The organism is Parapedobacter sp., assembly GCF_053550995.1.
Map to the genome: position 1 here is coordinate 1 of NZ_JBMQOC010000022.1, position 57,671 is coordinate 57,671.

The 57,671-nt window shown below is 50.3% G+C and carries 49 protein-coding genes and 1 pseudogene (1 of these 50 running past the window's edge); 31 read left to right on the plus strand and 19 right to left on the minus strand.

All coding sequences use genetic code 11. The features are described from left to right. Positions 1 to 93: 93 nt before the first annotated feature. The 6 genes from ACO1NT_RS03190 to ACO1NT_RS03215 form a co-directional block, all read right to left on the minus strand. Entirely contained in the window at positions 94 to 2,517 is a 2,424-nt protein-coding gene (locus ACO1NT_RS03190; RefSeq protein ID WP_449046951.1) for an ABC transporter permease, read from the minus strand. A 37-nt stretch (positions 2,518 to 2,554) separates the two neighbouring features. Further along, the gene (locus tag ACO1NT_RS03195) at positions 2,555 to 5,014 is read right to left on the minus strand and encodes an ABC transporter permease (RefSeq protein ID WP_449046952.1); all 2,460 of its coding nucleotides are present in this window, start codon (positions 5,012 to 5,014) and stop codon (positions 2,555 to 2,557) included. 76 nt (positions 5,015 to 5,090) lie between these two features. Continuing rightward, the gene (locus ACO1NT_RS03200; RefSeq protein WP_449046953.1) at positions 5,091 to 7,532 is read right to left on the minus strand and encodes an FtsX-like permease family protein; all 2,442 of its coding nucleotides are present in this window, start codon (positions 7,530 to 7,532) and stop codon (positions 5,091 to 5,093) included. Between the two features lie 105 nt (positions 7,533 to 7,637). Continuing rightward, positions 7,638 to 10,034, minus strand: coding sequence for an ABC transporter permease (locus tag ACO1NT_RS03205; RefSeq protein WP_449046954.1), 2,397 nt, complete (start codon positions 10,032 to 10,034; stop codon positions 7,638 to 7,640). Between the two features lie 74 nt (positions 10,035 to 10,108). Beyond that, positions 10,109 to 12,481, minus strand: coding sequence for an ABC transporter permease (locus ACO1NT_RS03210; RefSeq protein WP_449046955.1), 2,373 nt, complete (start codon positions 12,479 to 12,481; stop codon positions 10,109 to 10,111). 74 nt (positions 12,482 to 12,555) lie between these two features. Then, positions 12,556 to 14,976, minus strand: a complete 2,421-nt coding sequence (locus ACO1NT_RS03215; protein ID WP_449046956.1) for an ABC transporter permease — start codon at positions 14,974 to 14,976, stop codon at positions 12,556 to 12,558. 274 nt (positions 14,977 to 15,250) lie between these two features. Between ACO1NT_RS03215 and ACO1NT_RS03220 the strand changes: the two genes are divergently transcribed. Next, the gene (locus tag ACO1NT_RS03220; RefSeq protein ID WP_449046957.1) at positions 15,251 to 16,030 is read left to right on the plus strand and encodes a DUF4197 domain-containing protein; all 780 of its coding nucleotides are present in this window, start codon (positions 15,251 to 15,253) and stop codon (positions 16,028 to 16,030) included. A gap of 161 nt (positions 16,031 to 16,191) precedes the next feature. Continuing rightward, entirely contained in the window at positions 16,192 to 16,917 is a 726-nt protein-coding gene (locus tag ACO1NT_RS03225; protein ID WP_449046958.1) for a hypothetical protein, read from the plus strand. Between the two features lie 11 nt (positions 16,918 to 16,928). Here ACO1NT_RS03225 and ACO1NT_RS03230 read toward each other — a convergent pair whose 3' ends face one another. The 4 genes from ACO1NT_RS03230 to ACO1NT_RS03245 all read right to left on the minus strand — a co-directional run bounded on the left by ACO1NT_RS03230 (position 16,929) and on the right by ACO1NT_RS03245 (position 19,692). Beyond that, positions 16,929 to 18,278: an FAD-dependent oxidoreductase gene (locus ACO1NT_RS03230; protein ID WP_449046959.1), complete on the minus strand. Its 1,350-nt coding sequence runs from the start codon at positions 18,276 to 18,278 to the stop codon at positions 16,929 to 16,931. A 48-nt stretch (positions 18,279 to 18,326) separates the two neighbouring features. Next, complete coding sequence (locus tag ACO1NT_RS03235; protein ID WP_449046960.1) at positions 18,327 to 19,148, minus strand: SGNH/GDSL hydrolase family protein; 822 nt, start codon at positions 19,146 to 19,148, stop codon at positions 18,327 to 18,329. Positions 19,149 to 19,191: 43 nt separating this feature from the next. After that, positions 19,192 to 19,407, minus strand: a complete 216-nt coding sequence (locus ACO1NT_RS03240) for a hypothetical protein (RefSeq protein ID WP_449046961.1) — start codon at positions 19,405 to 19,407, stop codon at positions 19,192 to 19,194. A 63-nt stretch (positions 19,408 to 19,470) separates the two neighbouring features. After that, complete coding sequence (locus ACO1NT_RS03245) at positions 19,471 to 19,692, minus strand: helix-turn-helix domain-containing protein (RefSeq protein ID WP_449046962.1); 222 nt, start codon at positions 19,690 to 19,692, stop codon at positions 19,471 to 19,473. Positions 19,693 to 19,812: 120 nt separating this feature from the next. On the opposite strand from ACO1NT_RS03245, the gene ACO1NT_RS03250 reads away from it, so the two are divergent. The 7 genes from ACO1NT_RS03250 (at position 19,813) to ACO1NT_RS03280 (ending at position 24,389) form a co-directional block, all read left to right on the plus strand. Further along, entirely contained in the window at positions 19,813 to 21,567 is a 1,755-nt protein-coding gene (locus ACO1NT_RS03250; RefSeq protein WP_449046963.1) for a HEPN domain-containing protein, read from the plus strand. 23 nt (positions 21,568 to 21,590) lie between these two features. Then, a complete protein-coding gene (locus ACO1NT_RS03255) occupies positions 21,591 to 22,274 on the plus strand; it encodes a hypothetical protein (protein WP_449046964.1) in 684 nt (227 codons plus the stop codon). Beyond that, a complete protein-coding gene (locus ACO1NT_RS03260) occupies positions 22,271 to 23,035 on the plus strand; it encodes a hypothetical protein (RefSeq protein ID WP_449046965.1) in 765 nt (254 codons plus the stop codon). Before ACO1NT_RS03255 ends, ACO1NT_RS03260 begins: the two co-directional genes overlap by 4 nt. After that, positions 23,025 to 23,396 (plus strand): hypothetical protein, encoded by a 372-nt coding sequence (locus tag ACO1NT_RS03265; RefSeq protein WP_449046966.1) that lies wholly within the window; start codon positions 23,025 to 23,027, stop codon positions 23,394 to 23,396. The genes ACO1NT_RS03260 and ACO1NT_RS03265 overlap by 11 nt, the downstream gene beginning before the upstream one ends. A gap of 34 nt (positions 23,397 to 23,430) precedes the next feature. Continuing rightward, on the plus strand, positions 23,431 to 23,724 hold the full coding sequence (locus tag ACO1NT_RS03270; RefSeq protein ID WP_449046967.1) for a hypothetical protein: 294 nt from the start codon (positions 23,431 to 23,433) through the stop codon (positions 23,722 to 23,724). Positions 23,725 to 23,785: 61 nt separating this feature from the next. Next, complete coding sequence (locus ACO1NT_RS03275) at positions 23,786 to 24,124, plus strand: hypothetical protein (RefSeq protein WP_449046968.1); 339 nt, start codon at positions 23,786 to 23,788, stop codon at positions 24,122 to 24,124. Positions 24,125 to 24,143: 19 nt separating this feature from the next. Continuing rightward, entirely contained in the window at positions 24,144 to 24,389 is a 246-nt protein-coding gene (locus ACO1NT_RS03280) for a hypothetical protein (protein WP_449046969.1), read from the plus strand. Between the two features lie 50 nt (positions 24,390 to 24,439). On the opposite strand, the gene ACO1NT_RS03285 is transcribed toward ACO1NT_RS03280, so the two are convergent. Then, complete coding sequence (locus tag ACO1NT_RS03285; protein WP_449046970.1) at positions 24,440 to 24,676, minus strand: addiction module protein; 237 nt, start codon at positions 24,674 to 24,676, stop codon at positions 24,440 to 24,442. Between the two features lie 48 nt (positions 24,677 to 24,724). Here ACO1NT_RS03285 and ACO1NT_RS03290 point away from each other — a divergent pair, with 48 nt between their 5' ends. From ACO1NT_RS03290 to ACO1NT_RS03300, 3 genes are all read left to right on the plus strand, one after another. After that, positions 24,725 to 24,970 (plus strand): hypothetical protein, encoded by a 246-nt coding sequence (locus ACO1NT_RS03290; RefSeq protein ID WP_449046971.1) that lies wholly within the window; start codon positions 24,725 to 24,727, stop codon positions 24,968 to 24,970. A gap of 154 nt (positions 24,971 to 25,124) precedes the next feature. Beyond that, positions 25,125 to 25,391: a nucleotidyltransferase family protein gene (locus tag ACO1NT_RS03295; RefSeq protein ID WP_449046972.1), complete on the plus strand. Its 267-nt coding sequence runs from the start codon at positions 25,125 to 25,127 to the stop codon at positions 25,389 to 25,391. Further along, positions 25,384 to 25,719 carry a HepT-like ribonuclease domain-containing protein gene (locus ACO1NT_RS03300; protein WP_449046973.1) on the plus strand — a complete coding sequence of 112 codons (336 nt, stop codon included), beginning with the start codon at positions 25,384 to 25,386 and terminating at the stop codon, positions 25,717 to 25,719. Before ACO1NT_RS03295 ends, ACO1NT_RS03300 begins: the two co-directional genes overlap by 8 nt. A 104-nt stretch (positions 25,720 to 25,823) precedes the next feature. On the opposite strand, the pseudogene ACO1NT_RS03305 reads toward ACO1NT_RS03300, so the two are convergent. The 3 genes and pseudogenes from ACO1NT_RS03305 to ACO1NT_RS03315 form a co-directional block, all read right to left on the minus strand. Then, positions 25,824 to 26,256 (minus strand): annotated as a pseudogene (locus ACO1NT_RS03305) (type II toxin-antitoxin system VapC family toxin). Then, positions 26,250 to 26,465, minus strand: coding sequence for a hypothetical protein (locus ACO1NT_RS03310; RefSeq protein WP_449046974.1), 216 nt, complete (start codon positions 26,463 to 26,465; stop codon positions 26,250 to 26,252). The pseudogene ACO1NT_RS03305 and the gene ACO1NT_RS03310 overlap by 7 nt, the downstream one beginning before the upstream one ends. 520 nt (positions 26,466 to 26,985) lie before the next feature. Next, complete coding sequence (locus ACO1NT_RS03315; protein ID WP_449046975.1) at positions 26,986 to 27,600, minus strand: hypothetical protein; 615 nt, start codon at positions 27,598 to 27,600, stop codon at positions 26,986 to 26,988. 77 nt (positions 27,601 to 27,677) lie between these two features. Between ACO1NT_RS03315 and ACO1NT_RS03320 the strand changes: the two genes are divergently transcribed. After that, entirely contained in the window at positions 27,678 to 28,247 is a 570-nt protein-coding gene (locus tag ACO1NT_RS03320) for a PhnA domain-containing protein (protein ID WP_449046976.1), read from the plus strand. A gap of 7 nt (positions 28,248 to 28,254) precedes the next feature. Here the strand turns inward: ACO1NT_RS03320 and ACO1NT_RS03325 are convergent, their stop codons facing one another. Next, positions 28,255 to 29,322: a transporter substrate-binding domain-containing protein gene (locus ACO1NT_RS03325; protein ID WP_449046977.1), complete on the minus strand. Its 1,068-nt coding sequence runs from the start codon at positions 29,320 to 29,322 to the stop codon at positions 28,255 to 28,257. Between the two features lie 267 nt (positions 29,323 to 29,589). Continuing rightward, entirely contained in the window at positions 29,590 to 30,657 is a 1,068-nt protein-coding gene (lpxK, locus tag ACO1NT_RS03330; RefSeq protein ID WP_449046978.1) for a tetraacyldisaccharide 4'-kinase, read from the minus strand. A gap of 47 nt (positions 30,658 to 30,704) precedes the next feature. On the opposite strand from lpxK, the gene mqnB reads away from it, so the two are divergent. The 6 genes from mqnB to ACO1NT_RS03360 all read left to right on the plus strand — a co-directional run bounded on the left by mqnB (position 30,705) and on the right by ACO1NT_RS03360 (position 35,208). Next, positions 30,705 to 31,334, plus strand: coding sequence for a futalosine hydrolase (gene mqnB, locus ACO1NT_RS03335; protein ID WP_449046979.1), 630 nt, complete (start codon positions 30,705 to 30,707; stop codon positions 31,332 to 31,334). A gap of 106 nt (positions 31,335 to 31,440) precedes the next feature. Continuing rightward, positions 31,441 to 32,427, plus strand: coding sequence for a pyruvate dehydrogenase complex E1 component subunit beta (locus ACO1NT_RS03340; protein ID WP_449046980.1), 987 nt, complete (start codon positions 31,441 to 31,443; stop codon positions 32,425 to 32,427). Between the two features lie 86 nt (positions 32,428 to 32,513). Continuing rightward, entirely contained in the window at positions 32,514 to 32,948 is a 435-nt protein-coding gene (locus ACO1NT_RS03345) for a DoxX family protein (protein WP_449046981.1), read from the plus strand. 68 nt (positions 32,949 to 33,016) lie between these two features. Beyond that, positions 33,017 to 34,189 carry a trans-sulfuration enzyme family protein gene (locus ACO1NT_RS03350; RefSeq protein WP_449046982.1) on the plus strand — a complete coding sequence of 391 codons (1,173 nt, stop codon included), beginning with the start codon at positions 33,017 to 33,019 and terminating at the stop codon, positions 34,187 to 34,189. Then, positions 34,186 to 34,602, plus strand: coding sequence for an OsmC family protein (locus ACO1NT_RS03355; RefSeq protein WP_449046983.1), 417 nt, complete (start codon positions 34,186 to 34,188; stop codon positions 34,600 to 34,602). The genes ACO1NT_RS03350 and ACO1NT_RS03355 overlap by 4 nt, the downstream gene beginning before the upstream one ends. 75 nt (positions 34,603 to 34,677) lie before the next feature. Next, complete coding sequence (locus tag ACO1NT_RS03360; RefSeq protein ID WP_449046984.1) at positions 34,678 to 35,208, plus strand: YceI family protein; 531 nt, start codon at positions 34,678 to 34,680, stop codon at positions 35,206 to 35,208. Between the two features lie 36 nt (positions 35,209 to 35,244). Here ACO1NT_RS03360 and ACO1NT_RS03365 read toward each other — a convergent pair whose 3' ends face one another. Both ACO1NT_RS03365 and ACO1NT_RS03370 read right to left on the minus strand, forming a co-directional pair. Further along, positions 35,245 to 36,288, minus strand: a complete 1,044-nt coding sequence (locus ACO1NT_RS03365) for a DUF2157 domain-containing protein (RefSeq protein ID WP_449046985.1) — start codon at positions 36,286 to 36,288, stop codon at positions 35,245 to 35,247. A 54-nt stretch (positions 36,289 to 36,342) separates the two neighbouring features. Continuing rightward, entirely contained in the window at positions 36,343 to 37,542 is a 1,200-nt protein-coding gene (locus ACO1NT_RS03370) for an aspartyl protease family protein (protein WP_449046986.1), read from the minus strand. A 634-nt stretch (positions 37,543 to 38,176) separates the two neighbouring features. On the opposite strand from ACO1NT_RS03370, the gene ACO1NT_RS03375 reads away from it, so the two are divergent. The 12 genes from ACO1NT_RS03375 to ACO1NT_RS03430 all read left to right on the plus strand — a co-directional run bounded on the left by ACO1NT_RS03375 (position 38,177) and on the right by ACO1NT_RS03430 (position 57,095). Then, complete coding sequence (locus ACO1NT_RS03375; RefSeq protein ID WP_449046987.1) at positions 38,177 to 41,422, plus strand: SusC/RagA family TonB-linked outer membrane protein; 3,246 nt, start codon at positions 38,177 to 38,179, stop codon at positions 41,420 to 41,422. Positions 41,423 to 41,475: 53 nt separating this feature from the next. Then, complete coding sequence (locus ACO1NT_RS03380) at positions 41,476 to 43,287, plus strand: RagB/SusD family nutrient uptake outer membrane protein (RefSeq protein WP_449046988.1); 1,812 nt, start codon at positions 41,476 to 41,478, stop codon at positions 43,285 to 43,287. A 35-nt stretch (positions 43,288 to 43,322) separates the two neighbouring features. Continuing rightward, the gene (locus tag ACO1NT_RS03385; RefSeq protein WP_449046989.1) at positions 43,323 to 46,157 is read left to right on the plus strand and encodes a SusC/RagA family TonB-linked outer membrane protein; all 2,835 of its coding nucleotides are present in this window, start codon (positions 43,323 to 43,325) and stop codon (positions 46,155 to 46,157) included. An 11-nt stretch (positions 46,158 to 46,168) separates the two neighbouring features. Further along, positions 46,169 to 47,920: a RagB/SusD family nutrient uptake outer membrane protein gene (locus ACO1NT_RS03390; protein ID WP_449046990.1), complete on the plus strand. Its 1,752-nt coding sequence runs from the start codon at positions 46,169 to 46,171 to the stop codon at positions 47,918 to 47,920. Continuing rightward, on the plus strand, positions 47,920 to 48,933 hold the full coding sequence (locus ACO1NT_RS03395) for a DUF5627 domain-containing protein (RefSeq protein WP_449046991.1): 1,014 nt from the start codon (positions 47,920 to 47,922) through the stop codon (positions 48,931 to 48,933). Before ACO1NT_RS03390 ends, ACO1NT_RS03395 begins: the two co-directional genes overlap by 1 nt. Positions 48,934 to 48,985: 52 nt before the next feature. Then, positions 48,986 to 51,235, plus strand: coding sequence for a polysaccharide lyase family 8 super-sandwich domain-containing protein (locus ACO1NT_RS03400; RefSeq protein ID WP_449046992.1), 2,250 nt, complete (start codon positions 48,986 to 48,988; stop codon positions 51,233 to 51,235). A gap of 22 nt (positions 51,236 to 51,257) precedes the next feature. Further along, positions 51,258 to 52,451, plus strand: a complete 1,194-nt coding sequence (locus ACO1NT_RS03405; protein WP_449046993.1) for a glycoside hydrolase family 88 protein — start codon at positions 51,258 to 51,260, stop codon at positions 52,449 to 52,451. A gap of 11 nt (positions 52,452 to 52,462) precedes the next feature. Then, positions 52,463 to 54,358: a heparinase II/III domain-containing protein gene (locus ACO1NT_RS03410; RefSeq protein WP_449046994.1), complete on the plus strand. Its 1,896-nt coding sequence runs from the start codon at positions 52,463 to 52,465 to the stop codon at positions 54,356 to 54,358. A gap of 70 nt (positions 54,359 to 54,428) precedes the next feature. Beyond that, the gene (locus ACO1NT_RS03415) at positions 54,429 to 55,394 is read left to right on the plus strand and encodes a CPBP family intramembrane glutamic endopeptidase (protein ID WP_449046995.1); all 966 of its coding nucleotides are present in this window, start codon (positions 54,429 to 54,431) and stop codon (positions 55,392 to 55,394) included. Next, complete coding sequence (locus tag ACO1NT_RS03420; protein ID WP_449046996.1) at positions 55,375 to 55,593, plus strand: putative signal transducing protein; 219 nt, start codon at positions 55,375 to 55,377, stop codon at positions 55,591 to 55,593. Before ACO1NT_RS03415 ends, ACO1NT_RS03420 begins: the two co-directional genes overlap by 20 nt. A 6-nt stretch (positions 55,594 to 55,599) precedes the next feature. Beyond that, entirely contained in the window at positions 55,600 to 56,400 is an 801-nt protein-coding gene (locus tag ACO1NT_RS03425) for a phosphatidate cytidylyltransferase (protein ID WP_449046997.1), read from the plus strand. A 20-nt stretch (positions 56,401 to 56,420) separates the two neighbouring features. Next, the gene (locus tag ACO1NT_RS03430) at positions 56,421 to 57,095 is read left to right on the plus strand and encodes a DUF2461 domain-containing protein (protein WP_449046998.1); all 675 of its coding nucleotides are present in this window, start codon (positions 56,421 to 56,423) and stop codon (positions 57,093 to 57,095) included. A 1-nt stretch (position 57,096) separates the two neighbouring features. On the opposite strand, the gene ACO1NT_RS03435 is transcribed toward ACO1NT_RS03430, so the two are convergent. Beyond that, positions 57,097 to 57,671: the final stretch of an anhydro-N-acetylmuramic acid kinase gene (locus ACO1NT_RS03435; protein ID WP_449046999.1), read on the minus strand. The gene runs 622 nt beyond the window's last position; only the last 575 of its 1,197 coding nucleotides appear in the window; its start codon lies off the right edge, out of view — the gene reads right to left on this strand; the stop codon is at positions 57,097 to 57,099.

A 57,671-nucleotide genomic window follows, 5' to 3' on the forward strand; every position in this document is an offset into this window, starting at 1 on the left:
AAAGCGTGTCTTGAATTCACCAACTGTCATCGTTTTCATATAGACAAAGATAATATTTTCTTGTCAAGTTGTCAAGAATGTGCAATGGTGCAGTTATTCATCCCTCAAACTATCCACCGGATTGGCCGCCGCTGCCCGTATGGCCTGCCAGCTTACCGTGGCCAGCGCAATCACTACTGCCGCCAGCCCGGCTGCGGCGAATACCCACCATTGGATGTCGATGCGGTAGGCGAAGTCGGCCAGCCACTGGTTCATCGCCCACCAAGCAATGGGTGAGGCGATGGCCACCGCAATCAATACCAGTTTTAAAAAATCTTTCGAGAGCATGGCCGACAGCTGCGTAACGGTGGCACCGAGCACCTTGCGGATGCCGATTTCTTTCGTACGTTGCTCGGCCGTAAATTTTGCAAGGCCAAATAAGCCCAGGCAGGCAATAAAAATGGTGAGCATTGCAAAAATACCCAGTATCGTCCCGATCTTTTGCTCCGCTTTGTATGTATTATTGTAGCGCTCATCTAAAAAGGAATAATCCATCGGGTCTTCTGCGCCATACGCTGCAAATCGTTGTTGCAGTTTTGCCGTAAAGCCTGAAATATCGGCCGTGTTAATTTTTACCACGAGATTGCCCGGATCAGGAGCCAACACCATGATCAATGGCGAAATCCGTTCGTGTAACGACCGGAAATGAAAGTCTTTGACCACCCCGATTACGCGATATGTTTCTTTGCCATTGCTGCCGGTTCGGGAGATGGTTCGGTCCAGGGGGTCCCCTTTCCACCCCAACGCATTTACGGCCGCCTCATTCACGATGACAGCCGCTGAATCCATACCGTATTGCTGAGAAAAATTTCTGCCACTTTCCAATTGTATACCAAGCGTTGAAATGTAGTGTTCGTCTATTTCGTACCGCAATGCTTTTACAAGCCTATCGGGTTCCTGTTCGGTAGAAACAAAAAAATTGTTGTTATCACTGCTGCCGGCAGGCAAATACCTTGAAGCACTTACATGGGTCACCGCGGGATCGCTCTGCAGTTGCTGCTTGAAAACATCCATATTGTTTCCCAATGCCCATACATTGGAGATGACCATTACCTTGTCTTTGTCATACCCCACATCTTTATTGCGTATATAGGAAAGTTGTTTGTAAACAACGATGGTACTTACCATGAGCATGATGGAGATGAAAAACTGGAACACCACCAATGTGCTCCTGAAACTCACGCCATTTTTTACGGGGTTCCATTTTCCTTTCAACACCGCCACGGGTTTAAATGAAGAAAGGTAAAATGCGGGGTAGCTTCCGGCAAGCAACCCTGTGATGAGGACGGCACCTATCAAAGCAGGTATCATCCATGGTTTTTCGGTGAAGCTGAGCGTTAACTGCAATCCCGAAAGGTCGTTGAAAAACGGTAGTGCGCCTTTTATCAATAAAAGTGAAAGCAATAATGCAATCGCTGCGATGAGGATCGTTTCCATCAGGAATTGTTTTACCAATTCGCTTTTTAACGAACCGAGCACTTTGCGTATGCCGACTTCACGTGTGCGTTTAGCGGCCTCGGCCGTGGAAAGGTTCATGAAATTGATACAAGCTATCAACAACATAAACAATGCAATAGCACTGAAAATATACACATAACGAACGTCCCCCGGTGCACTCAGGTCGTAAGGAAAATCTGAATACAAGTGAATATCGGTAAGCCGCTGTAGTTGGAAAGTGAGGTTGCTGCCGCTCTTCCTGAATTCGGCTAGCGTTTGGCCGATGCCATCTTTCATCTGCGGGCCGATGTAGGTATCAACCAGCAGCGGCACTTTTGCGTTTAACTTTTCAAAATCCCTTCTATCTTTTAACAGCACATAGGTGTAGTAGTTTGAATTCATCCAGTTTTGCTGCCTTGCATCATCAAGGCTATTCATAGAAGTCAAAAGCCCAAATTGAAAGTGACTGTTCAGCGGGATATTTTCAATCACACCTGTTACCTTCATAGGCGCTTTATCCTCCGTTTTAAAATGGATGATTTGCCCCAGCGCTTCTTCATCACCGAAATATTTTTGGGCGATAGCCTTGGTGAGTACAACCGTGTTGGGTTCTACCAGGGCCGTTTTAGGGTCTCCATTGATAAAGGGAAGTGTGAATACATCGAAGAAATTTGCATCCACGTAGGCCAATGCATCCTGTTTGAACACATGGTCATGCACAGCCAGCTGGGGAGCCCAACCATAGCTTCGGAGCCTGGTGGCATCCTCCACTTCGGGAAAATCTTTTTTCAGGGTTTCCGCTACTGGTGCCATCACCACCGTTTCTTTCATTTTTTCACCCTGCACATTGCCCTCAAAGTAAATACGCGCAATGCGGTCGGCCTTTTTATGAAAGCGGTCGTAACCCAACTCATGATTTACAAACAGCAAGATAATCAAACAGGTAGCCAATCCGATAGCAAGTCCGAGAATATTAATGCTTGATGACCATTTATTGCGGGTCAGGTTCCGCCAGGCGGTTTTGAAATAGTTCCTTATCATTGATCTATCTTTGCTCTTTTTGTCTGTAATCCATGCATCATTCATCCCTCAAACTATCCACCGGATTTGCCACCGCCGCCCGTATCGCTTGCCCGCTGACGGTAACCAGTGCGATCGCCAACGCCGCCCCTCCCGCTGCGGCAAACATCCACCATTGGATATCGATGCGGTAGGCGAAATCGGCGAGCCAGTTGTTCATGGCCCACCACGCTATCGGCGAAGCGATGACGACGGCAATCAAAACCAATTTGACGAAATCTTTTGAAAGCAACCCCACAATACCCGTTACCGTAGCGCCCAGCACCTTACGGATGCCGATTTCCTTGGTACGCTGGAAGGCGATTAGCGTGGCCAGCCCGAACAAGCCAAGGCAGCTGATGACGATGGTAATGGCTGTCGCCAGGTTAATCAGCCGGCCCACCTGTCGCTCTTGGCGGTACATGGCCTCCAGCGTCTCGTCATAAAAACGGTGTTGATAGGCGTCTGCGGGGTAGAATTGTGCCCATTTATTGCCAATCGCTTCCAAGGTGGCCTGCCATCGGCTGGGATCGCTGTTATCCAGCTTGATGTTGAATGAGGACAGGTTTGCCTTGTAGCTCGATAAGATCGTCGATTTGATGGGCGTGTAAAAATCCTGTGTGTGGAAGTCTTTTACCACGCCAACGATCGGATGTTTGGTATTGCCGCGCTGCCCGATAAACTGGCCGATGGCCGCTTGTGGGGTGGCAAACCCGAATGCTTTGGCTGCGGTTTCGTTGATGATAAATTCGGAAATGGTGTCGGAAGCATGGATATTCCGGCCTGCTACCAACGCCATGTCATACAGTGCGAGGTATGCGGTATCGATGGTCTTCTTGAAGCCGGTGATTTCCAGGGGCTCTTTCCCATCGGCTTCGTAGCCGAACGGACTGGATGAGTAGCCGGACGATAACGGGGCCGTTCCTAATGCCACTCCGGAAACGCCCGGCAGGGTGCGGATTTCATGCAGTAGCGTAAATTGTTTGTCTTCGTAGCGCGGGTCGTTAAGGTATTTCCACGGCACGTCCACCAATACCGTCGCTTCTTTATTAAAACCCATGTCGGCCTTCAGGGTGTGGCGTAGTTGGGTGCTTACAATAATGGTGCAGATGATGAACACCAGTGCAATGGTAAACTGGAAAACGATCAGTACTTTCTGCAAGCCAAACCCACGTGTTGGCGTTGCGCCGTCAAACCAATTCTTGAAGACATTAACCGTTTTTACACGGGTAATCAGCCAGCCCGGATAGAGACCAGCCAGGAGGTTGATGAGTACCGTTAGCGCAAGGATGAAGCCGATCAATTGATAAACATTGCTTTGGAGGGAAACACCCACGGGGATGATATCTTCCAGTAGCCAGAAGCCTAAGCGAGCAAAGGCGAAAGCCAGTATGGATGCCATAAGGGAGACGACCAGGGTTTCGCTAAGGAACTGGCTAATCAGCTGCCAACGGCCGCCGCCGAGTGTTTTGCGTACACCGATTTCCTTCCCCCGCTGTGGGATTTGGGCCACACTCATGTTGATGTAGTTGATGCAGGCGAGCAGCAATAAGAAGATGCCGATTCCGATGAGGCCATACATGACGGGCTTGCTGGTTTTGGCCACCCCCCACTCGGCCACGTGGGTGGCAAAGTGGACGTCTCGAATGGGGAGGAACTCGTAGGTCCTGCTGCGTGTGAGAGCACCCGTTTTTCCCTGCTCTTCGGCGAGTGCTGCCCAATGGCGTGCATCTAGTTCATTGATTTCTTGCAGCTTGGTGGCCACGCTTATACCCTCGCCAAACTGCAGGTACAGCCGATCGGTGCCGTTGGTATTCGTCCACTGATTGGTCTCGTAGGCAATTTTCGGTAGTAAAACAAATTCCTGACCGGTGAATTCGGAAGGGGTATCATAGTCGGCAACCACCCCGGTTACGGTACGGGTCACGGTATCCTGCCCGTAGTAGGTGATGGTTTGGTGCAGCACGGCTTCGGGTTTGATATTCGGAAAATACAGGTTAGCACGGCTTTCCGTGAGCACGACACTTTCGGGTGCATCCAGTGCCGTACGCTTATCGCCGGCCAACCACCGATAAGGGAGCATTTCGAAGTAAGTGGCATTTGTAGCTACGATGCCCTCAGGCTCTTCCTTTACAAATGGGGGCTGGTTTTCTCGCTTGATTTCGGCGTGGTAAGCCCATCGACGGAAGGCCGGCACTACATAGTCCACTCCGCTTATCTCATCCACTATGCCCTGCGGCAATGGCGCTGATACCCCGCCTATCGCGGATTGCTTACCGTCCCGGTTGAATGAACTGATGACCTTGAAGATGCGCTCGCTATTGGGCAAGCCCGCATCGTAGCTGAATTCGTGATCGATGATGCGGTAAATAATCCAGCAGGCGCTGATGCCGATGGCCAAACCAAAGATATTCAGCCCGGTAAACAGCCGGTTGCGCCAAAGGTGGCGAAAGGTGGTTTTTATGTAGTTCTTTATCATTTTATAAGCTATTAAGACATTAGACAACAGACCGGCGGGTCTTTACTCCTTGTTCTTTAAATCTTTAATCAACAAATCACTCATCCCTCAAACTATCCACTGGATTGGCCGCCGCCGCCCGTATGGCCTGCCAGCTTACCGTGGCCAACGCAATCGCGACGGCACCCACCCCCGCAAGGGCGAACATCCACCAACGGATGTCAATGCGGTATACAAAATCGGCTAGCCATTTGTTCATCATCCACCAGGCAATGGGTGTGGCAATCAGCACGGCCAACAGCACCAATTTCACGAAATCCTTCGATAACAATCCCACGATGCCCGACACGGTGGCACCCAGCACCTTACGGATGCCGATTTCTTTCGACCGTTGGAACGCCATCAGTGTGGCCAGCCCGAACAACCCAAGGCAACTGATAAAGATGGTGATGCCGGTGGCGGCGCGAACCAGTGTTTGGGTATTACGGTCGTCTTCGTAATATTCTTCGATGAATTTATCATAGAAACGGTATTCAAACGGAATGCCGGCATACACATCGTCCCATTCTTTTTCGATGGCTCCGATAGCTCCCTGCCATTGGGCGGGCTCTTTGGGTAGTTTGATGTTGAACGTATGCAGGCGGTTTTTGGCTGAAGTAATGACCGCCGGCGGAATCGCTGCCCGCAGCCCCATCTGATGGAAATCGTCTACCACCCCTACGATGGGATAGGTATTGCCATTGGATGGGAGCACCAGCAGTTTGCCGATGGCCTCTTCTGGCGACGAAAACCCATAAGCCGCTACTGCTTTTTTGTTGATGACCATTTCATTGATGGTATCCGAAGGTCGGAAATTGCGGCCGGCAATCAGTTCCATTCCATAAAGACCGATGTAAGCCGTATCGGCTATTTTCATATGCAACGCCTGTTGGATTTCAACGGTATCCCGGAAATAACTATACAAATTGCTCACCATACGATTATCCATCGGACGGTCACCTAGGGCCACACCGGCGAGCCCGGGCAGTCGTTTTAGCTCGTTGAGCAGCACAAACTCTTTGTTCTTGTTCTCAGGCCGGTTGAATACTTTATAAGGCACATCTACCGTGATAACAGCCTCTTTGTTGAACCCCAGATCTTTGTTTAGCGTGTATCGGAGTTGCTGCCCCATGATGACAGCGGAAACGATGAATACCTGGGCCACCAGAAACTGGGAGACAATCAGGCCTTTGCGGAGCGACAGCCGGTTTCGCCCGACGACATTTTTGGTCTGGCCTTTCAATACGTTGACGGTGCTGATGCGCGTGGATAGGAAAGCCGGATAGAGTCCCGAAAGCAATGAGATCACGGCGACAAGGAGCAGTGTGAACAGCAGCATGCTGCCATAGTCCACGTAGTCAAACATACCCTCCGGCAAGAATGCAGAAAATAATCTGCTGGCAAGGAAAGTGAGCAGAAAGGATAGGGCCAGCGCAAGTAGTGTTACCATAAATGTTTCACCGATAAAGTACCGGATAAGCGCGCCTGCTGTGCTGCCCAGGGTTTTGCGGATGCCGATCTCGCGGGCCCGTTGGGGCAGCAAGGCCGTACTGAGGTTGATGTAATTGATGCAGGCCAGCGCCAAGAGGAAGGCACCCACGGCCATCAGCCCATACAATACGTTCTTATTTGCGGTGCGCGTCTGCGCGCCGTAGTTCGTAGCAAAATGCCTTTCAGACAAGGGTAACAATTCATACCAGTGCTCGTAATGGTATTTGGCAAACTGCTCGGCATTGAACTTCCGGCAAAACACATTCACCTGATCTACAATATCCTGCGGATCGGTATGGGGCAGCGCCTTCACAAACACCAGATCGTTGGAGCTCATTCCGCCCCAGGGACCCTCGTTCAGGTCGGCTTCGCTGATGCGCATAAATTCGGTGTTGTTTCGGTTGAAGCTATTGGGATAGTCAAGGGCAGCGACAACACCCGATACCTGTTTATGCAAGGTGTCATCATAAATAAGGGTTTTCCCCAATACCTGGTCGGGGGTTAAGTCGGGGAAATATTCCCGTGCTTTCTTTTCCGTAAGCACTACTTGGTCGGGTGCATTGAGCGCAGTCTTCTTATCGCCTGCTAGCCATCGGTAAGTGATGAGATCAAAATAGCTGGGTAGGGTAGTCACTTGTTCGGTACTCCGGTCGAAGACGGTGGGAGTTTGTCCTTGCCCGGCCTGTACAGATACTGTATTATAGTATCTGTAAAACATGGGGATGACCAATTCCGTGCCCGATATGTCATGGCGTAAAACATTAACGACCGGTTTTTCGATACCGGCGAAACCACCTTCCCGACCGTCTTTATCACGACTTTTACTAACCAACTGAAAAATCTGTTCGGCAGCGGGCAGTTGCTTGTCGAAACTGTACTCGTAATCCACCATGCGGAAGATAATCCAGCAGGCACTGATGCCAATGGCGAGGCCGACGACATTTAGCGCCGTGAAGAGGCGGTTGCGCCACAGGTGGCGGAGCGTGGTTTTGAAAGTATTGTTCATCATTTTTTAGATATGAGACGCTAGATAACAGACACTAGACAACAGGCTGGCCTGACTTTACTCCTTGTTCTTTTTTATCCTTATTCTTTTTTATCGTTATTCCATGAATCAATCATCCCTCAGGTTATCGGCAATATTTGCCCGTAAGGCTTTCAGTGTATGGACTCCCACCGTTAAGGCAGCTATGGCGAGCACACCCCCTGCGGCCGAAACAAACAGCCATCCTGACAATTTAATGTGGTAGGCGAACCCTTGGAGCCACTCGTTGGCGGCCCACCATCCGGCGGGAACAGCGATGAGAACCGCAATCGCGATGAGCCTTATGAAATCCCTGCCCAGCAGCCAGCCAAGGTCCGTGATACCCGCACCCAGCACTTTTCGGATGCTGATTTCCTTGGTTCGCTGGCTGACCAGAAATGCAGTCAGCGCAAACAACCCCATCAGGGCGATGGTAATGGCCGTCATGCCAAAGAAATTAACCACGCGTTGTAGCCGTAGGTGGCCGGCAAAAAGCTGTTGGAAATGACTGTCGAGAAACGTGTGACGTATGGCAAAGGCCGGCTCAATGGTTTTCCATGCCTCTTCGATATCGGCCACGGTCTGCCGGAGGTCGTTTCCACCTAGCTTCACCAAGATGGCTCCGCCCGATTGAAATACACAGGCCGTATTGCCAATGGTGTATACGGCCGGCAGGATGCGTTGCTCGAAACCCATCACGTTGAAATCGCGCACAACACCTACCACCCGCACGGGGATGCTGTCGCAATAGGGGAACGTGATTAAGGTCTCGCCTGCCTGCTGAAGGCCCAGCTGCTTCGCCGCGGCTTCATTGACAACTGCCGATTGTGTATGCTGGTCTACGTAGCTGTCGTTAAGCAATCGCCCTTTCACGAGGTCTATATTCAAGGCATCAAAGTAATCGGCACTGATTTTCACGGATGTCATCCGATAGATTTCGCCGTGGTGTTTGAACGCCATCGTGGAGGTATCTACATAGGCATCACCCGGTACTGCTGTGGTCTTGGCAACGGATTGCACACCCGGGATCTGGAGCAACGTGTTCCGTATAGCGCCGAAGCCCTCATCCCGGGAGTTTTGTAGGTATGGCTGGATGCGCAGTACCTGTTCGCCCGAAAACCCCGTGTCTTTATTTTGCAGGTATTGGAGCTGCCGGCTCACCACAACGGTGCCGAAAATGAAAAAGGCGGCAACGGCGAATTGAGCGACGATCAAGGCGTTGCGGAGCGCCATTCCCCGGGTTCCGCTCGAATAATCCCCTTTCAATACCTTCGAGGTGTTGTACCGGGAGAGGAACACCGCGGGGTACAATCCCGATAGGAGCATAATCACCAATAGACTTAATCCAACCTGTACCATCAATGCCGCCGTATTTCCAGTTTGGAAAAAATGCAGTTCAACACCAAACTCCCGATTGAAATAGGGAAGCATCACACTAAGAAGCACCATTGACAAGCCAAGTGCAACAAGGCATTGGAGCATCGTTTCGCCCATAAACTGCCAAAATAGTCGCGACCGACTGGAACCGAGCACTTTTTTCACGCCTACCTCTTTGGCTCGGCGGATCGAGGCCGCAATGGATAGGTTGCTGAAATTGATGGCGCCCGCAAGCAACAACAAGGCAGCCAGTACCAACAGTACCGAAACCGTGGTGATATTACTGTCTCCGTGTTTGGGAAAGTTATGCAGGTCTCGGAGAGCATCCACAAACAACCCGGCCTGATGGCCTTCACCGTGGAATGCCTCGTAGGATAATCCTGCTTCTTCTTTGAGCCGTTGATCGTAATAAACTTCATCAACTACACGTTCGATGTCTACAACGGGCAAGGGTTGCTTGGTTTTTATATAAGTTTGGAAGGAATGGTTGCCCCAGTGGAAGTTGGATTTTTCATAAGGCGATCGGTATACCAGTTCGACTTCCATGTGCGACGGCTTATCCGGCGTTTGCAATATCGCCGTCACTTCGCAATCAAAGCCGTTAAACACCCGGACCGTTTTGCCCAGTGGGTCCTCCTTTCCAAACAGCTTTGCTGCTACCCGCTCGCTGATGACCATGGCATTGGGCTTGTCCAGTGCTGTGAGCGCGTCGCCCCGAACGAGGGTATAGGGGAATACCCTGAAGAACAGCGAATCGGCAGATACGGTGTTGCCCTGGTAAATTTGTCGGTCGCCCGCCGTAAGCGGGATTTCAAAGCTGCTTGACCCCATAATGCTGGTAGCGGAAGCGACCTGTGAGACATTTTCACGAAGTAAAGTAGCCAGCGGTGCGGGCGTGGTTCTGAGGATGTCTTCCTCGCCCCGCAAGGAAACCTTATATACCTTTTCCAGTTCTGGACTCCACCTGTCGTAGCTTAGTTCGTGGTTGAGGTACAGCAAAATAACCAGGAAACTAGCTAGTCCGATGGCTAACCCAGCGATGTTTATCGAGCCGTATAACCTGTTTTTCCAAAGATTTCGCCACGCGGTTTTGAAATAGTTCTTTATCATTTTTCAGACATTAGACATTAGACAAGCCTGTCTTTACTCCTTGCTCTTTTCATCTTTGCTCCATCTTTCACCAATTATTCATCACGTAAAGAATCAACTGGATTTGCTACCGCCGCCTTGATCGCCTGGAAGCTAACCGTTAACAACGCAATCAGCAACGCGGCCAAACCCGCTACGACAAACATCCACCACTGGATTTCAATCCGATAAGCGAAGTCGTCCAACCAGTTGCTCATCGTCCACCATGCGATAGGTGTCCCTAGGACGACCGAAATCAATATTAACCAGAGCGATCCGCTGGATAGTAACCCCACGATGCTGCTCACACTCGCGCCTAGCACCTTGCGGATTCCGATTTCCTTCACCCGTTGCCGTACGGTGTACGTAGAAAGCCCCAACAGGCCGAGGCAGGAAATAAAAATGGCAATACAGGCGAAAATATTGAATAGCAGGCCCGCACGCTGATCTGCCCGGTATTTGGCTTCAAACTGCTGGTCTACAAATTCGTACCGGAAAGGGGCAGGTGTGTCGCCTGCGTATTTTTTGTACTGCCGTTCCACGGCCTTGATAGCGTTCGCCGCCTCTGCTGCTGTGGTACGGACGTACAACCGATTGCCCGTCCACCAATTGAAGAAGAGCAGCGGGCTAATTTTCTCCTTGAGGGGTTTAAAGTTAAAATCCTTAACCACACCGACAATGGTTCCCGGTCGGTCGTGAAAACTGATGGGCGTACCAACATAAGGAGGAGTGAGGCCCATCGCTCGCACGGCTGCTTCATTAACAACATACAAATTGCTATCGGCCGCAGTACCGGTTAAGTTCCGCCCTTCCAATAGTTCGATGCCCATAGTAGGAATGAAATTCCCGTCAATCAACGATTGCGAAATGATGAGACCACTATTTTCCGGTTTCCCAGGCCAGTCAAGGTCACCGGTCGAATTATCCATATTGGTAATATCATTGACATTCGAAAGCGCTATACTGACAATTCCGGGATGGTTCGTTAACTCATTCTTAACGGCGTCGATATGTTCCACCGCTGCATCGGGAAGCGACGCACTGAACACGTAACTTTTATCGTAACCGAGATCAACCTTCCGCATGTAGGCCATTTGGCGGCTGATAACCAGTGTGGCAACGATGAGCACCATGGAGATGGAAAACTGGAAAACTACAAGTACCTTGCGCAGTAGCGAGGCGCTTCTACCGGAAGCCATTTTGCCTTTCATCACCTGCAGTGGCTGGAAGCCGGATAAGAGGAGCGCCGGATAAATCGATGCCGCCACTAACGTGCCTACCGCCGAATACCCGACGACTTTCCACATTTCCGTGTTCGCCAGCGAAAAGTGAAGTTGCTTGCCGGCGATGTTGTTATACAGCGGCAGGAGTAAGACGATCAACCCGATGGCAATCAACAGCGCAAAGCAGAACAGCAAGGCGGTCTCCGCTATAAACTGCAAGAACAATTGCACCTTGCTGGCGCCGACAACTTTCCGGATGCCGACTTCCCGGGCTCGTACCAGTGCGCGGGCGGTAGTGAGGTTGACGTAGTTGATAGCTGCAATAGCCAACACGAGGATAGCGATAAGCAAAAAGACCTGTACCATCCTTGCGGCCGAAGTGTTTCCGTCGACGCTGACCAAGTGCTGGTCGGCAAGTGGTTGCAGCTTGAACACGGTAGTGCTTTCCCCATTTCGTGCATCTTTGTAAAGTTGGGTGAACTTTTGGCCGACGGTTTCTGGGTTTGCGTCACTATGTAATTTGACAAAGGTTTTGAAGGCATAGTTGCCCAAATCGGTGTCGATGGTTTTCCAGTCTCCGTTTCCACCGTTGGCCGTAAATCGCTGGGCATAATGAGCCATGGGCTGCACGGCGTCAAAGGCCAGAGACGAATTATCAGGAAAGTCCCGCAACACCCCCGCAACGGTAAAGTTTTCTCCCCGGAGTTGGAGTACCTTGCCCATGGGGTCATCCTCGCCAAAGAATTTTTTTGCGGTCGACTCGGTCAGGATGATACTGTTTGGGTCGGGAAATAGCGGCATGGTCTTTCCTTTGAGCAATCCGAAGTCGAATAGTGTTAGGAACGTGCTGTCTACGTAGGCTACCGTGAAATCGTCCAGCACGGTGCTTCGGTCTCCGGTTGCCAGTACTAGGCCGCTCCATGCCATCACACGTACAATAGCCTCGACTTCGGGTACAGATTGGGCATATACGGCCAGCGGTCCGGGTACCCCTTCCCAAACGGTGTTGGCATCCATATGGGGGATGATCCGGTGGATGCGGGAATAATCCTTATGAAAGCGATCGTAGCTTCGCTCATGTTGCACCCAAAGGAGTAACAAAATGGCCGTGGCAAGGCCAAATGCCAACCCACTAATGTTTACAAACGTATGAAACTTGTGTTCCTTTAGGTTTCGCCACGCGGTTTTGAAATAGTTCTTTATCATTTTTCAGACATTAGACATTAGACAAGCCTGTCTTTACTCCTTGCTCTTTTCATCTTTGCTGCATCTTTCACCAATTATTCATCACGTAAAGAATCAACTGGATTGGCCACCGCTGCCCGGAAAGCCTTGACGCCAATGGTGAGCATAGCGATGGATAAGGCGGATAAGACCACGGTTAAAAACAGTCCAATTCCCAAATCGATGCGATACGTGAAATTAGCGAGCCAGTCGTGCATGAAGTAATACGCAATCGGGGCGGCCACACAGAATGCCAGGGCCACCATGTATATGAACTCCTTCGAAAAAAGGTATATGATGCTTGCTATGCTTGCACCGAGCACTTTCCGGATGCCGATTTCCTTTACTTTCTGGCCCAGCATAAAGGATACCATGCCGTATAGACCGATGCTTGAAATGACCAGCGACAATACCGCGAACAGTTGGTATACCAACGCCATCTTTTCTTCCTGTTCATAGAATTCGGCGATGCTGTCGTCGAGGAAATCGGCTTGAAAATAATGCTCGGGGTACAGCTGTTCAAACCGTTGCTGGATGGCTGCGAGGGTGTTTTTCCCAGCGCCGTTTTCCAGTTTAATGCCAGCTACGGAGTAGTTGCTTTTCAAGGTGGTGATGATGAGCGGACTGATTTCTTCCCGCAGCGAATTGGGGATAAAATCTTTTACCACGCCGGCGACGGTCATCCAATTATCCATGAACCCTATACGGATTCGCTTACCTATCGCGTCCTCAGCGCTTGGCAATCCCAATTTATGCACCATGGTTTCGTTGATCACCGCGGCTTTGGCGGTATCGCTTTCTGCATAGGCATCACCGGCAACAAAGGTCAAGGCATAGTTGTCAAAATAATCGGCATCCGCGAATTTCATGGCCGTGGGAAACGGAATGTCGTCGCCTGATTCCCTGCCATCGAAATAGAAATTCGATTGCCATTTGTTGCCCGACGAAGGGACATCGCTCGCCAGGCTCACCGACTTGATCTGCGGCACCTGCAAGAGCTGCTGTTTGAACACGTCCATTCGTGGGTTCGAGCGGTCGTCCGAAGGTACCTGAACCACATACAGCGCTTCCTTGTTGAACCCGAGGTCCGCATTCCGGATAAATGCCATTTGCTGCACGGCAACCAGTGTACCGATCATCAGCAATTGGGCAATGGCGAATTGCGCAACCACCAAACCTTTCCGCACGGGAATGCCCCCCAACTGGGCGGTATTGATTTTATTCTTGAGGGCGGCAATGGGCGTAAAGCCAGAAAGGATAAGTGCCGGATAGCCACCCGATAGCAAGGTCATAGCCGCAACGGCGATGCCCAGAAATAGCGCGGTATTCCCTTGCAGCAACGCGGGGTGATTGGGTATGTTGGAAAAGTGATGCACATAGGGGAGCGCGGCATAAGCCATGCCGACCGCCACGACCATAGAAAGCAAGACGAGCACGAAGGTTTCCGTGAACGATTGGGCAATCAGGCCCTTCCTGGAGCCCCCCAATACTTTTCGCACACCGATTTCCTTGCCTTTGCCCAGCGCCTGTGCGGTGCTGAGGTTGATGAAATTGATGGCCGCCATGAGGAGGATGAATATCCCGATGAGCGTTAGCGTGGTTAATGTGGACCGTTTGACCAATTGTCCGTCGACCAGACCGCCGTAGCGCATGTCGAAATGGACATCATTGAGCGGCTGCAGATGGAGGAATCGGTTTCGTCCGTCATCGCCAAAATATTTCTTGGCCAGCCCATCCAGTTGTCGGCCAATGGTGGCTTCGTTCTCCTTACGATCTAGTAATACGTACGTTTGGAAACTGCTGCTTATGCTGTTCCAATCATCGGGATGATAGTCAAACAGGTTTGGGTTTGCCTCCAAGGTGGGGAAGGAGACGAGCAGGTGATAGGGGAAGTTGCTGTTTTGCGGAGCGTTCTCCACAACGGCGGCTACTTGCAGGGGAATGGTATTGGCCAATTGGAGCTGTTGCCCCACGGCCTGCTGCCACGAGCCGAAGAAGCGGGTAGCCGTTTCTCGATCGAGAACCACACGATTAGGGGCTGACAAAGCTTCTGCCTCTCCCGCTAACCAAGTAGCATCAAAAAGCCGGAAAAAATCGGCCGTCGTAAAAACGACCTGTTCGGAATATTTATCGATTGGGTTTTCCCGATTTTTATCTATCACGTCTACCTGCCCGCCGGTTGCCAATAGCGGTACGACAGCCTGCAGTTGCGGTGCGTCTACACGCAGCGCCTGGGGCAAGGCGGCGGCGACCCCGGCGTTGTAATCGGACGAGTTTTCGCGCTTCGTCTCCGTAACAATGCGATAGATATGATCATAGTTTTTATGGAAGCGGTCGTAACTCCATTCGTATTGTACGATGACAAATAAAATCAATGCAGAGGCAATCCCCAAAGAGAGCCCCATCAAATTGATGAGCGATGTGCGCCTTTCGCGAATGATGTTTCGCCAGGCTATTTTAAGGTAGTTCGTTATCATTTTCCGGCTGTTTGCTCCTTCATTTCCTGGTCGTACACTTTAATTTAGCAGCTAACAGCAACTGCGCCAAAACAATACTGAATTGATTATTAGTCAATTGTGTAGTTTTCTTGTTTCAATAGTGTTCGATATCGAACACCTGATGTTCGCTTGCGGACACTTCCATGGATGCCTGTACCTCCGCTTTGGCTATGTAGGAGCTTCGCATTCGATACAATGCCGCAAAACCAAATTTGTATCTTTGGCCGTGTAAATTAAAGATAACACAAATCAGATGGTTAGAGGTAATATAAAGCGAGCCATTTATCTAGTGGCCATGGTTGGGCTATTGACGATGCCAGGTGCCCAGGCGCAAAGCATCTTTGACAAGGTGAAGAAAGCGGTAAAAGATAAGCAGGAAGGCGAGGCCAGTGAGGATAAGAAAAAAAGCAATGTGGACCTGACAGGCATCTCCACCGGAGAAATGTCCGGAGCACTGAAGGAAGCATTGAACATGGGCGTAAAAGAAGGGATACAGAAACTCGGTACCGAGGATGGTTTTTTTAAGAATGAGCTGGTTAAAATTTTACTGCCGGAGAAACTCAGAAAAGTGGACGCCACCTTGCGCGGCATCGGACTGGGCAGCTTGGCCGATCAAGGGCTGCTGTTGCTTAACCGGGCGGCAGAAGATGCCGTACAGGAGGGTGTGCCCATATTCGCCAATGCCATTACATCGATGACCTTTGATGACGCAAAGAATATCTTACTTGGCGACAGTGTTGCGGCAACCAATTACCTAAAGGGTAAAACCTCCGAACAGCTTTTTGCGGCATTCAAGCCCAAGGTGGAAGGGTCGCTAGGGAAAGTGGGAGCGGACAAAATCTGGGAACAGATCATCGGCAAGTATAATGGGATAACCAAGCAATCTATCGAAACGGATTTAAACAGCTACGTTACGCAGGAAACGGTCAGTGGCGTATTCAAGATGGTTGCCGAAAAAGAAAGTGCCATCCGCGACAATTCGGTGTTCCGTACCACCTCACTGTTGAAGAAGGTGTTTGGCGCTATTGATTAGCCGCGCGGTTAGCATGGAGCTGGATTGCGAGTATGCCATTGTAGGGAAAATGGACTTCAGGGCGCCTATAAATACCTATAAATAGGTATTGCTGGCGTGGCTCGCGAGGGGCTATCTTGCGGCAAAATTGTCTGTCTAAAAAAATGAACATGAATTACGTAATGAAGAAGATCCGCCAGTGCCATGTTTTATCGGTCTTGGCCATGCTGGTAATTGGTTTTGCCGCGATGTCGTGTAGTAAAGATAACGACCCTACCCCGGAAGATGAGGAGGCGTTGAAGGTCGAAATGGGTAACGTTGTTGGCTTCGGAGAGATCTCCGGCACGCCGCAGGGCACCCCATTCCAGCTTCCGGATGGCGTTGTTGTGGATGGAACAATCACCGGCGATGACTGTGGTGAAGAGGTAAAACATATCGGGAGTGGATATTATGTGACCGTGTGTGTTGCACTTCGGAACGACAAAGACCAGCCGATAACCATTAAACTTCCCGGAGGACTGATTATCGTGTCTGAAACGACCGAGTATCAGCACGGTGTGGTACTGGAAACAACCACGATTGTCCTCCCGCCAAAGACCACTACCCGTTTCGCCCTACATACCTACTGTGGAAACGCCAGCCGGAGTGCCGCTGATTCGGATGCCATTTATACCTTCGGACCCACAACGAACAGTAAGCTTTTGGAGCGGCTGGTGAATGACCTTAGCCGTAAAAAGATCGAGATTTCCGATTATTGGGTTGATGGTACAACCACCCAAGCGTATGATGAACTCGAAGATACGATTCAAACCTTGCTGTGGCTTATTACGGATTACGGAGGAAATATGGATTGGGAGACATTTGAAAATATGTATAATCAGCTGCTGAACGAATTGCCCAATAAGTAACCGAGCAAGAATCATCCGGCGGTAAACAAGTCGTTCAAAGCCTCTGTCATGCTGGGGTGGGTAAAGATCATATTGGCCAATGCATGGTAAGTGACTCCCGCATGGATGGCCAGCTGCACCGTGTTGATTATTTCGTGCGCCTCCGCGCAACATAGCATACAGCCCAGAATACGGTCGGTCTTTGCGTCGACAACGGCCTTAAGCAGGCCGCGCCGTTCATTTAGGATGGCTGCTTTCGGGATGGCGCTGGCGGGGATTTTAAACACTTTTACGTCGTATCCCTGCTCCCGGGCTTCCCGTTCGCGGAGGCCCGCTTGGGCCAAGGGCGGGGAGACAAACACGCAGGTTGGAAACGGCTGCCGCTCGTTCAGCGAAGTGTAACGGTCGTTGCCCGCCAGCTGGTTGCGGATGATGCGGAAATCATCGAGCGAAATGTAGGTGAACTGCGGACCGCCGTTGCAGTCACCAATTGCCCAGATGTGCGGTACGTTCGTTTTCAGTTGGTTGTCGACCTGTATGTACCCTCGTTTGTCTGTTTGGATACCCGCGGCGTCGAGATTCAGGCCGTCGGTGAGGGGCTTCCGGCCCGTGGCCAGGAGTACCGCGTTGGCGGTAATGGATTTTCGTTGCCCATTGTGCGTAAAATAAACGTTTACGCTTTCGGCGTTTAGCTCCTCCACCTTTTCGACATCAACACCGTTCAGGAAATTTATCGATTTTCCGGTCAGGATCTTGAAGAGTTCGCCGGCGATGTCGTCGTCTTCGTCCGGAAGGAACCGCGTATGCCTATCCAGCACGGTAACTTCGGTGCCGAACTTGGCAAACATATCGGCAAATTCGAGTCCGATGAACCCGCCACCGATGATGACCAGCTTTTCAGGCCGCCCAACCTGTGCGATTAATGCCGCGCTGGTGAATACGTTTTTGGAATCCATCCCTTCAATGGGCGGAATGGCCGGCTGGGAGCCGGTGTTGATAAAGATACGCTCGGCTTCGATCCGGGTTTGGCCACCGGCTGCCAGTTGGATGGTGACCTCATGTGGGGAACTGAATGTGGCCTTTCCCGTGATGACCTCCGCGTTTTCAAGGCCAGCCAGTTTGTCGTAGTTCGTTTGCCGAAGGTTAGCGGTCAATAATTCCTTGATTTCATAGGCACGTGGATAGTCGGTGCCTTTCTCCGCCTCTACGATGAGCGACTTCGTGGGAATACAGGCGATATTGATACAGGCACCGCCATACATATTGGCCGATTGCTCGACAAGGGCTACCGTTTCGCCCCGTTTTGCGAGGAACGCGGCGAGGGTTTTTCCGCCCTTACCGAAACCGATGATTAGATTCTTGACGCGCTTTTCCGTTTCCATATTGCTTACCCGCTTAAGATGGTGGTCAGTTTATATACCAACGGGTGGTCAAAAATGTTTGGAAAGCTCGCCGGCGATTACCCGATACCCTTTGTCCGAAGGATGCAGCCCATCGTACGTCATGTCGATGGCCGCTTCCGGGTAGGGATATTCATCCGTCTCGGGGTTAAACGGGATTTGGGTATACGAGGGATACCGGAATTTGCGGTAGGTACCCGTTTCCGGCTCTTTCAGCCATTTGAATTTAATCAGTTTTTCGAGTTTTAGCTTCGGGTGATGGTAAAGATCGACCACCTCGAACCCAGCTTCGCGTCCGATAGCATGGATCGTATCCGCAAATTGCTCCAGTGTCTGGCCGTTCTTATTTGGCTTGTAGGAGCCCCAGGCATTGTTCTTTGGGTCGTTAATGTACACGAAGTCGGCCCGTTGCATGGGGGTGATGAGGATGATGGGCGCATCGGGGTTCAGTTGCTTAAGCTTGTCGGTGATGATACGGAAAGCACCGCTGGTGGTGCCGGTACCGGTGTTGTTCCGGTAGTCGTCCGTTGAGCCGATGGGCAGCCCCGCCCACCAGTCGTTCGTGCCCAGGAAGACGGTATAATAATCGGCCTTTACCAGTCCGAGGTTATCGATCTGCTCGGCAATACCTACCGCCGTCCATCCATTGTGCCCTTGGTTGATGTAGCGGAGGTGGGGATGTTTTTCGGTGACGAGTGTCATGTACCCTTTGGTGATACGGTTGCCTGTTTCGTCGGGGTGCTCGTTCAGGTACGTGATGGAATCGCCGAGGGCGAGCCACGTTTGCTGCGGCTGGCCGAAAGAGCAGAGGAGGAAAAAAATAAAAAGGGAGCATTTCAATAATGAAGCCATCCGAATCTGATTTATAAATCGTTCGATATAACGTTATTGTCTATCAGGTATCCAGCCATTCGTTACGCATATGTTGGGTATGATGATTAAAGCTCTCAGCGTCTTTTTCAGAGAAAATATTCCTGTATTTATCAGAGAGCCTTACCGCGTCCTTGGTTGTTGCCTTGGTATCCTTACGGACACTAACACCCAGTTCTTTCAACAAGCGCTTTACCAAAGAGGTTTTGTCTTCCGGTACCTTAATGATGAATGTATCCATAGTAACAAAAGTACATATTATTTTTTCAAGTATTCAAAACGTACACAATGCGTGTGATGGGAGTCACCCCTTTTCCTTCAACCTCAAATGCCCGCAGAGCGCAGTTAACAATTCACATGGCTCCATGTCAATCGCTTTCGCGATGAGGTAAAGCTCATCCGCCCGCAGTTTGGCCGTAGGTGTTAGTGTCAATTCATTCATCCGCGCTTTGCTCAGCCCCGTACGCCGGGCAACCATCGATTTGTTGACCGACCGCTTCGCTAATATCTCGCCTAATGGTGTCATATTTCTAATCGTTTGTTCAGGTAAATATCCTATTTGTATAGAAAATAAGAACAATTATTTGTTTTATTGAAATAATGTCTTTACGTTTGTATGGAAAATCTATACATAAATTTATTTATTATGAAAGAAATCAACCGACAACTCGTGGAGCGGCTGACCCAGCGCATGGATTTACACCGTATTTTCCTGTTTTCTTATCCCTATCTGGAAGAAGAGCGGCCACATCTGCTATTGATCGTCAATCCGGTAAAGGGGATTGCACCGAAAACCATGGCACCCATCGTGTCGTTATGCCTGTCGGACAGCGAGGAAATCCCGTTCGATTTGGTGCTCACGGGCGAATGGCAGAACCAGTTGAAGCAGGGAAGCCTGTATTACACGTATGCATCGTTACCCCAGCATGAGCTGTATGCGGCCTCCAAAAAGGGGAATCCGCTGTTTTCGCACAAAACCATCACGGGCCTGCTGGAACTCGCGGAGCTTAACTATGAAAAATGCCGGAAGGGCTCGGATGAATTCCGTGAAGGCGTAGACAATTTCATCGCCAAGGATGATTATGGGCAAGCGACGTTTATGCTGCATCAATCTCTGGAACTGCGGTTAAAGGGATTCCAAGCAACCGCTGGCATGAATGGCGGGAAATCGCATAATGTGGAATACCTGATGAAGGGGTTGCGGGGCGTGCTGCCGCAGTTGCAGGCTATTTTCCCATACGATAGCCCATCGGTGGATTTATTCCGCTTGCTGGATCAAAGTTATACGAAGGCGAAGAAGGGAGAATCGATTGATATCGAACAAGAGGAGTTTAACATCTTGGTGGACAAGTGCGAACAAGCAAAGGCCGCAATGGACGAGATGGTGGCGTCTATGGTGGCACGGGTAAAGGCTTACCGAGAGCAATTGCCCAAAGAAGTGGAGAAGCCGGCCGAACCAGCTAAGGCAAAGCCCGCGGAAGCGCAGTTGGCTGTTCCGGCTACGGCTACGCAATTGGTGTGCGAGGATTTCAGCAATTTCCCATGGCCGGAGCAATATAAGCGGGATGTCAATAAGCTGTTGGATAAGATTAGACAAAGCCATAACCCCGAACAGGTCATGATGCTGAACTACCATACGGGTGGTTTTTCGGGAAATTGCCTGTTCCGGCCGGAAGAGCGGAAAGACAATGAGGGAGGGTCTAAAGTGGAGCTTTACCTCGTGGTGTTGATGAACAACAAAGGGCCGTTCCATTTCAGGTGCATGCAGGTGGGAGAGGCTAGTGCGATGGTGGTGTACCTCAATACGAAAACCGTGCAGAAGAATTTGGCGGAAGGGAACCGTTTTTTCCATACGTTGTGGACGAAGGGGCGGGTATTGCGCAGGAAATCGACGTTCGATCCTCCTTTTGAAGTAGCGGCAGTGGATTGGAAGGCTGAGTATGAGCGGGTCGAAAAAACCTGGCAGAACGCGAAGGCCTGCATGGGCAATTTGAACGATTTAATCCAAAGTGCATCGGTGTTGAAACTCGACACCTGTTTCTTATTACTACGGAACTTGTTGGACTTGGGCATCAGTAGTTATTTGCGGTGCGCCGTTGGGTTTGTGCCTTACGGGGTGGACTTAGCGGAATTGATCGATTGGAGCGGGGTAACGGGCCGAAAGCTGGTGGATTTTATATATCCGGCGAGTGAAATCGAAACAGCACGGATGCAGTTGATACTAAGTCCGCACACGGTGTGGTGGCAAAATATCGAGATCGGTCTGTCGAGTGCATCGCAACCGTTTTATAAAGATCGTGCGAAAGAAATAGTTAGTTTTTTTGAGGGTATAATGAGTGGAGTGGTGAAGGAGTTGGAGGGAAAGGAGAAACCGGAGATAGGGGAGGAGGTTAGCGAATGAGTATGCTGTTTGAAGATAATTCAGTGGAGAAATTTTCTGCCGAATGCTCGCTCACCTATTCGAGTTTTATCTACTGCATGATGCTGAACCGACTGAGTCGCGGGTATTCGGCACAGGAACTGTCTTTCCTGCTTGGTCAGGACGATGATTTCGTGGAGAACCTGGAACGCTTCAAGCGGTTTGATTTCGGCGTGGAGCTCTATCAGCAGTTGTGTAAAGTTTTCGGTCACCCTTCTTTTTTACATCAACAACATCAAGGAGAAAATGAATTGCGGCACGAGATGCACATTTGGAAAGCGAGTGATACGATTTTCTATCGGATGGAGTGTTGTAAGAGTGAGTTTGAGAGTATTGTACTATTCCAACTAACGGAAGAAGACTCCGATACGCGGGTACGTCGATACAAGAATTCGGTTGAATTTGATTGCCAGCAGTCTCAACGGGCGTTGAAGATCATGCTGGAAAACGATGTGTTTAAAAAGCCAATCAGCGGTCAAGAACTTCATCAGTTGGTTGAGTATGCCGTTGAAAGCCATGTACATCCTATTTACGTTAAAACCGAGCTTGAGAAGCTGGTTGGCCGCAAGGGCAAGGCACCGCTGAAGCGGACGAAGAGAAGGAGTTATGCATATCGCTATGTGTTGCATCCCGGGATGGATTTAGCAGATGCCATAGACTTTGTAAACCAAAAATTCGAAAAGTTATGACAAAAATCGAACGGGAATTCATTGATGTACCGAGGGATTTCCGCATTGCATGTGAAGGTTTTGGAATCATGGTGCCGAGCTTTCTTCAACTGATGATTAGGCGAGTTTCATTTATCCATCTTTTTACAGAAGATGATTCCGAACAAAACCTTGCAACGAGGGCTTTTGCAGTTGCCGCTGATGTGTTAAAGGAACACCCGGAGTTGCACATGAACTATTCGCTAGCCAATCAGGCCACGCCGTCCATCCCTTTGCTTCAAAAACTGATGAAGCTCGCGACAAACAGGAGTTACAGCGGACGATTGAAACGGGAAAGGGCGGCAAAACTGGTGGAGAAGCTGTTTGCAATAGCGCGGCAAGCTATGGATTTCAAGCCCTATATCTTCTATGATGAAGAAACCAAAATTACCCTGACGAAGGACTTTATGATGCTAGCACTTATCAACCAATACCACCCAATCTTGCTGATAAACGCCATGATGCATGCTGTTTCGTTAGCTGACTTACATGCTAGAGTCCATTTGGAAGCTATAGAGCACAACCCGGCGCTCGGTTTTTACCTCCGCGTGCAGCATGGTTACGGCGAGCTGGTTGACAGGAAGCACATCAACACGATTGGGTTTAAAAACTTTATGGCCGATTTACAGGAATTCAAGGTGCGTTTTTTTCCTGTCAGGGATTTAACACAACGAATGGAGCTGTATCGCGAGCGACTAGAGGATAATTTTCAACAGATTAACAACTTATTTGATGATGAGTAAAGAACAAAAATTAACTTTTGCGCCGGATTTTAAACAGGCTTGTGAGATATTTGAACTTGACCCATGGAATGTCGTCCAGCAATTTATAGACGGTGTGTCACTCCCCTCTTACTTTGCATTTCCCCTGAGGCCAGATAGGTGGCCCAATATGTTCATGTTAGAGTGCGTACTTGCGGGCATGGAAGACAATAAATTATTGGATCGATATAGCACGTTCTTGCAGCGAATTACGGATACCGTGTTGACTGAGGATGGCGACAAGGAAACCATTTGTAGACGCATCATGGATGAATGGCATAAAGCTGTCCTGGAAGACCGGATTAAGGGAGTGCTGAAGGATGATTCTTCTGATGTTGAGTAATTGCAATTTAGTCTTTAAAACTAGACCTAATATTATGAGTTCAAAAAACGAAAAAGAAGCTTTGCGTAGCCCAGTTGAAATCACGACATATGAAGCGAGGATGTCTACTTTTATGATTGGTATAATCTACCAAACCATGATTCATCGGGCTTGCAAACGTTATTCTCCAAAGGGACTTTCCTTTCTGGCGGGAAAAGACCTATTATTCGTCGAAAAAATTGAGCAAATGAAACTCCCAAATATAACACTCACTGATATGGGTATAATCGGTAAGGTTGTAGGCGCGGCTAGTGTTGCTTATTTTTTTTCAGGGGCACGAACCTTCTGACCTTGAAAAGCATGTATACCGGCTTACCCAAACAGTGTATAAGGATAAGATTCTATATCAAATGGAGCAATTGTTAAAAAGTGGAAATGCAGATCCACTGTTCATTGTATGGGATAAGAATCACGATACTGACTACTATCCCGATTCGACAAAAGAAGAGCAGGAATCATTGCGAATCGCTGTTCAAGCACTGATTGAGTTAAATTATTTCCACGAACAGAGGTCTTCCATCGACATTTTCCGTACGTGCCAATCATTGGTTTGGGAATACATGAACCCGATGAATCTTTATCATGTACTCACGGCTTTTACCCGACAGAAGAGGTACCCTAAACTGAAGCGGGTGAAATCCAAATATTCGGTGTTTAACTATGTCGCTGTCGAAAAGCCAACCAAATAAAAATCCCAATCCTTAATTTATGCCCTTCGCCAACCACACACCCTATGATTACTTCCCACGCCGGTTACACCCGCGGGAGATCGGTAACCCTTACCTTGCCATCCGCCAGTTTTTCGATTGGGAAAACTTGCCGGAATGGCGCAACCACCTCGATAAATGGCTGCAAGCGGCATTAAAATCCGGTTTTCAATTGGATTTTACTTTCTACAGCTTGTTCAAAACGCTCACCCAAATCGGGAGAACGCTCCTCATACCAAAGAAATGAAGTCAAGTATTCTTTTTCGGCTTCAGGATGTAAAACTACGGTATAAGGCATTAGGTTTTTAATATGCGGGCTTTCGCTTTTACTTCTTCCCAAGTGGACGTATTGATTTTCCCACTTTCATATTCAGCAAGCCTACGGTCGAGTTCGGATATAAAGGCCGGGTCATCCCAAGGGCTACCCTTTGTAATGATATCATCTTCAACCATGGTATAAATGGCTTTTACCTTTTTGTCATCCGCAAAACGGATATAGTCATATAATTTTTCACGTATGGTCGTATTACGCATAATAAACAGTCTACTCAACATCACGAAGATACAAATTCCTGATGAAAGATGATAAATAGTTTGAGTGAGGGTATTGCGAATTTGCTTGATTTCACGCACGGTTCGATAATGGGCTTGCATTTCGATATCGACGAGATCTGCGATGCTGAAAGGGTATTTGAAGAGGTAAATAACGTATTGAAGGTGACGAAGGCTGTGATTGAAAAGCGAGCGGCGTTGCTGTCTGGAGGTTCTGGTAATCTTGAACAAAGCGGAAACAGCGAGAAAACGGGAGCTAAAAAAAGTGTGGAATAACGAAAGAAGAAATTGGCGGAAGTGTCGCTTAACAGCTATGGCGATAAATTTGACCGTGACGAAGCCAATGATTATTTCAAATAACGAGGGTTGTAATAGTTGTGAGTATTTGTTATTTTTGGTGTAGATGTATAACAAAGCAAAAATATTGAAAATGCTCAAGGCTAAAAAGTCGGAGTTGGAAAGGAAGTATTCTCTTTCCGAACTTGGTCTGTTTGGTTCGTATGCGCGAGGTGAGGAAAATGATCAAAGCGACATCGATGTTTTGGTTGATTTCGACAATCGTATCGATGGTTTTCAATATATCCGATTGGCACACGAACTGGAAGATTTATTCAATCACAAGGTAGACGTTGTTTCGCGAAAAGGGATTAGGCCAGTTTATCTACCTAATGTAGAAAAGGATTTGGTCCATGTCTGAACGGGAAATTTCGCTACTGTTACTCGATATTGAACAGGCTATCACGGCTATTCTCGAATACACAGAGGGCTATTCATTTAGCGATTTTGAGGAGGATGCCAAAACAAGACATGCGGTCGAACGCAATTTCGAGATTATTGGCGAAGCCGCATCAAGGTTATCTGCAGAATACAAAGCGCTAAACCCGCAAATCGAATGGCGTATTCTAAAGGACTTCCGGAATTTCATCATTCATGATTATTTCGGGATTAACTACGAAATCGTTTGGGATACTATTCAGTTACGTTTACCCGACTTACGAGATGATATTAAATCACTGAAAAGTTAATGCGCCCTGTCCTATTTGAGGCGGGGTTCGTGGGGGCATTAAAAACACGGTAAATACAAATGCATATAATTTTATATCATTGCGATTAATTTGCGATCGTATAGCTACAAATCTGCTAGTGTCACAATCGTTATCTCTTGGATAACAGCTAGTCGATAATCATTTGTAAAAAAATAATCCGCTTGGTGTTCAAGGGCTGTCGCAACTTGTATTGCGTCTGGCGTTTTCAGGTTGTATTTCTCTTAGCTCGGCCGCACCTTCGGCAATATCATTGGATACCTCAACTAAGAGAATACCGGATGCGGTTAAGAGAATTTCTCTGTATTGAGCTACTAGTTTTGGCTTCCGTTCTCTTAAGGGCTTAACTAAGACTTCTAGGAGAGTAATCGAAGAAGTAATGAATGTAAAATCACCATCGTCGTTGGCGAGAAAACACGTCATCAGCTTTTCCTGATATTCAGAATGTCCCTCAATGAAATAAATAAGCGGGGCCGTATCTAAAAATACAGTCTTTTGATGGAAGTCGGTTATTACCACTGCCTTTCCTGCTCGATGTATTCGTCAATATTGGTCTTGCTCCAAAGTGATGAGCCAATACCAGAAATAGAACTGAGTTTAACCTTACTACTTGTAGTGTCGGTTTTGCGAATTAACAATGCCAGTTTTCCCAACAAACTCAATTGGTCAGCCTTATCAAGCTGTTTAACCTGAGCTAGGATTGTGTTTATGTTTAAATCTGCATTCATATCACAAAAATAGTAAATATTATTCTAACCCGTTATTTAGGGTGCACGACAGATTTCCGTTTTTTCACGCAAAGGTCACCAAGTCTATTTCTTTGCGCACTTTGCGCGAAAGCAAAGCGCCTTCGTGAACTTTGCGTGATTTTTTTAGCCTACAAAGGTTCGCTTCGCGAGCAATACGGATTTTTGTCGTGCGCCCCGCTATCTATTAGATATGTTCAAATTTGAAGACGATAATGCAGTAGGTATAGTGGCTATGGCGTGCTGGCATGGCGAAGCCGCATCAAGGTTATTTGCAGAATACAAAGCGCTAAATCCGCAAATCGAATGACGTATTCTAAAGTACTTCCGGAATTTCATCATTCATGATTATTTCGGGATTTGAATTCTGGTTGCGGACGCAAGAGAATTACGACCTGTTTCAAGCTCGGATGAAAGTAGATACAGGGCATTCCGCGTGTTCTGGAAAGTGCCGTCGCTGCTTCATAAACGTTTTGAACGCCACCACACCGTCTACTTCGCATCAATCGACGGCCTCGATTGATCGGATGGAAATTCCCGAAAAGCAATCATCCGCACAGCCATTCGGCACAAAACCTGCGGTCGATAGGAGCCCATTATTTGTTGCCTCAAAGTAGACTTCGGCATCCGATCGTTTTTTCAACCAAAAAGACCTTGCTTTTTCATAAATGTCGTCCAAGGTCTGGATGCCGCTGGCCGGAGAGGCCTCATGCTGCCCGAGCTCACTTTCGTGCTCAGTCCATTGGAGCGATTCAAGAAGCGTATAGCCCTCTTGTTCTTCGAACTCTTCGGCCGTAAAACCGAAACCGTCCAAAAGCTCGGCCATCGAAGCCGATCCCCAGCCCTCATCAGGCATGGGATTATCATTAAACACGATATACCGGAAGTCCCGCTGCACCACCTTTCCATTCCTGACCGTAATCGTCGTGCGCCACGAAGACCCCGCCCACGTGGCACCTGAAACCTCGTAACGGTAGCGATCACCGCTGGTTGCTTTAAAGTCCAACCACGCTTGGTAACTCCGTTCAAAACTATTTTCGTGTTCGATATCGCTTTTTTCGCAGGCGCCTAAAAGAAAGGCGGTCGAAAAGATAAGGAGGGTAAAGCTTGCTTTCATAACATTGTCAGTTTTTAAGGTGAACGCAGCGGAGCGTACTTTCGCTACACACCGGAATCATTCTTATCTTTGCCGCCATGAACGATAAACTGTTGGCCCGAAGTGGTGGCAAATGCGAGCTCTGTGGTAAAGAGGCGGAAGTGGTAGTGTATAGCGTGCCACCGGATAACCATCCGGACAATGAGGTAGTGGTATGCCAATCGCTGCTTGCACAGATTGAAGGGCGCGAGCCGGTAAACCCCGAAGATTGGCGCTTCCTTCCGGATGCGATGTGGAGTGAGATCCCCGCCGTACAGGTGTTGGCGTGGCGGATGCTTAGCCGCCTGAAAGGAGAAAGCTGGGCTGCGGATGCGCTGGATATCCTTTACCTCGATGAGGAGACATTGGCGTGGGCCGAAGCCGTTACGGCCCCCGAAGAACCGGGTGAAGCGGTGGTGCACAAAGATGCGTTCGGCAATGTGTTGCAGAACGGGGATTCCGTGGTACTCACCAAAACACTGGATGTAAAAGGTAGCAGTATCAGCGCCAAGCTGGGTACGGTCGTGCGGAACATCCGGTTAGTGGAAGACAATCCCGAGCAAATTGAAGGTCGTGTGGAAGGGCAACAGATTGTTATATTGACGAAATACCTGCGTAAACAGGGGTAATCAACAGTTAGCGAGCCGTGCCTAGCCACGCATCAACGATGCGCCCGATGGTGCCATCCTCTTGTAAATGAAGTAAGTGTATATTTACGTCATGTAAAAGTGATGTTTGGGCTGAGAAAGCGAAGCCATAGCCCTGCTTTTCGTACTCCGCGGCGGAAATGGAATTCAACGGCTGATGTTTTTGGTTAAGGAAATATAATAATTGTGGACGGTCGAATACCATCGCCTGCACCTTCTTGTCGCCCAATAGCCGGTACCCTTCTTCCAAGCCTCGGACGGGCTCGCTGATCCCCTGGTACGCTGCTACCAAGTCGTCGGCGGGGGAATCGCTAACAACGGCGATTTTTTTCTTGTACATGTCTTCGACCGTTTCAATGGTATGTTCAGCCATACCCGTCAGGGTAAGGGTACTGGCGATGCCGGCAACCATGCTTGTGGCGAAGATAATGGAAATGACCATCCAGCAACCTGCAATTACGCGTCCGATGAACGTAACTGGAGCCAAATCTCCATAGCCGGTGGTCGACATGGTGACAATCGCACACCACATGCCGTTTGCGATGCCACGGGCCGGTTCAGGAGGAAACTGCTGTGGGGACTTTCTTCGTTCAACCAACCATAATAACATACCTACGCAACCCAAGATAACCATGAAAACCAGTACGGCATACAATAAGCGTAAGCTAAAAAAAGGCCTAATCCGATCCCAAAGCCCCATTTTTTCGGTATTGCTGAGAATCGACAAGCTGGATTGGAAATAAGGCTGGGAAAAGCGGACGAACGCCGCCCGTTCAGAAGTGATGGTGGTGGGCCCCACCACAACGTCTAATTGGCCACCCCGCAACGCCGTCAACGCCGCAGGAACGTCTTCAAAATAACGATAAGTATAAGAGAGGTCTAGGTCATTGGCAACCCGTTCCCAGATTTGAATGGATATTCCGTCGACGCTATTGTCACTTGAATCACGGAGGACGAAGGGTGGGGACCCAGCCACACCAATGGTTAGGGGCTCATCGGGTTGCGCATAACCATAGGAGGTTAGGAACAGTATATAGGCAATGAATAAATACCGCATTTTGGGGTTAATTTTTCCTAATACTCCCGCAAAGTATTATTAAATTTCCGTTTTTACAAAAATCTACCCTGCGGGCCATGACAAATGGCCGCGTTCGTAGACCCGTTTCTGATAAGGGAGGCATACATGATTGTTTTGTGGTTTGAAACGAAGCGGCGCTGGTGGAAGCGGCTGACAAACTTTACCGCCGGGCGGAGCGGGTGAACGATGCGTTGGATGATTTCATCAAGAAGAATAAAAATGGCGGTTCCAGCGGATGGAAACCGTTTAAGGATTAGTTCGCCGTCGCGAGGAGTCGCAATAAGCCAACACCAGCTTGCGGAAGGCTGCATCATCTGCCGTGTCAAATGCCAGGTGGATAGGCACTATATATAAAGGCAACCCGGTCAGTAAAGCCGAAACCGCTGGATCCAGCAACCGCTGGGCATCCTTTTCCGTAGTGACAATCAGTTTGCGTGGGTTATTTATTTCGTCGAAGTGACGGATAACCTTACGGATGTCTGCAACGGTATAGTCATGATGGTCAGCATAACGGAGGTGCTCGATTTCGGCAGCCTTCGATGAAAGGTATTCATACAACGGTACGGGGTTGGCAATTCCCGTGACGAGCAGTATGGCAGTATCACGGTGCAACGCACACGCACTGGATTCATCCGACAGTACCGGCGTAAGTGGACCATAGCCAATGGCCGCGAACAATAGCGGTATATCGCGTTTGGTGGATAATTGGTGGCGGATCCGGTTTTTTGCCGCTTCCGTGGCGCCGGTGGGTGTTTTGGTGACGACCATGATGTCGGCGCGTCGACGCTCGCTGAAACAATCGCGATAGTCGCCGGCAGGAAGCAGCCATTTTGGCTTGCCCATGGCGTGGTAGTCAAACAGCAGGATAGACAGCCCGGGCCGCAATGCCCGATGTTGGTAGGCATCGTCGAGCACGACCGTATCGTAACCGGCGTCGATTAACCGCGATACGCCATCCACGCGATCTTCATCTACGGCAACCGTAATTTCGGGAAACTTCCGTTTGAATTGGAGGGGTTCGTCGCCGGTGCGCCGCGCTGTGTCATGGGGCACGACCTCCAGAAAACCGTGTGTTTTCCGGCCATACCCGCGGCTGAGCGTGGCTAAGCGGCCCCGTGAAGAAAGCAGCCGGATGAGGTATTCCGTCATCGGGCTTTTCCCAGTGCCGCCCACGGCGAGGTTGCCCACCACGATAACGGCCTGATCGAAACTGACAGCGCGCAGCCATCCCCAGTCGTATAGCCGGTTGCGGAGCCAAATCGCCAATCCGTAAAGCAGCGTGAACGGTAGTAACAGTGCCCTGAGATAAACCATTGCTGGCAAAAGTAATTCATTTTGCCTACATTCGTGGTCAAAAGCAGATGGATGTATTGGTCATTGCAGCCACGGAAGCGGAAATCAATCCGTTCCTCGAATTGCCGGCGCCGCAGCGGCGCCGTGTGGATACGCTGATTACGGGCGTGGGTATGGTTGCAACGGCACTCGCACTCGGCGAACGGTTGGCCAAGGCCCGCTATGACCTGCTACTCAATGTGGGCGTGGCTGGCAGCTTCGATCGCTCCATTTCCCTTGCAGATGTGGTATGGGTGGTGCAGGATACGTTTTCGGAACTGGGCATCGAAGACGGTAACCGGTTCATCGACAGCGAAGTGTCGGGACTGGCACCCTGCACATTCCAAAGCGAATACCGCCATGCGGCGGTTGCGAACCTGCGCCAATGCAAAGGGATTACCGTAAACACGGTACATGGTGATGACCCTGCCATCGGAAGGGTGGTGGCGCGGTTATCGCCCGATGTGGAAAGCATGGAAGGGGCAGCGGTATTCCAAGCGGCGCAGCATTTCGGCATACCGGCGCTTCAGGTGCGCGCCATCTCCAATTACGTGGAGCGCCGCAACAAGGGCAATTGGCAGCTCTCGCAGGCTATTGCAAACCTCAACAGCTGGTTGGTTGGATTCGTGCATACCAATGACAGCCCATATATCGCTTAAACACAAAAAATTGACAGAAACGCGTTCAAAAATGTCGATTTTTTGTAGTAGGTTTGCGTGCTATATTTTTTGACAACGATATACAGTCGACAACGATAAACAACCGATGAGAGAAATACAATTCAGAGAAGCGCTTCGTGAAGCGATGAACGAAGAGATGCGCAAAGACGAAAAGATTTTTTTGATGGGTGAAGAGGTGGCCGAATATAACGGTGCCTACAAGGTGAGCCAGGGAATGTTGGATGAGTTCGGCGCCAAGCGCGTCATAGATACACCTATCTCCGAGCTGGGATTTGCCGGTATCGGCATTGGTGCTGCCATGAACGGGCTGAAGCCCATCATTGAATTCATGACGTTCAACTTTTCGCTGGTGGCAATCGATCAGGTGATTAACTCCGCGGCCAAAATGAATTCCATGAGCGGTGGCCAATTCCCCATCCCGATTGTGTTCCGTGGCCCTACCGGCAATGCCGGACAGCTCGCCGCGCAACACTCCCAAAACTTTGAAAACTGGTATGCCAATACACCAGGGCTTAAGGTTGTGGTGCCTGCCAATCCATATGATGCCAAAGGTCTGCTGAAACAAGCAATCATCGATCCCGATCCTGTTATCTTCATGGAGTCAGAAGTGATGTATGGCGATAAAGGTGAAGTTCCCGAGGAAGAATATTACCTCGAATTGGGGAAAGCACATACGGTGAAATCGGGCAATGACGTAACCATTGTAACGTTCGGTAAAATGCTGCCCCGCGTGGTGGAGCCTGCTGTCGAAGAACTGACGAAGGAAGGAATCGACGTTGACCTGATCAACCTCCGTACGGTACGGCCTATCGACTACGGCGCGATTGTCGATTCGGTGAAAAGGACCAATCGCTTGGTGATTGTGGAAGAAGCTTGGCCATTGGCATCGATATCGTCAGAGATTGCTTATAAGGTGCAACGTGACGCGTTTGATTACTTGGATGCACCCGTGGTGCGGATTGCGTCGGCCGACGTACCCCTGCCCTATGCCCCCACCTTGCTGCAAGCAGCCCTGCCCAATGTAGAGCGCGTGGTCAAAGCCGTAAAAGAAGTGATGTACGTCAAGAAATGACCGATTACCGGTAGAACGAAATAAAGAAGCCAGCTTTCAAACAAAAAGCTGGCTTTTTTGTTGTGTAACCGGAAAGGAGACCTATTATGAATGTCATCGAAAAAATCGAGTATTGGGGCGATGCCCACCACCCCCGTTGGCTGGATATCATCCGCATCGGTCTAGGAATCGTCATTTTCATGAAAGGCGGTATGTTTCTTGCCGATACGGAATCCCTGCGCCAGCTAATCGAAGACGCGGACATCCAAGTTTATACCTGGGGGGCCGTGCACTATGTTGCTTTCGCCCACCTCGTGGGCGGTATCCTGATCGCCCTAGGTTTGACGACACGCTTAGCGGTGGCTTTCCAATTGCCGGTGTTGTTCGTTGCCGTATTTTTCGTGAACATAACCCGGGGGCTAACCTTCCTCAATTCCGAGTTATGGGTTTCATTGGTGGTACTGGCTCTGCTCCTCGTTTTCCTCGTTGTCGGATCGGGTCCGTACTCGCTGGACCATCAGTTAAAGACAAAGCGGGGTTGAGGGAAGGGCTGTTGGGGCATTTGTATTTGCCCACGAGTTTGGCTAAATTTGTCGGACTAATATTGAAAATGAACGAACAAACGAAGGCCATCCGCGAACAGGCCGACCGCTCTCCCTACCGGGAACATGCGGTACCGCTCTACCTTACATCCAGCTTTATTTTTGACGACGCCGAGCAAAGCCGGGCTATATTTGCTGAAGAGGAGCAGGGAAATGTATACTCCCGGTACTCAAACCCGAATACCACCGAGTTTATCAATAAGGTATGTGCCATGGAAGGCGCTGAGGCGGGCCTCGCTTTTTCATCGGGCATGGCGGCCGTGTTTGCATCATTTGCAGCCCTGCTGAAAAGCGGCGATCATATTGTGTCCTGCCGGGCTGTATTCGGCTCCACCCATCAACTTTTCACCAAATTGTTTCCCCGGTGGGGCATCACAACTACCTATGTTGATGCCGCTAACCCGGAGATGTGGGAGCGGGCCATCCAACCCAATACGCGGATGATTTTCCTCGAGACGCCATCCAACCCCGGATTGGAGTTGGTCGATTTGGAGTGGTTGGGCAAATTCAAGGAGAAATACCCCGGTATCATCCTCAATGTGGACAATTGCTTTGCGACCCCGTATCTCCAGAAACCGATCCAATATGGGTTTGACCTTGTGAGCCACTCGGCCACCAAGTACATGGACGGCCAGGGTCGTGTGCTGGGGGGAGTTGTGGTAGGCAAGCAGGAATTGATTGATGAGCTGATGTTTTTCATTCGCCATACGGGTCCATCGCTGGCCCCGTTCAATGCATGGCTGCTGTCCAAAAGCCTCGAAACACTGGGCCTCCGGATGGACCGCCATTGCAGCAATGCGCTTGCAGTGGCCAAAGCGTTGGAGGCGCACCCCGAGGTGGAAATGGTACGTTATCCGTTTCTGCCATCACACCCCCAATACGAACTTGCCAGGAAACAGATGAAGGCGGGCGGCGGTATCGTAACATTTGTAATTAAAGGCGGATATGACCGGGCCAAACGGTTCCTCGACGCCTTGCAGATGCTTTGCATCACTTCCAATCTGGGCGACTCGCGCAGTATCGCAACGCACCCCGCATCCACTACCCACTCGAAGCTGACGGAAGCGGAGCGGTTGCAACTGGGCATCCAACCGGGCAGTATGCGGATATCGGTCGGCCTCGAAGATGTGGCCGACATCATTGGCGATCTTGAACAGGCACTAACAAGGAGTAGATCATGAACATCACATTAAATAAAATCAACGACGCCGTCCATTTTGAAGGCGCCAGCAGCACCACATCGGTTAAAGTGCATATCGACGGTTCACCCGACATCGGTGGCGAGGGGCTGGGGGCACGGCCTATGGAATTGGTATTGATGGCATTGGGTTCCTGTGCCGCACTCGATTTGGTGAGTATCCTCAAAAAGCAGCGCCAGCAAATAGACGATATGCGTATCAACGTGGAAGGTGCCCGGCGGGAAGCCATCCCCAACATCTTCACACGCATACATATCTCCTTTAGCCTAAAAGGTGCTATTGATCGGGTAAAAGCGGAAAAGGCCGCGGAACTGGCCGTAAAGAAATACTGCTCTGTACACGACATGCTCGCGGCCGGTGGGGTTGATATCACCTACGATGTGCAGGTAGCATAGAAAGAACTTAACCTAGTTCAATGCCGGGTAAGGAAATGGGGCGTACCTTTGTGTCAAACAATTAAAGAAAAGATTATGGCAACAACATGGAAATTAGACCCTACCCACTCAGAGGTAGCATTCAAGGTGAAACATTTGGTTATCACCACGGTTACCGGTTATTTCCGGTCGTTTGACGGGACCGTGGTTACGGATGGCGACGACGACTTCACGACGGGCAAAGTTGACTTCACCATCGACACGACCAGTATCGATACCAACCAGTCGCAACGCGATGAGCACCTCAAGTCGGCCGATTTCTTCGATGCCGCTAATCATCCGCAGATGAAATTTACATCGACTTCCATTGAAGAAAAAGGCAGCGATGAATTTGTGTTGCGCGGCGATCTCACCATTGGTGGTGTCACAAAGCCTGTGAAATTCGATGTGGAATTCGGTGGAACCGTTACCGATCCGTACGGTAATTTTAAAGCAGGGTTTGAAGTATCAGGCAAGATCAGCCGCAAGGAGTTTGGCCTCACATGGAGCGCGGTTACCGAAGCGGGTGCTATAGTGGTGAGCGACGACGTGAAAATCCAGGCAAGCGTTCAGTTTGTAAAACAATAAGCAGATTCGGTAAAAGGGGTGCCGATCCGCGCACCCTTACTTTAGCTCCCTGCGCCATATCCGCTCGGCCCAGCGGCCGATGTACCAGAAGGATAACGCCAGCAACAGGAAGAATATAGCCCGGTTGATGTTATCCCAAAGGTATTCGAAAAACCGGGTATAAATGTTGATGATCAAAAAGACAATCCCGAATTCGCGGGCAACGTTGTCGTGCTTTTTCAATCCGTACCAAGCGAGTCCCAGCGACACGGCAGACGATAGTATGCCCCAGTAGAAGATGTGCCATTGCCGCACTTGCGACCACAGGTCCAAGTCACTGTAATTGCCAAAAATAGACAACAGCCACAGCGCAATCATCAGATAGCTAAGCCCTACGATATAAGTAAGCTGCTGGAATTGGCCGATCGGTTTGATCCGATGTTGCCAAAACAACGCAAAAGCGGTGAGCAGCGCGCCGAATAGCGTGAATCGTAGGGGATAGTTCATGCCCCAAAAGCGGAACCCCCAGTTGCTATGGTAGGCCGTCTCGGTGGCAAACCAGATCCCAAAAGCGACTAAGGTGAAGATCCAGATCAACTTGGAAGATAACTTCACGGAAAGTATGCCATAAACCACCACAGAAGTGAGAAAAAGCAGCGAAAAATGGCCCGAGCCCTTATCGACGATTTTGCCGAGATAGCCGATGAAGGCGGCGGTGGCAAATACACCCAGCGCCATCAGCGCCTCGTTGCTGAATGTCTTGTCCGGGTGCTTGCGCTTATTCCGGAACCCCCATGCATAGCATATAACGGCCAAAACCAAACAGAAGATACAAATAACCACATCGGGGGTATTGTATAGGCGCTCGATCCAATGGAGTACCAGCTGGTCGGCAAATAAGGAGAGGAAAGCCAAAATGACGCACGAGAGTGCTACCCAAAACGCATACTGGGCCAGTCTTTTCCAGTCGAACCCCTTCACCTCATACGATTCGCCCAACCGCTCGGCCAATGTGTCGTCAATCAATCCGCCGGCTCGCCAATGGCCGATCGCTTCGTCTAACGTTTCCTTTTCCTGTTTGCTGATCGTTAATTTTTTCACTTTTCAGACTTTCGACGCTAAGGTAGGAATAATCAGCAAATGCGTCCGCCGGGTTCATAACAGGCTCATCAACTTCACTTGGACCTCCGTCAGCTCTCCGTCGCGCCGGATGATCAAATGCACGTTTTTCTTTGCCGATGTCAATGCTTTTTTATACTGGGCGAAATTCTGGTTGGCATTATTGTCGATTGCAATGACAATATCACCCTCTTCCAGCCCGGCTGCCTCGGCCGGAGAGCCCTTAACGATGGAGCCGATCACGATGTTGCCATCGATGTAGTATAATTCCATGCCCGAATAAGAGTACTCGAATGGCTGGCGGTATAACGTGTTCGGCTTGAGGTGGATTTCGCGACGTTGGTAATTGACAATGAGGTTGAAGCGTTTCAAGATCTGGTTCCCGATGATTCCTCCAAGATAAGGATAGGATGTTACATTGAATTCATCTTCAAATACCATGGTAGGTACATTGCGGAAACGGTAGGGGCCCAACCGGAAATCCTTTACCAAGGTCATCTCCATATCCAGTTTCCCGCCCACGCCATGGGCTTCTACGGGATAGCGCCTACGTTTTTTGCGTATCACCGAACTATCTGTGTCGAAATCCTTCGACAAGACCAGTGACAGCCCTGCCCCGATATCGAGAAGGAATCGGGAGCGGATTTTACGATGGTCCTTTAATCGGGCGCTGTGCACCGGTAGCGTCCGGATGAATGGCCGAAGCAGGTGCCCGCCACGCGGATATTTTATCGTGCCCTGTGAGCAGATGGTTATGACCTGGTCGTCATAATCAATCTTCAGGATGTAGCGGCTCAATAGCGAATACCCAATTACGCCGTCAATTCGCGTGCCGTATACATACGACAGGAATTCATAGTCATTGATATGGAAATTGAGGCTGTCTACCACCAGGCCGTTCAATTGGAGTTGCTTGGCATATAGGAATTTGGCCTTCCGTATCCCTGCGATGCCACGGATGTTGATGTCCGACTCCTCGGGCACCAGGTGTAGCGCACTGGCGGTTGTCGAATCCAACGAAATGCCACTGCTCCCTGTGTCGAGGATAAACGTAAGGGTATCCGGATTGCCCACCAGTATGCCTTTGACGAGGACGACACTTTCAGCTGCTAATGAAAACGGGACAGTGGTCAGCTCGCGCGACGGGGGCGGGATGAACTCTTCCTGCGCGCGGGATTCCAACACCATACAGGCGCCCAAAGTCAATAGGGGAATTACAATTGGTAAGGCTTTCATAACGATGCCTTTGTGTTTGCTTACCAAAGGTACGGTTATTCTGCCGAGGTTCGGTATGGATACCACAAAAAATCCGCAACCCTTCCCTCGGCCGGCTCTCCGTCAGGTTATTTGCTCCTTCCTATCGAAATAGGTGCTTTTGATTTCAATCCAGCGTATTCATTTGGCACTTTTATTATCACATGCTGAAACTGCTTCAAACTTTTCTCGAAGCAGCCAAGTGTGCGGGGCTGCGGGACGTATCCTAGTTTAATTACGGTTACGGCCCTCCTCACGAAAGCCAATGAATTTTAACGATAACGTTTTCGTGAAAAATTTTGCGTAAACGATTGCGCAATCGTAAAAGTTTTTATATGTTTGTGATAACTAATGAAACAAAATAAATTATGAGAAGAGCGATTAACGGCTGGAAGACGCACAGGCCACTTAACTGAATCATATAAATTTCTAGTAAAACGGTTGTAAGCAGGGATTCGGACCATGGGCTGTCCGGCGAATTTTTACGTTGACCGCTTTTTTAATAGGGTACACTTAGTGCAATAGATAATGGAAACGTTTGTCTTTTTTCCGCCTTGACATTTGTTGCGTCACCTTGTTGGCATACATCACATGTTGTGTTTTAAATAATCAAATTATGAGAAAAACCTATTACGAAAAAATGTATTGCTGTTGCGGTTGGCTTAAAAAGTGCCTGCTGTCGTCTATACTATTGCTGGTGCTCGCCTGTCTGGCAGGGGGGGAAGTGATGGCCGGCGAAATGCAAAAAGTGATCAAAGGTATTGTTAAAGACTCGAATGGAACGCCGTTAGCCGGTGTCACGGTTGCCGTTGGCAACAGTAACAACACGACCACCACCGATGATAACGGAGCGTTTACGTTGGATAGAGTCAGTGTGGGCGATGTGTTGACGTTGACTTCCGTAGGCTACAAGCGGGCAGAAGTGACCGTGGGCAACAACGACTTTATCGACATCACGCTGGAGGAAGACCAGGAAATACTTGGCGAAGTGGTTGTGGTGGGATACGGGCAACAGAAGAAAGAAAGTGTCATCGGCTCCATTGTACAGGCCACAGACAAAGAGTTGAAGCGGCAAGGAAACCAACCTGACCTCGCACAGGCACTCACCGGGCAATTGCCGGGCGTGGCCACCCTCACCTCCTCGGGCGAGCCAGGCGGCGTCACTACCGGGGAAAGCGCAACCAGCATCTTTATCCGTGGCAAGAATACCTGGAACGGTGGTCAGCCCCTTATCTTGGTAGATGGCGTCGAACGGTCAATGAATAATATCGATGTCAACGAAGTAGCTAGTATATCCGTATTAAAAGACGCCTCTGCAACAGCGGTATTCGGTGTAAAGGGTGCCAACGGCGTTATCTTGATTACCACAAAAAGAGGGATGGAAGGGAAGACCCAGCTTAATTTTAACTATACGGCTATGGGTATGGCGGTGTCCAAACTACCGGAGAAGTTAGATTCATATGCCGCCATGATGGCCAAGAACGAGATCATCGAACGCGAAGGCGTACTCAATGAGCCATCATGGAACAGCTATGTGCCCTATGAAATCGTCCAGCGTTACCAACTACCTCAATCTGCCGAATATGCCGAGATTTACCCCAATGTGGATTGGGAGGAGGCGATGTTCAAAGACGTTGGTTTTTCGCATAAGGCTACCCTGAACGCGCGTGGTGGTAGCAAAATGGTCCAGTATTTTGGATCGCTAGCGTATCTGCATGAGGGCGATATGTTCCAGAATATGGATAACGGCAAGGGATATGAGCCAAACTACAACTTTGACCGGTTTAATTTCCGCAGCAATATTGATGTTGCTTTCACCGAACGGACCAAAATGAAAGTTAATCTCGCGGGATTTTACGGCCAAAAGAACACAAACTATAATAACGAGGGCAGCACAAGTCGTGCCGATGCGTGGATGTGGCGGTCCGTTTACGGCCTTGCTCCCAACCTCTTCCTTCCGATGTATTCGGATGGCCGCTGGGGCGCGTATCAAGAGGGTGGAAACAACACCGTCAACCCATTGGCCGTGGCATACAATCTCGGCATAAGGCAGGCTCGTTATACCGAGCTGAATTCGGACTTCCATTTGGAGCAGGACCTTGGGTTCATTACCGAAGGGCTAAGTGCTGTCGGATCTTTTTTTTATGATAACAACGTACGATCCGAAGGCGGGATATTCGACGTGACCAATCACGTAAGGCCCGGTGAGGCGTCGACCAACGTGGCCTACAAACAGATTTACCCGATGCTTTATAAAGGCCCTGACCAAGACCCGAGCGAATATACGATGTACCTGCCCATCAGCGATGAGGAATACGATTGGATTATCCGTCCGTGGACCATCCGTCAGGAAACGATTGGAAATTCCAATTGGATCGGGTTTATCCCGATTACGCGCCGCATGATGTACCGCGCACAATTGAAATATGCGCGGAATTTTGCCGACCATCATATAACGGCCATGGGATTGTTCCAGCGGGAAGAATCGGCAAGGGGCAGTGCGTTCAAAACCTATCGGGAGGATTGGGTGTTCCGGGCTACCTATGACTATAAGACACGTTATCTCTTTGAAGCTAACGGCGCCTATAATGGTTCTGAGAAATTCGGACCGGGCTATCGGTTTGACTTCTTCCCTTCCCTCGGCCTGGGTTGGTACTTATCCAATGAGCCATTTTTCAACGTAGACTGGGTAGATGCGCTCAAGTTCCGTTACAGCATCGGTGTGGTAGGGGATGACAGCGGCGGCGGGCGCTGGCTTTATTCGTCACAATATGCGTTCGGTGGGGCCGCAAGGCTTAACAACGCCTCCAATGGATCGAGCCCCTATACCTTTTATCGGGAGTCGTCTATTGGGAACCCGGATGTCCATTGGGAAACGGCAACCAAGCAGAACCTCGGCTTGGATTTGAACCTGTTCAACAACGTGGTCACCATCGTTGCCGATGTGTTCAATGAAAACCGAACCAACATCCTTATTGCCGGGGGAAGCCGCAATATCCCGCCTTTCTTTGGGGCGACGCCACCAGCGGCCAATTTGGGCCACGTAAAATCGAAAGGCTATGAACTGGAGGTGGGCGTGAACAAGCGGTTCACTCCTTCGACGACGCTTTGGGCCAAGATTGCGATCACCCACAACGAAAATAAGGCAATATTTCGCGATGACCCGCCCTTGCAATACAGTCACATAAAGGCTGAAGGGTATCCCATAGATCAACGCAAATCGTTGATAAACACCGGTTTTTATAATAACTGGGATGAGGTGTACGCTAGTGTGCCTACCGAAACCAATGATATGCAGAAGTTGCCGGGGTATTACAATCTGTTGGATTTTAATGCCGATGGGATCATCAAGGCTAGCGAAGACGCCGCACCCATTGGCTATTCCGGTACGCCGCAAAATACTGCAGCATTCACCATCGGGTTAGATTATAAAAGGTTCAACTTCATGGCTCGGCTCTACGGTGTAACCAATGCCACGCGTTATATCGGGTTCAACAATTTCAACTACGATACCGATGTCGTGTTTGGGCACGTAGTAGACTACTGGTCTAAAGACAACCCCAACGCGGGTTCATTCCTGCCGCGCTGGAAGACACAGGCAGAGAACGTCGGTGATTATTACGTCTATGACGCTTCGTTTCTGCGCCTCCAGAACGTAGAAGTGGGCTATTCATTCGGAAACAATGGATGGCTCAAGCGGATGGGCTTGGACAACCTTCGGCTGTTCTTGAACGGAACGAACTTATTTTTCTGGTCTGACCTGCCGGACGACCGGGAGGGTTCATATAGCGGAGGAAGCGATACGCAGGGCGCGTATCCCACCATGCGGAGGTTTAATGCGGGCATAGATGTTTCCTTTTGATGCTTTGACGGAAAAGCAGGCCCGACGCGTCTTTAAAGAAAAATTATTTTCGAATGAAAACAGCAGTAACAAGAAACAGCGCACGCTTCCTACGGGGATTTTGGGTACTCATCGCCTTGATGGTTACCTCGTGCGAGAATTATTTGGATAAAGCCCCCGAAGCCGATATTTCCGAAAAGGATGTCTTTGGGAATTTCATCAGCTTCCAGGGGTTTGTAGAGGAATTGTATAATTGCATTATGGACCCCAATAAGGGAGGGGCTTGGAATCAATATCTGTTCGCAGACGAAACCCTGAACAACAGCCCTTACGCCTTCGATAACGGCAACTACTGGGGGAACCATGGCTATTTCTATGGTCAATCCGTGAACACACGGGATAATAATTCGCGTACGAAGCGGATATGGGAATATGCATGGTATGGGATTCGGAAAGCCAATTTGGCACTCGCCAAACTAGACGAGGAAGGGCTTTTCCAAGGATCGCAGGAAGAGCGGGACCACCTGCGCGGTCAGGCGTTGTTCTTCCGGGGATGGTTCTATTTCGAACTAGCGCGGTATTGGGGCGGTATGCCTTACGTCACCCGGGCATTGGGCGCATCAGAGGAGCTGACCACGGATGAGTTCCGGAGGCTCAATTTCCAGGAGTGCGCACTCCTGATGGCAGCGGATTTCCGCGAAGCGGCCAATATATTACCTATTCACTGGGATCAATCCGGCCCCGGGCAACGAACGCTGGGGCATAACCGCGACCGTATCAACAAATTCCATGCACTCGGTTACCTCGGCAAGGCGCTGCTGTATGCCGCAAGCCCAATGATCAATGAAGAGGCCACAGGAACCGACAGTTTCAATCCCGAGTTGGCTAAGCAGGCCGCCGAAGCATTCGGCGAGCTGTTGCAGTTGGCCGACGAAACAGGCACCTACAAAATGCAGAGCTGGGATTCGTGGACCGATAATTTCTGGCGCTGGAATAACGAACGACCGGGAGGTGACGAATGCATCATGGTGCCAACCATTTACGACCGCGGCCGCGTACGGTGGTCGACGCTCGGTGCCACTGTCCCCTCTTCGCTGGGCCTGAATAGTGGCAGTAGTGCCGATGTCCCTACGCACAATAATACAGAAAACTACGCAATGGCCAATGGCCTCCCCATTGACGATCCAGCGTCGGGATACGATCCAAACGACCCGTGGACGGGGCGCGAACCCCGGTTCTACAAAGATATCCTGAAAGATGGCGACCAAATTATCAATGAGTCCGGCCCGGATCGTTTTGCAGAACTTTACAATGGGGGCCGGCATCGCTCCCAAATCAGCCCCCCCAGTGTAACCGGGTATTATGCCAAACGCTATTCACCCATGGGCAGCGAACTGACGATTTCCCGTGCAGGTGGACTCCAGGCGTATGTGCCGTACCTTCGGTTAGCGGATATTTATCTCATGTATGCCGAAGCAGTACTGTTCAGCCCAGGCGGAACGCCCAAAGCCTCGGCCAACAACTACGCCATGACAGCCGAAGCAGCCATCAATGTCGTGCGGAACCGCGCCCAGATTCCCAACATCGCCGATAAATACACGGCGACAAACGAGGCATTCTTTGAAGAGATCGTGCGCGAGCGGGCAGTAGAACTAAACTTCGAAGGGGCACGCTTCTGCGATCTCCGGCGGTGGAACCGAAACGATGATCCGAGGTACCTCGATAAAACGGCGATTGATTTTGCCCGCGGAAGCGATGGCAAGCCCATCAACATCCGCGAGCGGGTAGTGGTACGGCGCACGGCAGAGAAGAAACATAATTGGTTACCGATACAGGTGCGTTTTACCACCCAATATGAAGGATTCCCGCAAAACCCGGGATGGTAAACGGATTGATGTAGTAAATCTAAATTTGAAGATTGATGAACCGAAAATACATTATTCGATGGAAGAGGGCAACCGCCTGGGTAACACTTGCGGTTATCGGGTTGCCAGCCATTGCACAGGAAAACGATACAGCTGCAACCCAGCATGACATCCACATCGCCTTCCGGCGGGCAAAGCCCGAGCAGGTCGTGGGCGCCGTGACCGTCGTGGATGCCGTTGATGTCAACAAGAAGGACAATACGATTTGGACCAACAACGTGCTTAATGGACGGACGTTGGGCATGCTGGGCTCGACCAATATCCGCGGGCTCGGCATTAATATCAATATCTCTGACCTCACCGGTACGGGCACCCAGTCGGGCAACGCACTCTTTATCGTTGATGGGTTACCACGGGATGTGGAGAACATACGACTATCGGAAATCGAGAGCATTACCGTACTGAAAGATGTCAACTCTGCCGTTTTATATGGGAGTGCAGCGATTAATGGCGTCGTGCTGATGACTACGAAACGGGGTCAGGCAGACAACAGGCAACATGCCAATTTTGCCATCAATTACGGCATGTCAACACCGTTGGAACTTCCCCGATACCTCAACGCAACCGACTACATGGCCTACTACAACCAGGCTCGGCTAAATGATGGTTTAGGAGAACAGTTCGACGAAGAGACAATCAACAACTTCCGTAACGGTAACCGCTACCGGTATCCGGATAATGATTATTATTCTGCGGACTACCTTCGGGGTACGAAGCCTTATTTCGATTTCCTGGGAGAATTTTCGGGCGGAAACGAAAACGCGCATTACTATGCCAATATGGGATGGAATTCCGTGGGAAGCTTGATTGATTTCGGCGACTGGAGCAAGGCGAGGTACAATACGTTCAATGTGCGGGGTAACGTGGACCTCAAGGTCGCGGAGTGGGTGTCTACGCAGGTAGACGCGGCCGCTTATTTTGCCAGCGACCGGGGGCAACGGGGTAACTTCTGGAGCAGTGCCGCCACCGAGCGTCCACATGAGTATGCACCGTTGCTTCCCATCGAGTTGATCGACCCCGATGACCCACTTCTACAAGGCCGTAAGAATGACATCGACGGACTTTATCTGTTGAGTGGTACCTCGAATTTCCTAACAACGCCGGTAGGGTATGGATACTCCGGTGGGAGAAACGAACGCGTAGATCGTAAATTCCTTTTCAATAACCGGATTAATTTCGACCTAGGTAGTATCACGGAGGGGCTTTCCCTCCACACCAATATTAGTTTCGATTATTACTTGCTGTATAACCAGGCCATCAATAATGAGTTCTCGGTGTACGAACCGGTGTGGGCGGAAAATGAAGATCGGATTTTATCTTTGCGCCAACATGGCACAGATGCCAGGCCGGGCTCACTGGATATCGGTACCCGTACGTTCAAACGGCGCTTTGGTTTCTATGGCATGCTGGCGTACGACCGACTGTTTAACCAAGACCATCGTGTATCCGCTAACTTGATCGGCTTCGGGAGTAGCTTTAAGGAACCGGGTAACCTGCAGACGAGTTTCCAAGGCGTGAAACAAGCCCATCTTGGCTTACAGGTTACTTATGGCTTCAAAGAAAAATACCTCGTGGATTTCAGCGGGGCCTATGTCAATTCCGTGAAATTACCCGATGGCAACCGCCTCGGATTGTCGCCGACTTTCGGCCTCGGCTGGGTGGTAAGCAAAGAAGACTTCATGGCTTCCGCAGACTGGGTAGACTGGTTAAAGGTAAGGTTAACCGGTGGTTACATCAATTCGGATATCCCTGTCGGGGATTTCTATTATTACGACAGCCGCTATACCACCTCGGGAAGTTATAATTGGTATGAAGGGTCGCGTAGCCGGAGCGGTGTCATATCCAGCTGGCCAAGTAACGCTAACCTTGGTTTTGCCAAGCGCAAGGAAGTTAACTTCGGGATAGAAGGACGGTTTTTTGCAAATCTCTTGGGCGTGGAAGCTAACTTATTCTACGATCGGTATACCGATTTGATTGTCAGGCCATCAACGCAATACCCAAGCTTTTATACGAATTTCATACCTTACGAGAATTTTGGCGAAGATGAGTACAAAGGAGCCGAATTGGGTATCAATCTGCAACGGTCATTTGGCGATTGGCGTCTGTATGCCGGTGTAAACGCCCTGTATATAACATCGGAACGTTTGGTGGTAGACGAAGTCTACGACGATACTTACCAGTACCGTGCCGGGCGCCCCGTGGATGCTACATTTGGCTTGGAAGCCATCGGTTTCTTCAGTGATCAAGCGGAGATCGATAATAGCCCTGCCCAATCTTTCGGCACCCCCCATCCGGGAGATATCAAATATAAAGACCAGAACAACGATGGCATTGTCGATGTGAACGACGAGGTCTACCTGCGCCGGTGGCAGGCGCCACTTTCCGGCGGGCTACAATTGCAGGTGGGTTACAAAAATGTAAGCCTCTACATGCTGGGTTCTGGGCAATGGGGCGCGAAAAACTTCCGCGAGGGGGATTATTTCTGGATTGACGGAAACAAAAAATACTCAGAGGCGGTGATAGGCAGCTGGACCCCCGAAACCGCAGCGACGGCAACCTACCCCAGGTTAAGCACGCAAACCAATAATAACAATTTCCGCCGATCGAGCTTCTGGCTATATAGCAATGACTTCTTCCAAATACGGAAGATACAGTTTACCTATCGTTTTCCGGAAGCGTTCTCAAAACGACTGCTCATGGAAGGCTTGAACTTGTTCGTGGATGCAAACGACGTCTATCAATTCGCCAAAAACCGCAAGATTCGGGAAACGCGGACCGGCAACGAACCCTATTACCGGACCTTCTCAATCGGCGTGAAGGCACAATTTTAAAAAGACAAAAAATGGAACGTAAATTATATATCTTTTTGTCTCGGGTAATGATAGCAGTCCTCTTCCTGCAATCATGTAACCTTTTGGAACCCGAAAATGACAACCACAACACCCTGAATAGGGTATATGATGACCCTGCTTTTGCAGAAGGACTGCTCATAACGGCGTATACGTTGATACCCACCAATGAATACCCGTTTGATGATGTGGCAACAGACGATGCGGTCTCTAACGATCGGTTCAATGACTATCTCCGTATAGCTACCGGTGAATGGTCGGCAAGCTATAACCCACAGAACCTATGGGACGATTGTAACCGGGCAATTCTTTATATAAACCAATTCCTCGGCGTTGTAGACAGCGTTCCCTGGAAATGGACGAACCCCGACATCGCGGAGCTTTATATCCGCAAGTTCAAGGGCGAATCCTATGCCCTAAGGGGACTATTTAAATATTTCCTGTTGCGGAACCATGGTGGTCCAGCGGGAGGGCAGCTGCTGGGTACCCCCGTTTACGATGAGTTCCTTACCTCCGAAGAACAGTTCGCTGCGCCAAGGGCTGACTTTCAGTCATTTGTGAATAGCGCCAATGCTGACTTTGATAAGGCACTCACGTTCCTGCCCACGGATTACGGAAAAGTCGGGGTCGTACCTGCAGGATTTGACGGCATCGCGGTAGAGGTATACAACGAAGTGTTCGGCGACTTTGCCCTCCAACGGATGAGCGGCAGGCATGTGTTGGCTATGCAGGCGCGCCTCGCCTTGTTGGCCGCCAGCCCGGCCTTCAATCCGGATAATGATGTTGCGGCTTGGGAAAATGCGGCCAATGCATTCGCAGACTTACTGAATGACATCGGAGGTGTCGACGGACTTGACCAGAACGGCCATCATTTTTTCCTGAAAGCGCAGGTAGACGACGCCGACATCACGACGGGTAACCGGCTGGACTTGCAAGAGATCCTTTGGCGCCGACCTATCTATAACAACAACGCGCGCGAGGCCGATAATTTCCCGCCCTCCCTTTACGGACGCGGCCGCATTAACCCGACACAGAATTTGGTCGATGCGTTTCCGATGGCTAACGGATTTCCGATCGACGATCCCAAGGGTGCGTACGACGAAGAAAACCCATATGAAAACCGGGATCCCCGCCTGTCGCTGTATATCGTTTACAACGGTAGCCAATTGAAGGGTAAGACCATCAATACCAGCGCCAGTTCAGATGGTGAAGATGGGTTGGATCAACAGCAGACATCTACGCGCACCGGCTATTATCTGAAAAAGCTGTTGCGCGAAGACGTGAATGTGGATCCCGCTTCACCTTCCAACCAAAAGCATTTCAATACACACATCCGTTATACGGAATTATTCCTTTCTTTTGCTGAGGCCGCCAACGAGGCGTGGGGCCCCGACGGAAGTATCGCAGGCTTCAGTGCCCGGGATGTGGTTGCTGCGATTCGCGAACGGGCAGGCATTGAACAGCCTGATGCATACCTAGCCTCCATCGCCGACAAAGACGGGATGCGTGCACTTATCCGCAACGAACGGCGGCTGGAATTGTGCTTCGAAGGGTTTCGGTTTTGGGATCTACGTCGCTGGATGGCCGACCTGACAGAGCCCGCCAGAGGCGTGCGTATCGAGGGGGATAGTTATTCCTATTTCACCGTCGAAGCACGGAGCTATGACAATGATTACATGCACTACGGTCCCATCCCGCAACGGGAAGTGGTTAAATTTGGATTTGAACAAAACAACGGTTGGTAATGAAACGGTTTCTTTTAATTATTTGTATCGTAATAGCGGTCGCTGGCTGTAAGAATGGCGAGCCTACGTTCCCGGATTTTGAGTATACATCGGGATATTTCCCTTACCAGTTTCCCGTACGGACCCTCGTGTTGGGTGACGACATCTACGACAACACCAACGACAATGCCCATCGTTTCGTCATTTCAGTGGCCATGGGCGGGGTGTATGAAAACAACAAAAATCGCGTATTCGATTTTGAGGTCGACGAATCCCTGTGTGATCAGGTGATCTTCGCCGGAAGCGAGGACCCGATACGTGCGTTACCGAGGGCTTACTATACGCTCAGCTCCGAAAGCCAGGTTACGATTCCCAAAGGGGAAATGAACGGCGGTATCACCGTCCAGCTTACTGATGCATTTTTCGAGGATGCGGATGCGATTGGCCTGAATTACGTTATCCCCATCCGCCTGACCGGCTCTAACGATGTGGATACCATACTCAATGGACGTACATCGCGCCCCGATGCGGATCTCAGGTTTACGGGCGACTGGGACGAAGCCCCCAAGAACTTTACGATGTTTGGCATCAAGTATATCAATGAATTCCACGGCACCTATTTCCATTATGGCGATTGTACCGTAAAAGACGGTGCCGGCGCAACAGTGGAGCAGCGCACGTATAGCGCCGAATTCGTGGAGCAGAACGCTACCGCGAAACTGGTTACCACAGGAAGATACCAAACGTCCATAAGCGTCCCTTTCCAATCGGAGTTGATGGAGGGCACGTTGAATCTACAACTTGATTTCGACGGCAATGCGTGTACGGTGTCGGCACCTGAAGGTGCTGCCTATACGGTCAGCGGAACCGGTGAGTTTAAAAAGGATGCGTATTCGTGGGGGAATAAATCCCGCAACGGATTGGAAGTCAATTACACCGTGTCGGACGGTACCCATACCTACGAAGCTAACGACACATTTGTTGTACGTGACCGTGGCGTGGTGATGGAGGTGTTTACGCCGCAAGCCTTGTAAAGCCCGTTCCTTTTTTGGTAAAAGCCCCACGTATCGGCAAGCTAATTTTATCATGTGGAATGTAACGTTTATGCGTATCGCTTATTGTAAAACAGGTGCAACCGATTGGCTAGCTACACGAAAACGGAGCCTGCATATGGTGGCCTGTGTTGCCCTCTTGGTTATTTCGAGGGGCTATGCCCAGCCTGCCGCAGATTTCGAGATCATTCGCGGGCGGTTAAGAACGGATTTGCTCCATATGCCTGTAAGCACCGAACATACCAAACAGATCATGGCCAAAATGGCCCCGGACGGTACGTGGCCTTCGATCGACTATAAGGACACAAGCAGAACAGGGTTCGAACACCGCACCCATCTAGCAAACCTGCTGACCATGGCCAAAGCGTATAACCAAGCCGATGGCATTTTTACGCACAATATAGAGCTGCTAACCACGTTCAAGGCGGCCTTTCACCATTGGCTACAAAAAGACTACCGTTGTGAAAACTGGTGGTGGAACGAAATTGGTACACCGAATGCAATGGCCAATATCCTATTGCTGATGCGCGACGACCTAGACGCCGACGAGCTTGCGGCGGGGCTCGCCATTGCATCGCGCTCCAATTTTGATGCTTTCGGAGCGCGTCCGGGTGGCGATTTCATCAAAATGGCAGCCATTAACGCGGTGACCGAACTGGTCCGGCAAGACACGGCTGCTTTCGCGCGGGCCATTAAAACCATGGCCGACCAGATTTACGTAACAGAAGACCGCGGTATTAAACCCGACATGAGTTTCCACCACCGAACCGACGGTGTGCCATCCACACTGTCGTACGGCCGTCAATACGCAAGCTCATTTGCGTACTGGGCAGACCTCGTACGCGGCACCCGGTTTGCATTCGAGCCCCGTGCCATTGCATTGGTGATCGATTATTACCTCGACGGAATACGCAAAGCCATGCCTTTTGGTCGTTTTGATGATCCCGGGATCAAAAACCGCGACGTCTCCAGGAAGTCTTCGGCAGGTTACCGCGGGGACGATACCGCCGAGCAACTGGCGCGCATCAGTGACTATCGGAAGGATGAACTGGAGCATCCCGACCTGCGTAGTAATCAATATTTCTGGTATTCGCATTACCATTCCCATCAACGCCCCACGTACTTTGCATCCGTACGGATGTACTCCAACCGTTCGAACAATATCGAATCCCCTTATAATGAAGAGGGCCTCAAGAACCATTTTTATGCGGAAGGGAGCCAATTCATATCCCGTACCGGCCGCGAATACCTCAATATATACCCGTCGTGGGATTGGCGGAAAATCCCGGGCACCACGGTAGTACAGGTCGATACGTTCCCTCATTGGGATAGCTTGGTGAAGAAGGGGACGACAGCTTTCGTTGGCGGTGTGTCCGATGGCGAATACGGTGCCGCCACCTTCGACCTTCTTAGCCCCCACTCCGGGCTTAAAGCCCACAAATCATGGTTTTTTTTCGACGATGAGATTGTCTGCCTCGGCGCAGGTATCACGTCAACGGCGAAACAACCGGTGATGACTACCCTGAACCAGTCCCTGTCCAATGGCCCCGTTTGGGTGAACGGCCAACGTGAAACAGGCGAGAAGGAACAACAAATCCAGGGCCCCGTGTGGATTAATCACGATAGTACCGGATACATTGTCCTAAATGCAAATCCCATCTGGCTCCGGCAAGGAAAATCCACCGGCACTTGGCGAAGCATCAGTCATCAAGACCATGCGACGGACGACCCCATTACGCAAAACATCTTCACTTTGGCCATCGATCACGGTATACATCCAACGAATGCAACCTATGCATATATCGTATTGCCCGCTGCAAGCGAATCGCAAACACGGATATATGCACGGCAACAACCGACGGAAGTAGTGAGTAATACCCGGAAATTGCAAGCGGTTTCGAATAGGCAGTTGGGTATTCACTATGCGGTATTTTACGAGCCCGGTAAGGTAGCGTTCCCCGGAGGTGTGCGTTTGGAAACGCAGGAACCGGCATTATTCATGATAAAGTCCGGCGAAAAAGGGTTGGAAGGCATCACCGTGGCCGATCCGACCCGTAAATTAGCGGAAATTACATTCCGATTGCAACTGGCCACAGGGGTCGACACCACACTCACCGTACAGCTCCCCCGAGGCACACTCGCGGGAAAGTCACTCCGGTTGGGTACTGTCCCCAAAATTGCTGATACGTTTCTTGTTCAGCCGGGCACATTGGCTGCCCAGCGCTTGCATCGTGCGGCGCCCTTTCCGCCGGGCGACAGGAAGCTTCTTTTGGTAAATAAATGACAACATGATATACCGACAAACAATGAAAAAGATGGTGGGTCTCGGATTGGCCCTTGCCATGGCCACATCGTTGAATGCCCAACAAGGTAAGTTGGGCTTAACGGATGCATTTGTAGACAAGAACATGAACGATGCCGTCGCCCAATACAGGACCCTAATCGCAAGGGTGCCGGCAGGCGTCCTGCCCCGTACCGTTAATAAATCCGACGGGACGCTGGTTACCGCGAAAAGTAATTCCTGGATTTCGGGCTTCTACCCGGGTACGCTCTTATATCTTTATGAATACAGTGGGGAGCCAGACCTTCTGGCCGAAGCGGAGAAGCGGCTTCAGCTATTGGAAAAAGAAAAAGACAACAAAGGGACACACGATCTCGGCTTCATGCTTTATTGCAGCTTCGGCAATGCACTGCGGCTTACCGATAACACATATTACCAAAACATCCTGCTTACGGGAGCGGAATCGCTAGCATCCCGCTTTAATCCTACGGTGGGCTGCATCCGTTCTTGGGATCATAATGGCGATAAATGGAAATTTCCAGTGATTATCGACAATATGATGAACCTCGAATTCTTGAATTGGGCATCGCGCATCTCAGGCGATTCAAAATATGCAGACATAGCAAGAATACATGCCAACACCACATTGAAACATCACTTCCGGAAAGACAATAGCTCGTACCATGTTATCGACTATGACCCCGAGACCGGAGCCGTGCGCAACAAACATACCCACCAGGGTGCCCACCATGAATCTGCCTGGGCGCGGGGGCAAGCCTGGGGTCTTTACGGATACACCATGATGTACCGCGACACCCAAGATAAAGCATACCTGAATCAGGCCCGGAAGATTGCAGCCTTCATACTGGACCACCCCAATCTCCCGGCGGATGGCATTCCCTACTGGGATTATAGCGTCTCCGGCCCCGACGTGCCGCGCGATGCATCGGCCGCGGCTATTACGGCATCGGCACTGCTTGAACTATCGGGTATGGTCAAGGGCAAGGAAAGCAAACGCTTTCTCCAAGCGGCGGAACATATCCTCACCAGCCTTTCTTCGCCTGCATATAAAGCAGCTACCGGCACGAACGGCGGATTTCTCCTGATGCATTCAACCGGACATTTTCCGGGCAACAGTGAAATCGATGTGCCACTGTCGTACGCCGACTATTATTATGTAGAGGCTTTGATTCGATACAAACAATTATTAGCTCATTAAAATGCAAACCCATGGATACTAAAACACAACGCCCCGTTTATCGCTTGTTCTTTTTTTTGCTGTTGTTCGCATCGGTGTCTTTTACCACGGATGCGCAGACGGGTACCGAAGATGGCCCGAAATTACAAAATCCCATCGATGTAAGGTATGTAAAAAGGCACCTGCGGAAAGCACAGCCGCGGCTAGTGCTCAACCGTGACATTGAGAAGCGATTGAAACAACAGCTGAAAACCGATCCGGTTATACAAAATATGTATAAGGCGATTAAACATGACGCTTCGGCAATTCCCGACGAACCATTGCTGGAACGTAAGAAAATCGGTCGGCGGTTACTTTCTGTTTCTAGGGAAATGCTACGTCGCGTAAATATGCTGGGTATGGTATACCGTATCGAAAAGGATCCCGCCATACTACAACGCATCAATGACGAAGTGCTGGCCGTTTGTCGGTTTTCCGATTGGAACCCATCGCACTACCTGGATGTAGGCGAGATGGCGTTGGCAGTTGCCCTTGCGCTCGATTGGACCGCTGGAGACCTACCTAAAGCCACCATTGAAGAGGCCGAGAAGGCGCTTATTGAAAAAGGCATCATGCCGAGCTGGCCAACGGAAAATAAAAATGCCTGGTGGGCTTACGGCAACAACAACTGGAACCAGGTGTGCAACGGTGGAATGATTGCGGCATCCATCGCTATTGCCGAAAGAGATCCCGAGTTAGCGGCAAAAACTTTGCACCGGGCACTCGATGGGTTACCCAACGCCCTCCACGAATACATGCCGAGCGGTATTTATCCGGAAGGGTCAACCTATTGGGATTACGGGACGGGCTTCTCCGTCATAACCATTGCGATGCTGGAAAGCGCCTTCGGCACAGACTTTGGGTATGGGGATTTCCCGGGGTTTCTGGAGAGCGCTACGTTTAGGGTGCTCACCAAAGCACCTTCGGGAATGTATTACAATTTCGCAGATTGCGGTGACCGCCGGGGGCAGAACGGCGATGTCGTGCTGGCGTGGTTCGCTAAACGCACAGGGAATGCCGCTTATTTTGAGCGGGATCGATTTCTACAGCCGGTGGATGACATGGGCCGCCTGTCGAGGCTGGCGGGAGCGGGTTTAGTGTGGCTAGCCCAGTTTGAAGAGGAAGCCGAGGGTAGCATCCCGACCGCCTGGAAAGGCGGCGGATCCAACCCGGTGGTGTTTTTCACCGGAGGTACTGATGACTCCCATCAATATTATTTCGGGGGGAAGGGTGGCCGCGGTACGGTAAACCACGGCAATATGGACGGTGGTTCGTTTGTGTTTGAATTGGATGGTGTACGTTGGGTGATCGATCCCGGCAACCAAAGCTACGAAGAGCTCGAGAAAACGGGTTTTGAGTTGTGGGGGAAAAGCCAGAACAGCCAACGCTGGACATTGCTGACCAAAAATAACTTCGGCCATAGCACCCTCACTGTAAACGGCCAGTTGCACCAAGTTGATGGAATGGCTACCATAAAGGACTTCAAAGACGGTGCCATGCCGGAGGCGACCGTTGACCTCTCCGCGGCGTTCGGCGATCTGTTGGCTTCGGCCCAGCGCAGGTTTGTGAAAGACAGCCCTACGTCGTTGTTGATAGAAGATGAAATATCCCCGTCTGAGAAAACGGAAGAAGTGGTCTGGCAACTGATGACGACGGCCGACGTGGTCATCCAGCCTGACGGAGCATTGTTGAGACAGGATGGCAAGTCGCTACGCGTTGAAAACCTGTCGCACCCCGGCCTCCGGTTTTCCGTTGTCTCACTAGACCCGGCGCCGTTAGCGTTGGATCGGCAGATCAAGGGATTGAAGCGGATAGAATTGCGTATCCCACGGTGGACGATGAAACAAGCGAGTGAAACGATCCGTATCCGGTTGGCCGGAGATAGGTAGCTAATTCCTCCCCCTGTTTCCGAGTGTCAGCGGCAATCCGTATCTTCATCCCGAAATTAATGCATGCCCAATGACCGAGCATAATGCGTTCCGGGAAGAACTCCAGCAACCTGGAGAGAACCATCCCATTACATCATTGATCCTGCTGCTGGCGCTGGTTTTCGCGGGGGCAATCGTATTCGGTATGCTCTCGATGTTCATCGGGCTGGCGGTGATGAATGGATCGGCCGGCCTCAGCAACGTAGAAGGGCTCCTGACGGGCGATCTATCCAATGCTAACCTCCTGAAGATCGTCCAGGCTGGTTCGAGCATCGGCATGTTCGTGTTCCCCGCATTGCTGATGGGCGTTATCGAGAAGCGTCGCCATCGTTACCTCAACTTCCATGCACCCGTCAATCCACAATTGTGGTTTATCATGATAGGCATTATGTTTTTCTCGGCTCCTATTTTCGAGCAAGCCATTAAGCTCAATGAGCGATTGGTGCTGCCCGAAGCGTTGTCGGGACTGGAAAACTGGATGAAGGCAAAAGAAGCCGAACTCGAACAGCTGACTCGGATATTCCTGTCTGATACGACGTATGGGGGGCTTTTCACCAACCTCCTTATCGTGGCGGTCATTGCCGCCATCGGCGAAGAATTCCTTTTCCGTGGGTGCGTACAGGGCATCCTAATGCGGTGGTTCCGCAATCCGCATGCGGCCATATGGGCCACCGCCCTCGTATTCAGTGCCATACACCTTCAATTTTATGGTTTCCTGCCGCGGATGTTGCTGGGGGCACTGTTCGGTTACCTACTGCTGTGGGGAAAGAATATTTGGCTACCGGTATTGGCGCATTTTATCAACAACGCCACGGCGGTAATATCCGCGTTTTACCTGCAACGGCAAGGAAGGTCGCTCGACGACATGAACTTCGGCGAGCAAATCCCCTCCTACCTTTATTTTATTAGTTTCGTACTTACAGGAGTACTGCTCTATCAATACCATAAGACGGCCACGGAAAGAAACACAAGACGCCATGGAAAAACAATGGGTTAAACTATTCAGTACCGACAACTCCGTTCGGGCAGAGATTACCAAGCAGATGCTTGAAGAACATGGTGTGTCGGCCGTGATGATGAACAAGCAGGATTCGTCTTACCGGTTTGGCCAGGTGGAGCTATACGTCCACGAATCGGAGGAAACATTTGCGGCGGGCTTGATTGCGGAAATGGGAGATGCAGACAGCGGACAATAACCACCGATGAAGACACGCGCCATCACAGCCCTCTTTTTTGTCATCATTATGGTCGCCTCCATGCTGTTGGGGGGTTATGTTTTTGCAGGTTTTTTCATCCTGCTTAGCATCTATTGCACAGCGGAATTTTACCGGATCGTCGGTGACGATAGTGGGCGGCCAAACCGGTTCGTGGGCTTGGCGCTGGGCATATTGGGGTTTGGGCTGTTCGCCAGTTACCGCTTGGTCGGTTTCGATGCCCGTTACCTACTGCTGTTTATCCCGTTAGTTGCCGCAGCTTTTATCATACCGCTTTACCAGAACAACGGGAAGCCTTTCGGTGGTATCGCCTACACATTGCTGGGCTTGGTGTATGTGGTATTGCCGTTTGTCGCTTTTTTTTCGCTGGGTTTTGTCACGGGAGCATTTGACCATCGTTTGCCGCTGGGGTTCATGCTGATTCTTTGGGGCAACGATACCGGGGCGTACTTGGCAGGGAAGTTCTTGGGCAAGCACCGGCTATTTGAACGCATATCGCCCAACAAAACCTGGGAAGGATTTGTGGGCGGAGTGTTGCTGGCACTCATAACCGCCCTTGTGCTGGCGCACTACTTTGCGGTACTGGTAAGCTGGCAATGGGTAGGGATGGCTTTGGTTATTTCGTTGTTCGGCACCTTTGGTGATCTCGTGGAGTCGATGCTCAAACGTAGCCAGCAGGTAAAAGACTCCGGTGCTGTATTACCGGGGCATGGCGGCGTGCTCGACCGCTTCGACGGCCTGCTGTTCGCTGCCCCGGCGGTACTCGTATTTCTCGAATTGGCGTATTGATTATAAAAACACATCGCATCATGCAATCCAATATACATGCTGACACGTTTGGTTTCCTTTCGGCTATTAAAAAAAACAACGATAGGGAGTGGTTTCAGGAACACCGGGGCCCGTATGAGCACGCTTGGCAGAACATGAAAGATTTCACTGCCGGGCTGATCGATGGCCTCGCCCAATGGGACCGCTACATTTCCGCGGATATACCCGTATCGAAGTGTGTTTTCCGGATTTATCGCGACACCCGTTTCAGCAAGGATAAAACGCCTTACAAAACCTGGCTGGGTGCCGGGATTTCTACGGCCGGCCGCAAGTTGAATGGCCCCGAGTATTACATACATATCCAACCGGGCAATAGCTTTGCGGCAGCCGGATATTGGCGGCCGGAAAAAGAACACCTTACGGCCATCCGGCAAGAGATAGACTACAACGGAGTCCATCTCCAGGCAATCGTGAACGAACCGGCGTTTAAAAAATATTGCCGGCTCGATATGCAAGACACGCTCAAGAGGCCGCCCGTGGGGTTCAGTGAAGACAATCCCTATATCGATTGGCTTAAACTCAAAAGCTTCACCGCGTTCGAGTCCTTTACGGATGACGAGCTGCAACAAGCGGATGGCGTGGACCGCGTTTTAAAGGCCTATCGCCGGATGTACGATTTCAAATTGTTCCTCCATGAGGCCCTTGGCCACGAGTGACCTACGCGGGGAAGCTGATTTTCCCCATGCATACCGCCGGTGAATCCAGTATCGCCGTAGCATGGGTGGCTTTTCCGGCTACGGTCTCATTGGCCAACAGGGCAAAAAGGGCGGCCTCCTTCGCATCGGGGAGAAGCCCCAAATCCTGGAAAGAGGAGACGGGTATGCCTTTAACACCATGGGTTATGCGGTCCACAAGCAAGGGGTTGTGGAGGCCACCACCGCTGATGTAGACATGGGTATGGCCGTATCCCTGCGCGGCCCGGAGGATGGCCGCGGTGATGGCCGAAGCGGAGAAGGCGGCCAATGTCGCCATCACATCTGACTTACTAAGGCGTTCGGTGTCGCTGGCTCGCTGTGCTTCACGAAGGTAATCAAGATTAAACAGCTCTGGCCCGGTGGTTTTAGGAAAAGGAAGAGTAAAAAAGTCATGGCTGAGCAAAGCTTCCAGCAGTTGCCCATTTACGGCACCTGTTAGTGCCAAGCGGGCATCGCGGTCCATCTCTTCACCCAGATTTGCTAGCATATATTGGTTCATCAGCGTATTGCCGGGCCCCACATCCGTGGCAAAGCAGG

Bases quoted from the DNA above. Each gene is read 5' to 3' on its own strand.
- ACO1NT_RS03210 (WP_449046955.1), bottom strand. From the start codon at position 12,481: ATGATAAAGAACTATTTCAAAACCGCGTGGCGAAACCTAAAGGAACAC.
- ACO1NT_RS03390 (WP_449046990.1), top strand. From the start codon at position 46,169: ATGGAACGTAAATTATATATCTTTTTGTCTCGGGTAATGATAGCAGTC.
- ACO1NT_RS03300 (WP_449046973.1), top strand. From the start codon at position 25,384: ATGTCTGAACGGGAAATTTCGCTACTGTTACTCGATATTGAACAGGCT.
- ACO1NT_RS03250 (WP_449046963.1), top strand. From the start codon at position 19,813: ATGAAAGAAATCAACCGACAACTCGTGGAGCGGCTGACCCAGCGCATG.
- ACO1NT_RS03200 (WP_449046953.1), bottom strand. From the start codon at position 7,532: ATGATGAACAATACTTTCAAAACCACGCTCCGCCACCTGTGGCGCAAC.
- ACO1NT_RS03400 (WP_449046992.1), top strand. From the start codon at position 48,986: ATGTGGAATGTAACGTTTATGCGTATCGCTTATTGTAAAACAGGTGCA.
- ACO1NT_RS03415 (WP_449046995.1), top strand. From the start codon at position 54,429: ATGACCGAGCATAATGCGTTCCGGGAAGAACTCCAGCAACCTGGAGAG.
- ACO1NT_RS03220 (WP_449046957.1), top strand. From the start codon at position 15,251: ATGGTTAGAGGTAATATAAAGCGAGCCATTTATCTAGTGGCCATGGTT.
- ACO1NT_RS03240 (WP_449046961.1), bottom strand. From the start codon at position 19,407: ATGGATACATTCATCATTAAGGTACCGGAAGACAAAACCTCTTTGGTA.
- ACO1NT_RS03350 (WP_449046982.1), top strand. From the start codon at position 33,017: ATGAACGAACAAACGAAGGCCATCCGCGAACAGGCCGACCGCTCTCCC.
- ACO1NT_RS03395 (WP_449046991.1), top strand. From the start codon at position 47,920: ATGAAACGGTTTCTTTTAATTATTTGTATCGTAATAGCGGTCGCTGGC.
- ACO1NT_RS03315 (WP_449046975.1), bottom strand. From the start codon at position 27,600: ATGAAAGCAAGCTTTACCCTCCTTATCTTTTCGACCGCCTTTCTTTTA.
- ACO1NT_RS03405 (WP_449046993.1), top strand. From the start codon at position 51,258: ATGAAAAAGATGGTGGGTCTCGGATTGGCCCTTGCCATGGCCACATCG.
- ACO1NT_RS03260 (WP_449046965.1), top strand. From the start codon at position 22,271: ATGACAAAAATCGAACGGGAATTCATTGATGTACCGAGGGATTTCCGC.
- ACO1NT_RS03320 (WP_449046976.1), top strand. From the start codon at position 27,678: ATGAACGATAAACTGTTGGCCCGAAGTGGTGGCAAATGCGAGCTCTGT.
- ACO1NT_RS03225 (WP_449046958.1), top strand. From the start codon at position 16,192: ATGAAGAAGATCCGCCAGTGCCATGTTTTATCGGTCTTGGCCATGCTG.
- ACO1NT_RS03215 (WP_449046956.1), bottom strand. From the start codon at position 14,976: ATGATAACGAACTACCTTAAAATAGCCTGGCGAAACATCATTCGCGAA.
- ACO1NT_RS03290 (WP_449046971.1), top strand. From the start codon at position 24,725: ATGATAAATAGTTTGAGTGAGGGTATTGCGAATTTGCTTGATTTCACG.
- ACO1NT_RS03375 (WP_449046987.1), top strand. From the start codon at position 38,177: ATGAGAAAAACCTATTACGAAAAAATGTATTGCTGTTGCGGTTGGCTT.
- ACO1NT_RS03295 (WP_449046972.1), top strand. From the start codon at position 25,125: ATGCTCAAGGCTAAAAAGTCGGAGTTGGAAAGGAAGTATTCTCTTTCC.
- ACO1NT_RS03230 (WP_449046959.1), bottom strand. From the start codon at position 18,278: ATGGAAACGGAAAAGCGCGTCAAGAATCTAATCATCGGTTTCGGTAAG.
- ACO1NT_RS03325 (WP_449046977.1), bottom strand. From the start codon at position 29,322: ATGCGGTATTTATTCATTGCCTATATACTGTTCCTAACCTCCTATGGT.
- ACO1NT_RS03245 (WP_449046962.1), bottom strand. From the start codon at position 19,692: ATGACACCATTAGGCGAGATATTAGCGAAGCGGTCGGTCAACAAATCG.
- ACO1NT_RS03385 (WP_449046989.1), top strand. From the start codon at position 43,323: ATGAACCGAAAATACATTATTCGATGGAAGAGGGCAACCGCCTGGGTA.
- ACO1NT_RS03310 (WP_449046974.1), bottom strand. From the start codon at position 26,465: ATGAATGCAGATTTAAACATAAACACAATCCTAGCTCAGGTTAAACAG.
- mqnB (WP_449046979.1), top strand. From the start codon at position 30,705: ATGGATGTATTGGTCATTGCAGCCACGGAAGCGGAAATCAATCCGTTC.
- ACO1NT_RS03205 (WP_449046954.1), bottom strand. From the start codon at position 10,034: ATGATAAAGAACTATTTCAAAACCGCGTGGCGAAATCTTTGGAAAAAC.
- ACO1NT_RS03420 (WP_449046996.1), top strand. From the start codon at position 55,375: ATGGAAAAACAATGGGTTAAACTATTCAGTACCGACAACTCCGTTCGG.
- ACO1NT_RS03425 (WP_449046997.1), top strand. From the start codon at position 55,600: ATGAAGACACGCGCCATCACAGCCCTCTTTTTTGTCATCATTATGGTC.
- ACO1NT_RS03190 (WP_449046951.1), bottom strand. From the start codon at position 2,517: ATGATAAGGAACTATTTCAAAACCGCCTGGCGGAACCTGACCCGCAAT.
- ACO1NT_RS03285 (WP_449046970.1), bottom strand. From the start codon at position 24,676: ATGCGTAATACGACCATACGTGAAAAATTATATGACTATATCCGTTTT.
- ACO1NT_RS03345 (WP_449046981.1), top strand. From the start codon at position 32,514: ATGAATGTCATCGAAAAAATCGAGTATTGGGGCGATGCCCACCACCCC.
- ACO1NT_RS03360 (WP_449046984.1), top strand. From the start codon at position 34,678: ATGGCAACAACATGGAAATTAGACCCTACCCACTCAGAGGTAGCATTC.
- ACO1NT_RS03265 (WP_449046966.1), top strand. From the start codon at position 23,025: ATGATGAGTAAAGAACAAAAATTAACTTTTGCGCCGGATTTTAAACAG.
- lpxK (WP_449046978.1), bottom strand. From the start codon at position 30,657: ATGGTTTATCTCAGGGCACTGTTACTACCGTTCACGCTGCTTTACGGA.
- ACO1NT_RS03430 (WP_449046998.1), top strand. From the start codon at position 56,421: ATGCAATCCAATATACATGCTGACACGTTTGGTTTCCTTTCGGCTATT.
- ACO1NT_RS03355 (WP_449046983.1), top strand. From the start codon at position 34,186: ATGAACATCACATTAAATAAAATCAACGACGCCGTCCATTTTGAAGGC.
- ACO1NT_RS03235 (WP_449046960.1), bottom strand. From the start codon at position 19,148: ATGGCTTCATTATTGAAATGCTCCCTTTTTATTTTTTTCCTCCTCTGC.
- ACO1NT_RS03195 (WP_449046952.1), bottom strand. From the start codon at position 5,014: ATGATAAAGAACTACATAAAAACCACCTTTCGCCACCTTTGGCGCAAC.
- ACO1NT_RS03340 (WP_449046980.1), top strand. From the start codon at position 31,441: ATGAGAGAAATACAATTCAGAGAAGCGCTTCGTGAAGCGATGAACGAA.
- ACO1NT_RS03280 (WP_449046969.1), top strand. From the start codon at position 24,144: ATGCCCTTCGCCAACCACACACCCTATGATTACTTCCCACGCCGGTTA.
- ACO1NT_RS03410 (WP_449046994.1), top strand. From the start codon at position 52,463: ATGGATACTAAAACACAACGCCCCGTTTATCGCTTGTTCTTTTTTTTG.
- ACO1NT_RS03275 (WP_449046968.1), top strand. From the start codon at position 23,786: ATGGAGCAATTGTTAAAAAGTGGAAATGCAGATCCACTGTTCATTGTA.
- ACO1NT_RS03370 (WP_449046986.1), bottom strand. From the start codon at position 37,542: ATGAAAGCCTTACCAATTGTAATTCCCCTATTGACTTTGGGCGCCTGT.
- ACO1NT_RS03380 (WP_449046988.1), top strand. From the start codon at position 41,476: ATGAAAACAGCAGTAACAAGAAACAGCGCACGCTTCCTACGGGGATTT.
- ACO1NT_RS03270 (WP_449046967.1), top strand. From the start codon at position 23,431: ATGAGTTCAAAAAACGAAAAAGAAGCTTTGCGTAGCCCAGTTGAAATC.